The 42,033-nt window shown below is 48.9% G+C and carries 33 protein-coding genes (1 of these 33 cut by a window edge); 18 read left to right on the forward strand and 15 right to left on the reverse strand.

Features of this window, described 5'->3' with window-relative positions:
* Both ICL07_RS15170 and ICL07_RS15175 read right to left on the reverse strand, forming a co-directional pair.
* Nucleotides 1-37: the start of a phage holin family protein gene (locus ICL07_RS15170; protein WP_188088735.1), read on the reverse strand. 314 nt of this gene lie to the left of the window's left edge; the window shows 37 of its 351 coding nt (coding positions 1-37); its start codon is at nucleotides 35-37; the stop codon falls past the left edge of the window.
* Nucleotides 38-217: 180 nt separating this feature from the next.
* Nucleotides 218-1,147 carry a hydroxypyruvate isomerase family protein gene (locus tag ICL07_RS15175; protein ID WP_188088736.1) on the reverse strand — a complete coding sequence of 310 codons (930 nt, stop codon included), beginning with the start codon at nucleotides 1,145-1,147 and terminating at the stop codon, nucleotides 218-220.
* A 185-nt stretch (nucleotides 1,148-1,332) separates the two neighbouring features.
* Here ICL07_RS15175 and ICL07_RS15180 point away from each other — a divergent pair, with 185 nt between their 5' ends.
* The 3 genes from ICL07_RS15180 (at nucleotide 1,333) to ICL07_RS15190 (ending at nucleotide 5,044) form a co-directional block, all read left to right on the forward strand.
* A complete protein-coding gene (locus ICL07_RS15180; RefSeq protein ID WP_188088737.1) occupies nucleotides 1,333-2,298 on the forward strand; it encodes a formylglycine-generating enzyme family protein in 966 nt (321 codons plus the stop codon).
* Nucleotides 2,299-2,340: 42 nt separating this feature from the next.
* Nucleotides 2,341-3,675 (forward strand): Gfo/Idh/MocA family protein, encoded by a 1,335-nt coding sequence (locus ICL07_RS15185; RefSeq protein ID WP_188088738.1) that lies wholly within the window; start codon nucleotides 2,341-2,343, stop codon nucleotides 3,673-3,675.
* 79 nt (nucleotides 3,676-3,754) lie between these two features.
* The gene (locus tag ICL07_RS15190) at nucleotides 3,755-5,044 is read left to right on the forward strand and encodes a D-alanyl-D-alanine carboxypeptidase/D-alanyl-D-alanine-endopeptidase (RefSeq protein ID WP_188088739.1); all 1,290 of its coding nucleotides are present in this window, start codon (nucleotides 3,755-3,757) and stop codon (nucleotides 5,042-5,044) included.
* Here the strand turns inward: ICL07_RS15190 and ICL07_RS15195 are convergent.
* Both ICL07_RS15195 and ICL07_RS15200 read right to left on the reverse strand, forming a co-directional pair.
* The gene (locus ICL07_RS15195; RefSeq protein WP_188088740.1) at nucleotides 5,041-5,685 is read right to left on the reverse strand and encodes a hypothetical protein; all 645 of its coding nucleotides are present in this window, start codon (nucleotides 5,683-5,685) and stop codon (nucleotides 5,041-5,043) included. The genes ICL07_RS15190 and ICL07_RS15195 overlap by 4 nt on opposite strands.
* A gap of 106 nt (nucleotides 5,686-5,791) precedes the next feature.
* Nucleotides 5,792-7,561: a carboxypeptidase-like regulatory domain-containing protein gene (locus ICL07_RS15200; protein WP_188088741.1), complete on the reverse strand. Its 1,770-nt coding sequence runs from the start codon at nucleotides 7,559-7,561 to the stop codon at nucleotides 5,792-5,794.
* Nucleotides 7,562-7,877: 316 nt separating this feature from the next.
* Between ICL07_RS15200 and ICL07_RS15205 the strand changes: the two genes are divergently transcribed.
* Both ICL07_RS15205 and ICL07_RS15210 read left to right on the forward strand, forming a co-directional pair.
* Nucleotides 7,878-10,943 carry a SusC/RagA family TonB-linked outer membrane protein gene (locus ICL07_RS15205; RefSeq protein ID WP_188088742.1) on the forward strand — a complete coding sequence of 1,022 codons (3,066 nt, stop codon included), beginning with the start codon at nucleotides 7,878-7,880 and terminating at the stop codon, nucleotides 10,941-10,943.
* Between the two features lie 10 nt (nucleotides 10,944-10,953).
* A complete protein-coding gene (locus ICL07_RS15210) occupies nucleotides 10,954-12,702 on the forward strand; it encodes a RagB/SusD family nutrient uptake outer membrane protein (protein WP_188088743.1) in 1,749 nt (582 codons plus the stop codon).
* Between the two features lie 100 nt (nucleotides 12,703-12,802).
* Here ICL07_RS15210 and ICL07_RS15215 read toward each other — a convergent pair whose 3' ends face one another.
* The 3 genes from ICL07_RS15215 to ICL07_RS15225 all read right to left on the reverse strand — a co-directional run bounded on the left by ICL07_RS15215 (nucleotide 12,803) and on the right by ICL07_RS15225 (nucleotide 16,914).
* Entirely contained in the window at nucleotides 12,803-14,254 is a 1,452-nt protein-coding gene (locus ICL07_RS15215; protein WP_188088744.1) for a Gfo/Idh/MocA family protein, read from the reverse strand.
* A gap of 142 nt (nucleotides 14,255-14,396) precedes the next feature.
* Nucleotides 14,397-15,083, reverse strand: coding sequence for a gluconate 2-dehydrogenase subunit 3 family protein (locus ICL07_RS15220; protein WP_188088745.1), 687 nt, complete (start codon nucleotides 15,081-15,083; stop codon nucleotides 14,397-14,399).
* 91 nt (nucleotides 15,084-15,174) lie between these two features.
* Complete coding sequence (locus tag ICL07_RS15225; protein ID WP_188088746.1) at nucleotides 15,175-16,914, reverse strand: GMC family oxidoreductase; 1,740 nt, start codon at nucleotides 16,912-16,914, stop codon at nucleotides 15,175-15,177.
* Nucleotides 16,915-16,998: 84 nt separating this feature from the next.
* On the opposite strand from ICL07_RS15225, the gene ICL07_RS15230 reads away from it, so the two are divergent.
* The gene (locus ICL07_RS15230; RefSeq protein ID WP_188088747.1) at nucleotides 16,999-18,468 is read left to right on the forward strand and encodes a gluconokinase; all 1,470 of its coding nucleotides are present in this window, start codon (nucleotides 16,999-17,001) and stop codon (nucleotides 18,466-18,468) included.
* A 198-nt stretch (nucleotides 18,469-18,666) separates the two neighbouring features.
* Here the strand turns inward: ICL07_RS15230 and mutL are convergent, their stop codons facing one another.
* Nucleotides 18,667-20,574, reverse strand: coding sequence for a DNA mismatch repair endonuclease MutL (gene mutL / locus ICL07_RS15235; RefSeq protein WP_188088748.1), 1,908 nt, complete (start codon nucleotides 20,572-20,574; stop codon nucleotides 18,667-18,669).
* A gap of 321 nt (nucleotides 20,575-20,895) precedes the next feature.
* Between mutL and msrB the strand changes: the two genes are divergently transcribed.
* Together msrB and ICL07_RS15245 are read left to right on the forward strand one after the other, a co-directional pair.
* The gene (msrB, locus tag ICL07_RS15240; RefSeq protein WP_188088749.1) at nucleotides 20,896-21,381 is read left to right on the forward strand and encodes a peptide-methionine (R)-S-oxide reductase MsrB; all 486 of its coding nucleotides are present in this window, start codon (nucleotides 20,896-20,898) and stop codon (nucleotides 21,379-21,381) included.
* An 84-nt stretch (nucleotides 21,382-21,465) separates the two neighbouring features.
* On the forward strand, nucleotides 21,466-22,482 hold the full coding sequence (locus ICL07_RS15245; protein ID WP_188088750.1) for an SRPBCC family protein: 1,017 nt from the start codon (nucleotides 21,466-21,468) through the stop codon (nucleotides 22,480-22,482).
* A 51-nt stretch (nucleotides 22,483-22,533) separates the two neighbouring features.
* On the opposite strand, the gene ICL07_RS15250 is transcribed toward ICL07_RS15245, so the two are convergent.
* Nucleotides 22,534-22,812, reverse strand: a complete 279-nt coding sequence (locus tag ICL07_RS15250) for a YciI family protein (protein WP_188088751.1) — start codon at nucleotides 22,810-22,812, stop codon at nucleotides 22,534-22,536.
* A 228-nt stretch (nucleotides 22,813-23,040) separates the two neighbouring features.
* Between ICL07_RS15250 and ICL07_RS15255 the strand changes: the two genes are divergently transcribed.
* The 4 genes from ICL07_RS15255 to ICL07_RS15270 all read left to right on the forward strand — a co-directional run bounded on the left by ICL07_RS15255 (nucleotide 23,041) and on the right by ICL07_RS15270 (nucleotide 27,134).
* Nucleotides 23,041-24,834 (forward strand): DUF4836 family protein, encoded by a 1,794-nt coding sequence (locus tag ICL07_RS15255; RefSeq protein WP_188088752.1) that lies wholly within the window; start codon nucleotides 23,041-23,043, stop codon nucleotides 24,832-24,834.
* A gap of 108 nt (nucleotides 24,835-24,942) precedes the next feature.
* Nucleotides 24,943-25,593: an ATP-binding cassette domain-containing protein gene (locus tag ICL07_RS15260; RefSeq protein WP_188088753.1), complete on the forward strand. Its 651-nt coding sequence runs from the start codon at nucleotides 24,943-24,945 to the stop codon at nucleotides 25,591-25,593.
* 9 nt (nucleotides 25,594-25,602) lie between these two features.
* Nucleotides 25,603-26,799, forward strand: coding sequence for a type 2 periplasmic-binding domain-containing protein (locus ICL07_RS15265; protein WP_188088754.1), 1,197 nt, complete (start codon nucleotides 25,603-25,605; stop codon nucleotides 26,797-26,799).
* 11 nt (nucleotides 26,800-26,810) lie between these two features.
* A complete protein-coding gene (locus tag ICL07_RS15270) occupies nucleotides 26,811-27,134 on the forward strand; it encodes a Dabb family protein (protein WP_188088755.1) in 324 nt (107 codons plus the stop codon).
* On the opposite strand, the gene ICL07_RS15275 is transcribed toward ICL07_RS15270, so the two are convergent.
* Genes ICL07_RS15275 through ICL07_RS15285 form a run of 3 tightly spaced genes read right to left on the reverse strand, consistent with a single transcriptional unit; the run spans nucleotide 27,135 to nucleotide 32,059 of the window.
* Nucleotides 27,135-29,684 (reverse strand): DUF3857 domain-containing protein, encoded by a 2,550-nt coding sequence (locus ICL07_RS15275; RefSeq protein WP_188088756.1) that lies wholly within the window; start codon nucleotides 29,682-29,684, stop codon nucleotides 27,135-27,137.
* A 32-nt stretch (nucleotides 29,685-29,716) separates the two neighbouring features.
* On the reverse strand, nucleotides 29,717-30,811 hold the full coding sequence (locus tag ICL07_RS15280) for a DUF2891 domain-containing protein (protein ID WP_246485027.1): 1,095 nt from the start codon (nucleotides 30,809-30,811) through the stop codon (nucleotides 29,717-29,719).
* A gap of 12 nt (nucleotides 30,812-30,823) precedes the next feature.
* Nucleotides 30,824-32,059, reverse strand: coding sequence for an NAD(P)/FAD-dependent oxidoreductase (locus ICL07_RS15285; protein ID WP_188088757.1), 1,236 nt, complete (start codon nucleotides 32,057-32,059; stop codon nucleotides 30,824-30,826).
* Nucleotides 32,060-32,205: 146 nt separating this feature from the next.
* On the opposite strand from ICL07_RS15285, the gene ICL07_RS15290 reads away from it, so the two are divergent.
* The 4 genes from ICL07_RS15290 (at nucleotide 32,206) to ICL07_RS15305 (ending at nucleotide 35,147) form a co-directional block, all read left to right on the forward strand.
* Nucleotides 32,206-32,508 (forward strand): YbaB/EbfC family nucleoid-associated protein, encoded by a 303-nt coding sequence (locus ICL07_RS15290; protein ID WP_188088758.1) that lies wholly within the window; start codon nucleotides 32,206-32,208, stop codon nucleotides 32,506-32,508.
* A 261-nt stretch (nucleotides 32,509-32,769) separates the two neighbouring features.
* Nucleotides 32,770-34,011, forward strand: a complete 1,242-nt coding sequence (locus tag ICL07_RS15295) for a PepSY-associated TM helix domain-containing protein (protein ID WP_188088759.1) — start codon at nucleotides 32,770-32,772, stop codon at nucleotides 34,009-34,011.
* 238 nt (nucleotides 34,012-34,249) lie between these two features.
* Nucleotides 34,250-34,615: a DUF7674 family protein gene (locus ICL07_RS15300; RefSeq protein ID WP_188088760.1), complete on the forward strand. Its 366-nt coding sequence runs from the start codon at nucleotides 34,250-34,252 to the stop codon at nucleotides 34,613-34,615.
* The gene (locus ICL07_RS15305; protein ID WP_188088761.1) at nucleotides 34,602-35,147 is read left to right on the forward strand and encodes a GNAT family N-acetyltransferase; all 546 of its coding nucleotides are present in this window, start codon (nucleotides 34,602-34,604) and stop codon (nucleotides 35,145-35,147) included. The genes ICL07_RS15300 and ICL07_RS15305 overlap by 14 nt, the downstream gene beginning before the upstream one ends.
* 74 nt (nucleotides 35,148-35,221) lie before the next feature.
* Here the strand turns inward: ICL07_RS15305 and ICL07_RS15310 are convergent, their stop codons facing one another.
* The 3 genes from ICL07_RS15310 to ICL07_RS15320 form a co-directional block, all read right to left on the reverse strand.
* Complete coding sequence (locus tag ICL07_RS15310) at nucleotides 35,222-35,920, reverse strand: hypothetical protein (protein WP_188088762.1); 699 nt, start codon at nucleotides 35,918-35,920, stop codon at nucleotides 35,222-35,224.
* 58 nt (nucleotides 35,921-35,978) lie between these two features.
* The gene (gene obgE, locus ICL07_RS15315) at nucleotides 35,979-37,013 is read right to left on the reverse strand and encodes a GTPase ObgE (RefSeq protein WP_188088763.1); all 1,035 of its coding nucleotides are present in this window, start codon (nucleotides 37,011-37,013) and stop codon (nucleotides 35,979-35,981) included.
* Nucleotides 37,014-37,178: 165 nt separating this feature from the next.
* A complete protein-coding gene (locus ICL07_RS15320; protein ID WP_188088764.1) occupies nucleotides 37,179-37,766 on the reverse strand; it encodes an adenylate kinase in 588 nt (195 codons plus the stop codon).
* A gap of 280 nt (nucleotides 37,767-38,046) precedes the next feature.
* On the opposite strand from ICL07_RS15320, the gene ICL07_RS15325 reads away from it, so the two are divergent.
* Both ICL07_RS15325 and ICL07_RS15330 read left to right on the forward strand, forming a co-directional pair.
* Entirely contained in the window at nucleotides 38,047-41,028 is a 2,982-nt protein-coding gene (locus ICL07_RS15325; RefSeq protein WP_188088765.1) for a serine hydrolase domain-containing protein, read from the forward strand.
* A 284-nt stretch (nucleotides 41,029-41,312) separates the two neighbouring features.
* Nucleotides 41,313-42,033, forward strand: a 721-nt coding sequence (locus tag ICL07_RS15330) for a hypothetical protein (protein WP_281389554.1), incomplete at its 3' end; no start/stop codon positions are given.

Raw genomic sequence — 42,033 nt, forward strand, 5'->3', positions numbered from 1 at the left:
CCAGTGCACTGATTAATATACGAACCAGAAAACCCATAAGATCGTGTTTAGTGTCTTTCAATATAACGAAAAAAATGAGATCAGCGTATAAGAATCTATCCCGGTTATCATAACATTATCTCATAAAAAACCCTGTCAGCCAGCGGCTGACAGGGCATCGCACTAATTTCTTTTAACAATCCTGCAATTCAATCTTCGCTCATCAGCGAAATCAGCATTAATCCTGTAAATCACAGTTCCGGTAGGCTTTTATCAACCCGGCTTCGCTTTCTTTCCCCTGACCGGTGGTACCATGTTCCATACCCAGCACGCCTTTATATCCTTTTTTATTCAGGTGGGCGAAAATGTTTTTGTAGTTGATTTCACCGCTGCCGGGTTCTCTTCGGCCAGGGTTATCACCGATCTGGATATACGCAATTTCATCCCAGCATAAATCGATGGTAGGAATGAGGTTACCGGTATTGCGTTGCATATGATAGATATCGTAGAGAATTTTGCAGGCAGGGCTTTTCACTGCTTTGCAAATCTCATAGGATTGTTCGGCTGTGCGAAGGAAGAGATCCGGCGTGTCGCTCAGTGGTTCGAGTACCATGACAAGATTGTGTGGCTCAAAAACCGCAGCGCCTAAACGAAGTGCTTCGATCACGTTGGCGGTTTGAATACCGATAGGCAGATTGCGGTCAAAAAAGCCAGGGACAACGGTTGCCCACTTGGCATTACAGCGTTTGGCAACGTCTACGCTGTCTTTACAGGTCTTCACAAAAGCATCGGTAAATTCCTGTTTACCGGTAGTCAGTGAAGTTTTCCAGTTGTTGCCGGTGTCTACTACAAACACACCCATGGTCATGCCCAGTTTAGCGAGCAGGTTACCAATCTTTTCCTGTTCAGCAACAGGGCGGTGCATCATGCCATTATCTTCAATGGCCCGGAAACCCTGGTCATACATGTACTTGATCTGATCGAGGAAATCATTACCAGCACTGAGTTTGAACTGCCCGTCATGTGGGGCGAAATTCATTTTAAAGGGTTTTTCCTTAGCAGCAGCCGGACTGCCGGTTGCAGCCTGGCTTTTGTTGGCGATGCCGCCCAGAGCGAGCGCGGAAATTCCGGCTAATGTACCTTGTTGCAGGAATTTTCTTCTTTCCATAACGTTGGTTAATTTTAAAATGACAGAGAAAAGGACATTTGCTAAATTTAATGGCTTTTATAAGGAAATGCTAATATTCTTAAAAAAATTTCAAATCATTCAAGTATTTCCCACTCGTAAAAAAAATATTGCATTCCATTTTGTAATTTTTTAAATTACACCCACTGTTTTTTTAAATCGTTTGGATGACTAGATATTATGTGACCTTTCTGCTGGGCGGGTTGCTCGGCCAAGGCATGGCTACACAGGCGCAACAGGCCTTTACCACGTATGAACAACAAATTCCCGGAACGACCGTCAGTTTTAAAATGGTGCCTATCAAAGGCGGCACTTTCACGCTAGGAAGCCCGGACAATGAAAAAGGAAGAAACAAAGATGAAGGACCGGCCAAAAAAGTGACTTTGGGCGACTTCTGGATGGGCGCTACAGAAGTGACTTTCGACGAATACGATGTGTATGCAGATGCAGAAAAAGATAAAACACCGATTCCCGATGGGATGACGCGGCCCAGTCCGCCTTATATTGACCTCACGCTGGGCATGGGTAAAGGTGGTGGTTATCCGGCCAATAGTATGAGCCAGTATGGCGCATTGATGTATTGCAAATGGCTGTATGCCAAAACCGGCGTCTTTTACCGGCTGCCTACTGCAGCAGAATGGGAATACGCCTGCCGTGCCGGATCTGCAACCGCTTATCCGTATGGAACAGATGAATCTCAGCTGAAAAAATACGCCTGGTATAAAGATAACAGTGAAGATAAATATCATAAAGTAGCCCAGCTGCAACCTAACGCCTGGGGATTATATGATATGCTGGGTAATGTGGCCGAATGGACATTAGACCAGTACGAGGAAAATGGCGTTGCCACTGTGGCCGCCACAGATCCCTGGACAGCGCCTACGGCTAAAATGCCGCGTGTGATCAAAGGAGGTAACTATAAGGATGCGGCTCCGGCTTTGCGCAGTGCTGCCCGCCTGAAATCCGACCCGATATGGAACCGCAGGGACCCACAGATTCCCAAAAGCTCCTGGTGGAATGCGGATGCACCCTTTATCGGTTTCCGTATCGTAAGACCAGCCAAACAACCGACACCGGAAGAAGCACAGAAATTTTTTGAAGACGTAATCGATAAATACAAAGGTTCCCGCTAAGCAGCATCATCTAAAAAAATCAATAAATCACAACGCAATTTTATGGAAAGCGAACAACAAAAATTCCACGGTCAGGGTCGTCGCGATTTCGTTAAGCAAACATCGATGCTTGCGGGCGGATTGCTGGCGATGCCTATCTTATCCAAAGCCAATTATTTCTCCGGTTCTTCTGATGTCATCAAAATTGCGCTGATCGGTTGCGGCGGTCGTGGTACCGGCGCTGCTACACAGGCACTGAGCACAAAAGAGAACGTTCAACTGGTGGCGATGGCCGACGCCTTCCCTGACAGGCTGAATGACAGCTATAACAATATCAAGGAAGCATTAGGCGATAAAGCCAGCCGCGTAAACGTGCCGGAAAAAAATAAATTCACCGGTTTCGATGCCTATAAACAGGCGATCGCACTGGCAGATGTGGTAATCCTCACCACCCCTCCGGGTTTCCGTCCTATCCACTTTGAAGAAGCCGTTAAACAAGGCAAACACATCTTCATGGAAAAACCGGTAGCGACTGATCCTGCCGGTATTAAAAGAGTACTGGACGCTGCTGAAATAGCCAAGTCCAAAAAACTGAACGTAGTAGTAGGCCTGCAACGCCGTTACCAGAACTCCTACCGCGAGCTCTACAAACGCGTGCAGGATGGTATGATCGGCGATATCCTCTCCATGCAGGTATGGTGGAACCAGGGTGCGCTGTGGGTAAAACCACGTAAACCGGAATACACCGAAATGGAATACCAGATGCGTAACTGGTATTATTTCAACTGGCTCTGTGGTGATCATATCGTAGAACAACATATCCACAACATTGATGTGGGCAACTGGTTTAAAAATGCTACACCGGTTACCGCTGGTGGTATGGGGGGCCGTGCGGTACGCACCGGCAAAGAATACGGTGAAATATTCGACCACCACTTTGTGGAATACCGCTATGCTGATGGCGTAGTGATGAATAGCCAGTGTCGTCACTGGAAAGACGCTCCCAGCAAGGTAGATGAAGAAATCGTAGGTACTAAGGGCCGCATCTATTGCGATAAAGCACAGATTGTGGACCATAAAGGAAAAGTGCTGTATCAGTTTGATAAGAGCAAGGAAAATAACCCTTACCAAACCGAACACGATGAGCTGTTTGCAGCTATCGCCAAAGGACAATACAAATTTGCGGATGCACAACGTGGTGCAGAAGCCACGCTTTCTGCTATCATCGGTCGTTTGGCGACTTACTCGGGTCAGATCATCGATTGGAAAACAGCGCTCAATTCCGGTCTGAACCTGCAGCCGCAAAAGTATGCTTTCGATGCGCCGCCGCCGGTGGTACCAGATGCTTCCGGTAACTACGCGTATGCGAAACCAGGTATTACCAAATATTTCTCCTGATATTTTTTTCTGCACACGAATCAGAAACAATGGGAAGATGCTGACAACATCTTCCCATTTTTAGTTATAACTTACTGTTATGAGATTGATACTTCTGCTTTCCGCCATCGGCTTGTCTTTACAGGTGTCTGCCCAAACGGCCGCCATCAGTAAATGGGCGGGCCATTCGCTGTTGCACCAGAAGCCGCTGGAACAAGCCCACGTGGGAATATCCATTTACGAGCCAGCCACCAAAAAATACTGGTACCAATACCAGGATGATAAATTTTTCACGCCTGCTTCCAATACCAAAATATTTGCCCTGTATGCAGGCCTGAAGCTGCTGGGCGATTCCCTGCCGGCTGCGCGGTATTATGAAAACGATACGGCCGTTTTTGTAAAAGGTATGGCTGATCCTTCTTTCCTGCACCCGGACTATACCTTTCAACCGTTGTTGCAGTTGTTGCAGCAAACCACTAAAGAGATATACCTCGTGCCGGCAGTGAACCTTAACAAACGTTACGGTCCGGGATGGTCCTGGGCTGATTATGCCGATGACTACCAGCCGGAACTGACCGAGTGGCCGATGTATGGGAACGTAGTCCGCATTTATCATCATGGCGATACCAGTAAGATGGTGCCTGCGCTTTATGACCTGGAAGTCGCGGAAGACCGTACCATCGGCAGTACCAGCACTGACCGCGATGAGCGGAACAATCTTTTTTTCCTGAAGTATAACCCTGCCTACAAAGAAATTTCTTCCACAGAAGTACCTTTTATCACAGGTGCTGAACAGCAGCTCCGCGAGCGGCTGCAGGACACGTTACACAAACGTATAGGCGTTTCTGTTACACCACAACCGGCATCGTTCCGGTTATTAAAAAGTATTCCGGCTGATTCGTTGTTTACACCGATGATGCACCGGAGTGATAACTTTTTTGCAGAACAAACGCTGATGATGGCATCGGCCAGTCTCTGGGATACCATCAGTTCCCAAAAGATGATTACCTGGCTGCTGGACGGTGATTTGAAGGACTTGCCGCATCCGCCGCAATGGGTCGATGGTTCCGGGCTTTCCCGTTATAACCTGATTACACCGCGCGATTTTGTCAGTATCCTGGATAAGATGTATCAGCAATATCCGCAACAAAGATTATGGGATATTCTTCCTACCGGTGGGAAAGGTACGCTGCGCAATTATTACCAGCAGCAGTTTGTACACGCTAAAACCGGTACGTTGAACGGGGTAGTGGCGCTGAGCGGGTACCTGGTGACCAAAAAGAACAAAACGCTGATATTCAGTGTACTGGTAAATAACCATCAGGATACGGCCACGAATGTACGAAGGGCAGTAGAGCGGTTGTTAACGATGATCTGGAAAGAGTATTAGGGTTTGAGCATATAAGACACCAGTTTGATGGTATCGTCTGCCTGGTCTGCTTCGATAAGGCCTATTCCTTTAGCATAGTAGCTGGTGGAGATAGTACCGATCGGCACCGGGTTATCAAGTACGATAGCGGAGGCATCCAGCTTTACGGCAATCACATCCAGGTAATCTTTGCCGTTAACGGTTTTGGTAATACTTTTTTGGGTGATGGTATGTTGCAGCACTGCTTTGGTAGTAAGCGTGCCGTTGCTGACAGTAACGGTATCTGACCAGGAACCGCCCTGCGGCACGTTTTCCCTGAGATAAGTCAGCTGCAGGCTGTCTGCCTTATATCCCTGGAAAGTAAGGATACTGGCTATTTGTGTGTAGTTGCCATCTTTACAGTTGGAGCAGAAGAAAACGCTGTCATCTTTCACTATTTTGTAGGTACTGCCGTTGATCGTAGTGTCGCCTGAAACGGTGAGGGTATACGCGATGGTGTCCCGGGTGAGATTAACATCAATATAGGAAAAAGAAGAACCGGTAGTATAGGGAGCATAATCGCAGGTGGGGAATCCTGTTCCATCATGGCTCATTTCTTTACTACAGGCCATCAGCAATGCGCAGCCTGCCAGAAACAAAAAAAATGCGTGGAGGTGCTTCATAAACAATAGATCTGGTTACTACATAACGTTCAGTACTATGAATTTATGCAAAAAGGCCGATAGTTTTTCAGACTATCGGCCTTTTTACATGCATCATAAATTTATGTTATTCTATTCTTACTTTAAATGAGCCACTGATAGGAACCGTAGTGCCGTTCTGGCTTTTTTGAACGTTGCCGGAGAAAGTAGCATCGAGATACTCGCCTGCCACGCCTGTATGAGTGATGGTAACGCTTACAGCTTGTCCGGAGTAGTAGGCTCCGTTCATGCTAACGGAGATGTAGTTTGTGGTGGTTCCTACTTTTATATCCGAAAGTCGCATCGTGATCTGGTTGCCCTGACCGGATTTTGGTGTGGCATAGATGGTATAGGATACGTAGTTGCTGGTATCCGAACGATGGCTGATGAACTGAATGGAATCCGCAGGGGAAGTAAAGCTGCTGGTTTGGCCTTCCAGCAAAAAGGAGACGGTGCTGGCCTGTATCACATCACATGCCTGAAGATCGCGGGTGTAGGTGCCCGGCGCCAGTTGATAAGTGACAGTAGACATCTTATTGGCAGTCTCATCTACCGGGTTCAGGGTAACCGTTGCTGTACCGGTGGCACAACGAAGCACGGAGGAGGAATAGGCACCGTTTTGAATAGGTGCTTTATAGGTGATGCCATCCACCTGAACGTTTACCAATCCTTTCGTAACAGCAGCGCCGTCGCAGGTGGTTACCGTACCGCTGATGGCTATTCTTGCCTGTGGATCAATGGTGACATTAAACACGCCGGCATTGGCATCTGTAGTCCAGGGGCCGGCTTTTCGGGAGAACATGATTTTCCCGCATTTATCTTTAATGGAGATAGTTACCTGCTCGTTTGCGGGAACCATGCCACGTACTTCACCATTAGCATCGGTATAGCCGTAGGATTCACTACCATTACTCCGGGTCATCTGTATGATGGTATTGGGTAGCGGATTGCCCTGGTCGTCCTTGAAAGTAGCATTTAAATTAACGATAGGAAACTGCGCATCACAATTCCAGAAGGAGAAGTGTTTCACGGTACCTACATAGCTGTCGCCCATTTTTTCGGCGCTGCCTTCCTGTCTCCACAGGCCGGTGCTTTCTTCAAAGTGCCATAAGGGAATAACGGCCGGTGCTGTTTTTCGGAGCGTTGCCGGGATCTCCATCCGGAAGGTAACACTGTTACGGCCATCGAGGTGCAGTTTCTCTCCGTTTTCGGCCTGCAGTTCCAGGGCCATCATACCGAAGGACTGTAAGCCTACCAGTTCATTTTTATCGTTCACTGCCCGGAGGTCGCCAGGCATAATATCGGCGAAATCATTTCTTTCCGGGTTGATGAAAGCATAGGTCAGCGTTGCTTTGCCTTTATAGGGCTGATTGGAGGCATCCAATACCTGGTTGGGGACAAAGATGAACTGTGCGTTGGGGCCTGCTACCATACCGCCTGTGGCGGCATCGAAGGTACCGGCTACTGTTTTAGGCAGCAGTTGAATTTGAACAAACTGCTCCTTGCCTGCGCCGGTAACCTGGAAAGTACGGATACCATTAAAGTAGCCGGGCTTCTGTACTGTAACCACGGCGGCGGCTTCAGTAATATTAAGTGTTGTAAAACGGAAGACGCCATATTCGTCAGTGATCGTGTTTTGATCTCCGCATAACACCCGGGCTCCTGCCAGGGGATTATTTTTTTCGTCTGTAATGCGCCCTTGTACGCCTGCCTGCACCTTTTTATCGGAGATAGGGGGCTTTCCGTTGGTGGTGGGTGTGGTGGTTTCAGGTTGGGTGTCTGCTGTTACCATTCGTTTGTCGCAGGCTGTGAGCAACAGTATACAGCAGGTTAGTAGCCAGAGTATATTTCGTGTCATAGGGGATAATTAATTCACCTGAATAGAGGTCAGATTTTATAAATGCAAAGATACTCGCTTTAGAGCTCGCTGTTTTAAAAAAAAATGTTTAAACCACCCTTATTTTTAGAAAATTATCAAGATATTTCTGAATATCTTACCTGGTGTATTGAATACCCTTATTATAAAATCTAAGTCTTGTTGTCACTATCTAAATCTTGTTATTAAAATACGTTATTGAAAAACACTAAGTCGTCACCATCTAAATCTTTTTATTGAAATAAACGATTGAAAAACACTAAAACGTAGCATTTTTTATCACCCAAAAATCTCATTTATGAATCCACGTTATGCGAAGGCAATGCTATTGCTATGCCTTTCTGCCCCTTCCTCCGGGCTGTTCGCTGCGAGGGCACTCGCTCCTGCGGTATGGCAGCAGACTAATCCAACGGTAGAAGGTAAAGTAAAAGACATCAATGGAAATCCCCTGCCCGGGGTGACGGTACTGCTGAAAGATAGTCAGCGGGGCGCTGTTACAGATGTCAAAGGAAGTTTCACACTCAAAGACGTTAAAAAAGATGCTGTACTCGTTTTCCAGTTTGTAGGATATGATCCACAGGAAGTAAAAGTGGAAGGCCGTACATCCGTTAACGTAGTACTGAAAGAAAACCAGAAAACACTGGATGAATACGTGGTGGTGGGATATGGTACCCAGAAAAAAGTGACCAAAACCGGCGCTGTGGCCACTGTAAAAGGTGCGGAGATACAGCAATCCCCTAATGTCAACATCTCCAACTCACTGGTAGGACGTATTCCGGGTATTATTGCGGTGAATAACAGCGGTGAGCCGGGGAATGACAACTCCCGCATTTATATCCGGGGCCGTAGCACGCTCGGCGTGAGTACCCCTTTATATGTGATTGACGGTATTCCCCGTGAAGGCTTTGCCAGGCTGGCTCCCGGCGATATCGAAAGCGTATCTGTATTGAAAGATGCGGCGGCAGCGATCTACGGTTCCCGTGCGGCCAACGGTGTTATCCTCGTTACTACCAAACGTGGTAAAATCGGGAAGCCCACTGTCAATTACGGCTTCAACCAATCATTTGTTTCGCCTACCCGTTTGCCTAAGATGGCCGATGCGCCTACCTATGCTAAACTGGTGAATGAAATCCTCCAGTATGGCGGCGATAAGCCCCGTTTTACGGACGATCAGATTAAAAAATTCGGCGATGGCTCCGATCCCTGGCTGTATCCTAATACTAACTGGTACGACGCTACGATTAAAAACACCTCGCTGCAAAACAGACACGACCTGTCCCTTAGCGGTGGCTCCGAGAAAATGACCTACTATGTGTCGCTCGGAAGCCTTTTCCAGGATGGTATTTATAAATCCAGCGCTACCTATTACAAACAACAGAATATCCGGGCCAACCTGGACGCTAACGTGAACGAATATGTGCACCTGCGTTTTGACCTGGCAGGCAGACTGGAAAACAGACACTACCCGCCCCGTTCCGCCGGCTCCATTTTCCGCTCCCTGATGCGCGGCAGACCTACGGAAAACGCTATATGGCCCAACGGTCTCCCCGGTCCGGACATCGAATACGGCGATAACCCGGTGGTAACCAGCACGGACGCGATCGGCTACACGAGCGATAAAAACTATGTCGTGAATGGTACCCTCGGCGCCACTGTCAACATCCCCTGGGTACAAGGTTTGTCTGTCGATGGAAATTTCGCCTATGACCAAAACTTCGCCTTCCTGAAAACATGGGTAAAACCCTGGACACTTTATACGCTCGACCCTAACAGCCCGGACCATAAGCTGAACCCGGCTTCCAGAGGTGTGAGCGCACCAGAAATGAATGAGAGCTTCAATAGTAACCGATTGACCACGGTGAACGTGAAACTGAACTACGTACGCTCCTTCGGTAAACACAACCTGAGTACTTTCGTGGCTTTTGAACAGGCAACTTTCGATGGTGATACCATGTTGGCTAATCGCCGGTATTTTATCAGCGATAAACTGGATGAACTGTCCGCAGGAGGCGACAAGGAAAAAAGCAATGGCGGCAGCGGTTTCTCCTTTGCCCGCCGCAACTATTTCGGTCGTGTTTCCTATAATTACAAGGAAACCTATCTGTTCGACTTCAACGCCCGATATGATGGAACACAGAACTTCCCGCGCAACAGCCGCTTCGGTTTTTTTCCCGGAGCATCAGTGGGTTGGGTAATGTCTAATGAAGGTTTCTGGAAACAGGGAGTCCGCGCTATCGATTATTTCAAAATCCGTGCATCCTGGGGCCAGATGGGGAACGATCAAATTCCGTCTTTCCAGTACCTGAGCACCTATGGTTTCAGCAGTGGCGGCGTGATGTTTGGTGACGATCTGAACAAAGGCATCTATCAATTGCGCTCTCCCAACGAAGCCATTACATGGGAAATGGCCAATAATTACGACATAGGTATCGAGGCTTCCCTGCTGGGAGAAAAGTTGTCTTTGGAAGCAGACTATTTCTATACCCGCCGCGCCAACATCCTCGTCAGCCGCAGTCTGTCCATGCCCGGTTATACCGGTATGACCCTGCCCCAGGAAAATATCGGTAAAGTAGAAAACAAGGGATTTGAAGTAGTGGTAAAACACAAAAATGATATCAACAAATTTCATTACGAAGTAGTCGGTACCGTTACACACGCCCAAAACAAAATCCTGTTCTGGGATGAAGTGCCGAACGTTCCGGAATGGCAGAAATCAACCGGTAAAATGATTGATGCGCCCTTGTATTACAAGGCAATTGGTATCTACAAAACACAGGAGGAAGTAGATAAATCCGCACATATCAGCGGCGCCCGGGCGGGAGATGTCATCTTCGCGGATATGAACGGCGATGGCATTATTGATGACCTGGACCGCATCCGCGTAAACCGTACAGAAAATCCTACCTGGATATTCGGTCTTACCCTGAGCGCTAAGTACAAAAACTTCGATTTCACCATGTTGTGGCAGGGTGCCAGCGGCGCCAGCCAGTATCTGCACACAGAGTCCGGTCTTATCGGCAACTTCCCGGAAGCCTACATCAAAGACCGCTGGACAGTAGACAACGTTAACGCTTCCTGGCCAAGGGTAAATGACCGTGACCGCGAATATTGGGTAAGCCGTCAGAATACTTTCTGGTTCTGGAAGACGGACTATGCCCGTCTTAAAACAGTAGAACTCGGTTACACCATCCCCGGTTCAGCTATCAGAAGCATCGGCCTGCAGAAACTGCGTGTATACGTGAGCGGTCAGAACCTGGTGACCATAGACAATGTAAAAATATTTGATCCTGAAGCACCAATGGGTAGCGGGCAGTTTTATCCGCAGACGAAGATTTACAATGTGGGATTAAATGTCACTTTCTAAACAACGAGCCATGAGAAAACTAAACATCATACAATATCTGGCAGCGGCTGTCCTGGTGTTTGCTGCTACCGCGTGTAAGAAGGACTTTCTGGAAAAGAAGCCCCTGACAGAATATCTGGAGTCAGAAGTATGGCAGGACAAGGGCCTGGTACAGGCTTTTGTAAACGATCTGTATGTGCAGATGCGCTCCGGTTACGGAGAAGTAATGCTAGCCTCTATGACAGACGAAAGCCGGTTCATTCATGATTATAACACTTCCCGGGTAGTACAGGGCAATGTGTCTCCGGATGATATCGGTGCACTGAATGATTTCAGCCGCTGGGATGGTCATTACAAGGAGATCCGCAATTGTAATATGTTCTTCGAGAAAATTGATCAGGTACCCATGGATGATGCCTTGCGCAACAGGATGAAGGGTGAAGTACATTTCATGCGGGCCTGGTACTATCACATGCTGGTGAAATATTATGGTGGCGTACCGCTGATTACCAAAACCTTCAATATAAAGGGAGATGAACAAGCGATCCTCAATGTGAAACGTGATACCTACGAAGCCTGTGTGAAATTTATCACTGACGAGTGCGACAGTGCCGCTAAGCTGCTGCCAGTAATAAATGAAGACCCGGCAAACAAAAACAGGGTCACCAAAGGAGGCGCCCTGGCACTGAAATCCAGAATATTACTGTATGCTGCCAGCGATTACTTCAATATCAACGTAAAAAGCGCGTTGATGGGGTATACCACCGGCAACCAGACAGACCGCTTGCGGGCAGCCAAAAATGCGGCCAAAGCAGTGATGGATATGGGCATTTATGAACTGTATCAACCTTCAGATTCTGCGGCAGACAACTATAGCCGCGTTTTCCTGGACAAGGACCATAAGGAGTTGATTTTCGTAAAACAATACGACAAGGCTTTATTGGGCACTTCCCATGATTTGTATAACGGGCCGAATGGTTATCACAATTGGGGAGGTAATGTGCCACTGGAAAACTTCGTTACCGGTTACCAGATGAAAGATGGTACTGCCTTCTCCTGGACGAATACTGCGCAGGCGGCTGCACCTTATGTGGGCCGCGATCCGAGGTTCTATGCTACTATTCTGTATGATGGCGCCAAATGGAAACCCCGTCCTAAAGATGGGGCGGAAGTAGATCCTATTGGGGTGATACAAACCGGCAAATATGAACCTAAAAATGGGGGCAAAGACAGTGTTTGGGGATTGGATACCCGTAACAGTACGATCGAAAACTGGAATGGTACCTTCTCCGGTTATTACCTGCGTAAATTCATGGATAAAAACCTGGATGCACAATTCTTCCGTGGTAGCCAGAACTGGATATTCTTCCGTTATGCGGAAATATTGCTGAACTATGCAGAAGCCAGCATCTGGTTAGGAGAAGAGGCCGATGCCCTGCCGATACTTAACAAAGTACGTACCCGCGCCGGCATGCCGGCTACCAGTGCTACCGGCGATGCGCTCAAGGCGGTGCTGAAATATGAAAGAAGGTATGAACTGGCTTTTGAAGAACATCGTTTCTTCGATGCCCGCCGCTGGGTAGTGGATGCGATGACCTATTTTAACGGCAGCGCGCAGGGTATCGAGGTGCTGGGCTCACAAATCGCCAACCATCCGTTTATATACCGGCCGGTGGATATACAGTCCCGTACTTTCAAGGTGAAGGATTACCTGGTACCTATTCCTGCTGCAGAAATCAGGAAAAATGGTAACCTGGAACAACAGGTGCCGTATAAGTAATTTAGTTATTTTGATATTTAGTCATTAAAAAAAGCAGCGAAGATCAATAGTCTTCGCTGCTTTTTTAATATCAAAATTGTAAAATAACCAAATGTCAAAACTAAACGCCGAGTGACCAGCCGTCACGATAGGTGCGTTTCACAAATTGGTTGGCTTCGTCGAAGTTGGTAATCTTCATGTTGGCGCCATCCCAGAGCAGTTTGATGTAGCGGCCGGGATAGTCGTAGCCTTTACCGGATGCTTTTGGCTTGCGGATGTCGAAACTACGGATAGCCAGGTTAGCCATCAGAATGGTTTCGGTCAATGGTCCGGCAATATCGAACGGAGAGCTGATTGTTTTGTTCAGCTTGCTGTCGTAACCAGCAATAGCGGCGTTTACCCATTGTACGTAGTGTCCTTCCGGTACACGGGCAATGGTTTGCGGCACTTTTACTTTTTCCATGCGGGAAGTGGGCAGGAGTTTAGGGTCCTTGCCATAAGTACCGCACATCATTTTACCTTTAGTACCGATGAAGATGGCGCCGTTGCCACCATCACCCATTACTTCGTTGGGGCCCAGTTCTTCCGGACGTTCCGGTTGAATACCGCCGTCCATCCAGTGCAGGGTTACTTCCTTGCCGTTTTTGCCGGGGAATTTCATGATCACATGGGAAGAAGGAGGACAGCTTTCGGGGAAGTAGCCACGGGTGAATTCACCTACGTACACGCTGCCTACGCTACATTCTACGGAAGTAGGGTAGCCCAGACCAAGCACACGGAAAGGCGGTTCAATAATATGACAGCCCATATCGCCGATAGCGCCGGTGCCGTAATCCCACCAGCCGCGCCAGTTGAAAGGTACGAGGTTGTCTACATAATCTTTTTTAGGCGCAGTACCCAGCCACAGGTCCCAGTTCAGTTCTTTGGGAACTTCTGTTTTACCGGTAGGCCAGGGAATACCCTGTGGCCATACAGGACGGTCTGTCCAGCAGTATACCGTATGTACATCACCGATAATGCCGGCATTATACCATTCCATCAGCTGACGTACACCGTCACCGGAAGCGCCCTGGTTCCCCATCTGGCTAACCACCTTGTGTCTTTTGGCGCCCTGGGTGAGCATACGCGCTTCATAGATATCGTGTGTCAGCGGTTTCTGCACATATACGTGTTTGTTCAGCTGCATAGCGCCCATAGCGGCTACTGCGTGCTGGTGGTCCGGAGTGGACACAGAAACAGCGTCGAAATTTTTATGCTCTTTTTCAAACATCTCCCGGAAGTCGGTATAAAACTTGGCTTTCGGGAATCGTTTAACGGCATCGGCTGCACGACGGGTGTCTACGTCGCAAAGGAAAGCAATATCGGCGGGGCCTTCTGCAAATCCGGTAAGATCGCTGAACCCTTTACCGCCAACACCAACACCTGCTACGCGCAGACGGTCGCTTGGCGCTGTATAACCTCTACCCAATACATGACGTGGAACGATCATGAACCCTGCCGCGGCGAGTGCGCCGTTTCTCAGGAATGATCTGCGGGATACCTGGTTGTCCCCGCTCTTTTTTTCTGGAACCATGAGTGATATTCGTTTTTAGGTACTTATTAAATCGCTGATAATGATGAACCGCGGATTGTTAAGGCGAAGATAAAAGCCTAATCCTGTTTTTCTATGTCCGTTTATCAATTGACGCTCCGGATCCATCATTTATAACGTTTATTTAATCCCAGGTCATGATCTTACCTCTGTCTTCAATTTTGAGGCAGGTGGCCAGGGTTTTTTCGTCGTACGCATAACCATATTGTTTCAATACATCTGCCGGTACGCCATCCCACTCATTAGGCGTATTACCTACGTAACCCAGGTCCTTGATACCAATTTTGCTGGTGAAGAAACCAGTGGCGGTCAGGTTACGCATGCGGTTGAAGAAGGCTACACCCTGACTGTTTTCCGGCGCCGCCTTTTCAGGATAAGCGATCAGATCAACAATGGCAATACGTTGCTCCGGTGTACACTCCGCAAAGGATTTGTTGTAGCGTTTGGCACATTGTACGTCCAGCCAGCGCAGGCCGCCACGCATGGGCAACTTGTGCTCAGGAATATCTTTTACGATGAACTCAATGAACTCCGGCACTTTCGCATCGGAAGCGCTGCCGGAATGTTCATCGGCCGGAATAATGATGTCAGCCAGAATAGTGATGGTTTTCATTTCTTCCGGTGTGAAGAACTTTTCTTCCATCAGGCCTTTATCGCGCAGGGCTTCGTCCGGCGTACGACCGTAGCCGGCTGCATTACCTGCCTTTTTCTCTCCGTCAGTCTTTTTGTCTTCACAACCAGTGGCGGCGATGATAGTGCCTACAGATAAAGTTCCCAGCGCAAGGGCTTTAAGGGATTCTCTTCTATCCATTTTTTATTTTTTTATTTTTTCATTTGGTTATTCCTCCGGTTCATTCTTCGCTTCGATCATTCAATAACCAAATAACTAAATGTCAAAATGATTAAATGTTTTGTTTCTTCAGCTGATCTACGATATAGTCAGAAGCGCGCCATGCAAGGGCCAGAATGGTCCAGGTCGGATTTTTATCTGCCTGCGATACAAATGCGCCGCCATCTACCACGAACAGGTTTTTTACTTCGTGTGCCTGGTTGAACTTATTCAGTACGGAAGTAGCAGGGTTATCACCCATGCGCGTGGTGCCCACTTCGTGGATAATACGGCCAGGGTTTTCCAGGCCATATTTGGTGTCTTCTCCGGGTTTGGTGCCGGAAGCAACGCCACCCAGCTCATGGATCAGCTGTTCAAACGTATCCTGCATGTGTTTGGCCTGTTTCACTTCATGATCGCTCCAGGTGTAGTGGAAACGTAGTACGGGAATACCCCATTTGTCCACCACGTTAGGATCTATTTCGCAGTAGTTATCTTCCCGTGCAATACATTCACCTCTGCCGGCAAAGCCGATATGTGCGCCGAAGTAACGGCGGTAGTCGTCTTTCAGGGAAGCGCCGTAACCGCCGGCTGCTTTGGGTTTGCCGTCACGGCCGGGATATTTGCCATTCATTTTTTCCATACCGAAACCGTAGCCGTAGGAAGGCATATGCATGCCGCCGCCCATTTCAATATGGTAACCGCGGGCGAAATCCAGTTTTTTATTGTCACCCCACCACGGAATGTACAGGTGCATGCCGCCTACGCCGTCTTCGTTATAACGTTTGCGGTCCATCAGGGCGGGAATAAAGCCACTGCGGGATGCGCCGGTAGAGTCGTGGAGGTATTTGCCTACTACGCCGCTGGAGTTGGCCAGGCCGTTCGGATGTTTGGCGGATTTGGAATTGAGCAGTAACCGGGCTGATTCGCAGGCGCTGGCTGCCAGTACTACCACACGGGCGTTGACAGAATATTCCTGCATGTCTGCCTTGTCGATATAGGCTACACCGGTAGCTTTGCCGCTGTCGTCGGTGAGCACTTCCCGTACCATGGCGTTGGTGTAGAGGTCTACGTGACCACTTTTCATAGCGGGTTTCACCAGTACGGAAGAAGACGAGAAATCGCCATATACCGTACAGCCGCGGCTACACTGGCTGCAATAGAAACAGGGGCTGCGGTCTTTGTTGACCGAGCGGGTCAGAATAGACAAACGGGCGGGGATAACGGGCAAGCCCATTTTTTCTCCGGCACGTTTCACCATCAGCTCGTGCATCCTGGGTTTGGGAGGAGGGAGGAAGAAGCCATCGGGTTCGTTGGGCAGGTTCTCTTTGGAACCGAATACGCCAATCAATTTATCTACCTTGTCGTAATAAGGGGCTACGTCCTGGTAGCTGATAGGCCAGTCGTCACCGAGGCCATCATAAGTTTTATGTTTGAAATCGCGTTCGCCAAAACGGAGGGAAATACGGCCCCAGTGGTTGGTACGTCCTCCCAGCATGCGGGAGCGGAACCAGTCAAATTCAGTTCCGTTTTTTCTCGTATATGGTTCGCCGTCGATCTCCCATCCGCCATAGGCGGCGTCGAAGTCACCGAAAGGGCGGGTAGTGCTGGCGCCTCTTCTGGGAGATTCGTAGGGCCATTTCAGTTGAGTCGCCTGCTCCGGGTCTGCCGGATCGTATTTGGGCCCCGCTTCCAGGAGCGCTACTTTGAGACCGGCTTCCGACAATATTTTGGCTGTCATACCGCCACCGGCGCCTGAGCCAACAATACAAACATCATAAAGCTTAGCCTGTTTTTTAATTTCAAAAGCCATTTGCGTGGAAATTTTTTAGACTTTATTTAAAGAACACCGGTTTTAAATCTATAAATTAAATGTGTAAAAAGCACGGTTTTTTTTATGAGTGAACAGTCTCCTTACATCATCGGCGTAGATATTGGTACCAGTAGTGCTAAAACGATTGGGCTTGGGCTTCAAAATGAGGAGGTAATAGGGGTGTTTCAACAGGCTTATACCACCCATTACCCACAGCCGGGATATGCTGAGCAAGATCCGCTGCTGTTGCTGGATGCGGTCAAAAAAGGTATCCGGGAAGTGGCGGCGGCGGCAGGATACCCGCCGGCAGCCATCTCGTTTAGCAGCGCCATGCACAGTATCATGGCCATTGACAGCGAAGGGAACGCACTTACGCCGCTGTTGCTCTGGGCCGATAACCGCAGCGAACCGCAGGCCCTTGCGCTGCGGGATACCGAAGCGGGGAAACGGTTGTACCGTCAAACGGGTACGCCTGTACATGCCATGTCGCCCCTGTGTAAACTGCGCTGGATACGGGAAGAGCAACCGGCGCTTTTTGCCCGTGCGGCTATCTTCCCGGGTATGAAGGAGTATATCATATATCATTTTTTTGGGAGATATATAAGCGACCACTCGATAGCTTCTGCCACGGGATTGTTTGATATTGCTGCGCTGCAGTGGCATCCCGAAGCGCTGGAATATGCCGGTATTACCGCTGCGCAGCTACCGGAACCGGTACCGGTTACCTGCCGGCTGCCGGAATTACTCCCCGCCGTAGCGGCGGAACTGGGTATTCCGGCTGCTACACCTTTTATCATCGGGGGAAGTGATGGCTGCCTGGCCCAGCTGGGGAGTCATGCGCTGGATGCAGGACACGCCACGATCACCATCGGCACCAGCGGGGCGGTAAGGATGGCCGGCTCCAGGCCGGAGACAGACGCCTATGGCCGCCTGTTTACCTACCTGCTCACAGACGAGGTGTATATCACCGGAGGGGCTACCAACAATGGCGGCACCCTGTTGCCCTGGCTGGTGCGCGATTTCCTGCGGATGCCACTAACGGCCTTGCAGCCGCTGGTGGAGGAAGCGCTGCAAACAGATACCGGCCGGTTGTTATGCCTGCCATACCTGCTGGGAGAACGGGCGCCTATCTGGAACAGCCATGCCACAGCTGCTTTTGTTGGCATACAGCCGGTGCATACCGCGGCGCATTTTATGCGGGCTATGCTGGAAGGGATTTGTTTTACGCTGCTAAGCATTCGCCGGGCGCTGTCGGAAACAACGGGTCCGGTGCGGCGTATATCTGTCAGCGGTGGCTTTACGGCCACTCCCGGCTGGATACAGCTACTGGCCGATATCTTCGGGGAAGAGATGATATTGAACCAGCAGAATGATGCTTCTGCATTGGGGGCTATTATGCTGGCAGCCAATGTGTTAGGGCTGCCCGTAGGGAACGGGCAAAAGCCGGTTACGACGGTTTTTTATCCTGATAAAGGAAAATATGCGCACTATCAGCAGCAATATAATCGTTACCTGCGGCTGTATGATGCGCTGAAGACGGTGGGGGAGCAATAAAAGCGCCATGGTCGCCTATTAAAGAATGCGATAGTGACCACGGCGAGGAGAGGGAAGACCGTTTCTTGTACCCAGAGCTCCTGGTTTTTATGGGATTGGCCACCCGCCTGTCACGCGGCGGAAGCGTAAGCCCTTATTTCAAAAACAAAAAAGGGCCGACCGCTACGGTCAGCCCAGGTATTTTCATTGAAAATTATCTTAGTTACCTCTTTCAAACATCCGGGCAAGGTCGGTGAGTTTAAAGGAGATGAAGGTGAACTTCCCGCTGGGCGCTACATTCGGCATGCTGCAGGCGAAGAGTTCATCGATCATGTTCTGCATTTCGCGGGCAGACAGGATTTTGCCGGCCGGAATGGCGTTATTGCGGGCCATGGAGCGTACCAGCTGTTCGCGGCGGTTGATTTTCAGCTCACTGAAGTTTTTGAATTGTTCAAGGAGGCCTTCTATCGTAGCCTGATCGTTGCCGGACTGCATATCGGCCGGGGTACCCCTTACCACGAAGGTGTGGTTCCCGAAAGGTTCCAGTTCGTAGCCCAGTGCCTGGAGTTCAGGCAGCATTTCGGTTACCAGTACTGCATCAGCCGGAGGTAGCTGCAGTGTTTGGGGGAAGAGGCTTTGCTGGGTGGCCATCGGGGTTTCCTCGAGGGCGCGCTGGTAGCGTTCAAACAGGATACGTTCGTGGGCAGCCTGCTGGTCTATCAGAATAAAACCGGATTTGATCTGTGACAGGATAAACTGCTGGTGTACCTGTACCGGCACTTTTTGGTCGGTAGCGGTATCCTGCCAGCGTTCGTCGATGACGGAAGCCGTAGCGTGTGGCTGGCTTTCGTAAGTCACCGCCGGACGGGTTTCAGCCGCTGGCTCCACGGTATAGGAGCTGATGGTGTACCCGTCGGCTTCGGGTGTGTTTTGGCTGCTTTCATACAGGTCTTTCCAGTGTTTCAGATTGCTGCTGCTGCTGCTTTTGTCAATCATATGAGCCTGGTTGGCCTGTGTAAACGATTTATAGAGGGGGGAATGGGTGTATTCCTCCTGTTGTTGTGCAGTGAAGGGTTTGCTGACAGCGTCCAGGGCCTGAATGTTCGGGTCCAGGTCAAAGTCGAGCGTTGCGGTGACGTTAAACTGTGCCAGTGCATGTTTCACGGTGGCCTGTACGAAGGCGTACATTACTTTCTCGTCATCGAACTTGATTTCCTGTTTGGTAGGATGTACGTTGATGTCCACATGTTCCGGGTTGACATCGATAAACAGGACGTACAGCGGGTAGCTGTCGGCCGGAATGATGTCTGCAAAAGCGTTCATGACGGCATGGTGCAGGTAAGGGCTTTTGATAAACCGGTTGTTGACAAAGAAGAACTGGTCGCCTCTGGTTTTTTTAGCTGTTTCCGGTTTACCGACGAAGCCATATACGTTCATATAGTCGGTACTTTCCTTCACATTTACCAGGCGGGCATTATAATGTTGCCCCAGAATGGCGATGATCCGCTGTTTCAGGGAGCCTTTATCGAGGTGAAAAAGTTGCTGATTATTGCTGGTGAGCGAAAACTGCAGTTGGGGGTAGGCCATGGCCACCCTAATGAATTCGTCTACGATGTGCCGCATTTCGGCCGCGTTGCTTTTCAGGAAGTTACGGCGGGCGGGCACATTGAAGAACAGGTTTTTCATGGCGATGCTGGTACCTTCAGCGGTCTGGCAGGGTTCCTGCTTTTTCACCAGGCTGTTGTCTATTTCAACATAGGTACCGGCTTCGGCGCCTTTTTTCCGGGTTTTGAGTTCTACCTGGGCAACGGCGGCAATAGAAGCCAGCGCTTCCCCTCTGAAACCCATGGTCCGGATCTGGAAGAGGTCTTCTATGGATTGTATCTTGGAGGTGGCATGGCGTTCAAAACACATACGGGCATCTGCTTCGCTCATACCGCCACCGTTATCGATTACCTGCACCAATTCCTTGCCTGCGTCTTTTATGATCAGCTGAATCTCGGTCGCACCTGCGTCCACTGCATTTTCCAGTAATTCTTTTACCGCTGATGCCGGTCTTTGTATCACTTCGCCTGCAGCTATCTGGTTCGCTATATTGTCTGGTAATAAATTGATGATGTCCGCCACTTAACTAGCCTTTTGGCGTAAAGTTAATAATTTATACGCAGTTGCTCGCGGGTGATTATCAGACTGTTTGAAACATTTAAGCACAGGATTTGTTAAATACCCGGCTGATTTGCAGGAAATAACAATCCATCAAGCCACTTCATACGTAATTTATTAAGAGAAAAAATATTCATCAGGCCAACAGAGAAAATACAATGATAGTGTTAATGACACGTTAACGGAACAAAACGCTATACTTGAACCTGCAGAATCTGATAATTTTGAGCATCTTATATTAGTCACCAACTGAAGACGATCGCTAAAGGCGAAAAAAAGAATTCAATGGAAGAAGGAAAAAAGAAGGGAGACGTTTACTCCCATTCGGATACAAGTAAGGTTAACCTGCCGGACGACGAATGGAAAAAGATCTTACCACCGGAAGTGTATAACATTGCCCGGGAAAAAGGAACAGAGTGGGCATTTACCGGAAAGTACTGGAACAGTAAAGAGAAAGGAACCTACTACTGTGCAGCCTGCGGCCAACCGCTTTTTGTATCCGATGCCAAATTTGAGAGTAGCTGTGGCTGGCCCAGTTTTTTTGAGCCGGTATCCAAATCCAGCGTCATCTATGCTCCCGACAACAGCCATGGCATGCACCGTACAGAAGTACTTTGCGGCCGTTGCAAATCACACCTGGGACATGTTTTTGATGATGGACCGCCGCCTACAGGCCTGCGCTACTGTATCAACTCCGTGATCCTCGATTTTGAACAGGCCACGGAAGTCGACAAGCAATTTTCAACAAAAGAAGAAAAGGAAAAAGAGTAACCCAACCCGTTGATCAATGCCAACGCTCTGGCGGATGCACAGTAAAAAAATCCGTATTTTTATTGTAATCAATTCCCCGGAGTTATGAAAGTCTTAAAAGCACTTGCCTGGATAGTTGCGATTCTCTTGCTTGTACTGATTATACTCATTTTTGCTGCCCCTACCCAAATACACGTGGAACGCTCGGTGGAAATTAATGCACCGGCATCTATCGTATGGAATAATATTGTCCGGTTCGAAAAGTTCAACCAGTGGAATACCTGGAAGCTGATGGACTCCACAGCCGAATATACCATCACCGGGGATGACGGCACCGTAGGCGCCATCGACGCCTGGAAAGGCAAAAAAATCGGGGAAGGCAAACTACAACACCTCTCCCTGGACCCTTACAAGTACATCCAACAGAAACTAACCTTTATTACGCCCTTCCACTCCGAGTCTGACGTTTTTTTCCAGCTCTCTGAAGCTGCGGGTAAAACCAAAGTGATATGGGGTTTTAATGCCCACTACGACCGCCCGCAGAACGTGATGGCCCTTTTTATGAAAGGCGCCCTGGAAGATGATTTCGCCAAAGGCCTCAGTAACCTGAAAAGCATGGCGGAAGCAGATAAGAACGGACCAGGTACCCCCAACGGCATCAATGTGATGGTCCGGGAAATGGATTACCCCGCTACCACCTATGCGGCCGTACGTAAAACAGTCCCTTTTAAAGAGATCACCCGGTATTACCAGGGTAACCTGGAACGGGTGTACAAAGCGGCTACGACGGCTAAGCTACAGCCAGGCGTGCCCTGCGGGCTGTTTTATACCTGGGATGAAAAAAAACGGGTGACTGATATGGCAGCGGCCATACCGGTACCGGAAGGCAGTACCCTGGGACCGGGTTTCGAAATAATTAAACTCCCGGCCGCCAAAGCAGCTTATGTGGATTATTACGGTCCCTACGATAAAATCGCCAATGCACACGTAGCCATCCAGCAGTTTATTGAAAAAAAGGGTAAAAAGGTCATCCCGCCAACCATGGAGATGTATGTGACAGATCCGGGCAAAGAGAAGGATAGTAGCAAATGGCTGACGAAAGTCATTTACTTTATGCAGTGATAATCAGCACTAACGGAAAGAGATAAACGGAAAGCCGGCAAAAAAAGAAGACTATCGGGAAGCTGTAGCTGCGTAGGTGGTTGGCTCAAATTCAATGATCTCGTACATGGCCAGCTGGTGCCTTTCCAGCGGGTCTTCGCTCATGATTTGCTCCACTTCCTTACGGCTCGACGCCTGACACAGGATCAATGAGCCGGATTTGGGCTTCCGCCTGCCAGACAGGATAAACTTGCCGTTGTCATAGTATTTTTGCAGGAACGCTGTATGCGCTTCCATAAAGTGCTCTACCGCCGCTACCGGACGGATGTATTGCAGGAGAATCAGGTACATAACGGTTTTTCGATGGTTTTAATTGTTAGTTTCATAGTAAAGCAACAAAGGTATTAACTATATTGATCCCAAAATATTGTATGTGGCATAGTACTCCCCTAAAAATAGGGACATATAAGCTACAAAAATATGCGTACTTTCGCACCACCGAAATACCACGATTGTGGGAATGTGCCGAAAAATGGTCGGTATCCCTACCATAGTCAATTATTAATTTTTATATCTTTTATGAAAAGAACAATTTCCAAAGTTTTGTTAACCGCTGTTACTGCAGCGGTAGTCCTGTCGGCCTGCTCCAAGGTTCCGGAAGTGAGTAAACACATCCCTAAATCAGCCGGTGTTGTGTTAGACCTGAATGCCAAAGAAATTACCCAGAAGCTGGCCACCAATGGGCTCACCATGGATAAGCTCTTCTCCGCTGTGCAGACCAAAGATTCCAGTGAAATGATGAAATCCTGGAAAGATGCCCAGAATGCAGGCATCGACCTGAAAGGCCATTTCTTCGTGTCTTTCGTTTCTGACAGCTCTTCCTACGTTACAGCAACCGCTTCCCTGACAGACGCGGATAAGTTTGAAGCGTTCCTGAAGAAAAATGAGAAAAACTTCACCCTGAAATCCGGATCAGACTTCAAATACATCCTGGAAGGGGAAAGCAAAGGCATCGTGGCCTGGAACAAATCCACCGTGATTTTTGTATCCGACTTCGATCCTAACAACCTCAGAAACGGCGGATTCCCCTCTTCCAACAGCACCGAAGCTTACCCGGAAGAACAGGTAGATTCGGCCGCTACTGCGGTTGATTCTGCTGTGGCTACACCGGTGGCCCTGGTGACTGCCGACGAAGAAGCCGCTACCCAGCACATGGTAAGGACGGTAGACCGCCTTTTCCACCTGAAAAAAGACGAAACAGCGGGCTCCCTGGAACCATTTGCCAAAATGCTGAAAGAAAATGCTGACGTCAGCATCTTCGTAAACCCCAATGCACTTTATGGCAGCAGCATGTTTGCTATGGTGCCGGCCAACTTCAAAAAACTGATGGAAGGTACCTACTATACCGCCACATCCAACTTCGAAAAAGGCAGGATCGTTGCTAACGGTACTTATTACATGGGTAAGGAAATTGCCCGCATCTATAATAAATACGGTAAAAAGGAAATCGACCTGGATATGCTGAAGAAGTACCCTTCCCAGAATGTTACCGGTTTCATTTCCTACGCTTTCGACTTCCACATGGTGGGTGAAATCGTTAAATCTACCGGTATGGACGGCGTTGTAAACATGTTCCTGGCTAAATCCGGCCTGTCTATGGACGACGTGCTGAACGCCTTTGAAGGTCAGTTCACCTACGTAGCCTCCGATCTGGCTATCCAGAAAAAAGAATCCAAATACTTCCCCGGCGAATTCTCTGAAGAGCCTACTGCTAAATGGATCTTTAACATGAAAGTGGGCAACAAGGAAGCATTCAATAAAGTGATGACTTCCCCTATGATGAAAGAAATGTTCACCAAAGAAGGCGATCGCTACGTATATGCTAACCCCGCGATGGCGGCGGCTGGCATGCCTGCTGTTTCCATCACGGAAAAATTCATCACGGTAGGTTCCGACAGCACCCTGCTGCAGGACTACCTGGCCGGTAAAGGCAGCATCAAACTGCCGGAAGGCATCGAAAGCAAAGTGAAAGGCAGCATGATGGGCGGCTATATCGACATGGAAAAAGCTCTGGGCGTTATTCCGGAAGATAAAATGAACAGCGAGGAAGAAAAAGGGATCCTGGCAAAACTGAAAAACCTGATGAAAGACGCTACCATGGTAACCAAAAATTCCAGTGGTGACGTTTCCCAGTCTGAAATTATCCTCAACTTCAAAAACAAGGATGAAAACAGCCTGGTACAGCTGATCAACTTCGGTAAAGATGCTGCTCAGGCAATGGAAGCTAAAAAAGCCAGAGAAAAAAGCATGGAAGACAGCCTGTTCTCTTCTTCGGTAGACTCAGCGGCAGTGCCTGCTACGTCAGCACACTAATACCGACGTTATTACTTTCAAATCATAAAAAGGCCGGAGCAGACTACCTGCTCCGGCCTTTTTTTATGGCTTTTCATTTATCTTGGGAACGGTTAATCAGCTCGGCATATGCAAATTCAGATACAACACCTGATGCCAATACCCCTGAAGGATAAGCTGTTACAGCGTACTTCCGGTATCTGGAACCAGGATGTAACCTTCAGCCCCGGCAGCTTTGTTAAAATAAAAGCCCCCTCCGGTACGGGGAAAACAACCCTGGTACACTACCTCTATCATATCCGGTACGACTATACGGGTACGGTACTGGTGGATAACCGGCCGTGGCCTGCTTATAACAAAAACGAACTGGCCACCATGCGGCAACAACACATCAGCGTGATCTTCCAGGACCTGCGGTTGTTTGAACAACTCACTGCAGCGGAAAATATCCATCTCAAAAGGGTGATGCTGCCCAACCCCCATTGCAGCGAAGACAAAATACAGGATATGGCCGCCCGCCTCAATGTAACCCATGTGCTGCAGCAAAGCAGCAAAACATTGTCCTACGGCGAACGCCAGCGCATCGCCATCATCCGGGCACTGTCGCAGCCTTTTCAATGGCTGCTGATGGATGAGCCTTTCAGCCACCTGGATGAGGAAAACACCCGCCGCGCCGCAGCCCTTATCGCTGAAGAATGCAAAGCCCGCAACGCCGGGTTTATTTTAACTGACCTGGATAATGACCAGCATTTTTCCTATGATGTTCATTACCAGCTTTAATGTTTTTCCATGCGTCCCTTTTTTGAACTGCTTAAAAAAATCATTCATACCGGTATCGGCAGAAGCCGCTTCCTGATGGCGTCTGTCGGCCTTGGTATCGCTATGCTGCTGATACTGGTGGCTATACAGGTACATTCCAACTTTAACCAGCTGCTGTACAGCACCAAAAACCAAAATGAAACGGCCGATTTCCTGGTGATCAATAAAAAAATCACCAACGCCATGATGGGGCAAAATGACAAAAGCGCCTTTTCGCAAGCTGAAATTGACCATATTAAAGCCCAGCCGTTCGTACAGGCATTCGGGTTAATTACTTCCAGCCGCTTCCGGGTGGTGGTGCAGGCTCCCGGCGATCTGCACTTTGCCACGGATATGTTCTTTGAATCGGTGCCCGATGGCTTCCTCGATGTAAAAGGGGAGGACTGGAAATGGACTAACGGCGAACGGATTATCCCCATCATTCTGCCGAGCGACTTCCTCAACCTGTATAACTTCGGCTTCTCCCTCAGCCAGGGCTTGCCGCAGATTTCACAGGAAACGGTCAAAGCGTTACCACTCCAGGTGGTCATCTCCGGTAATACCGGTTCAGAACAATTTATTGGACGTGTGGCCGGCTTCTCCGACAGGATATCTTCCTTCCTGGTACCCGCTTCCTTTATGAACTGGGCCAATGAAAAATACGGTACCACCCGGGAGGCGCCTACTTCCAGGGTGATCATCAAAACACCGGACCCGTCCAATCCTACACTGGTGAAATTCCTGGACGATAACGGCTATACGACCAACCAGGACAAACTGAAGTTCAGTAAAACACGCCTGATTGTACAAACGATCGTATCGGTGATTGGCTTCTTCGGCCTGATTCTGCTGTTTTTTGCCATGCTGGTGTTCAGTATGTTTATCCAGCTGATCATCGCATCCTGCAAAAAGGAAATACAATTACTGGTGATGCTGGGAACAGCGCCCGGTCAACTGAAACGTTACCTCTTAAAACAATTTGTGCCGCTATACATTATTATTGGGGTGGTGTGTTTGTTGTTGCTGACAGCATTGCAGTGCGGGACAGCCGCCATACTGGCCAAACATGATATGGCAGTGAGCCCCTGGCCCGGCGCCGGCGTATTCGCGGGTACGGTGCTGGTACTCGGACTGGTTTACCTGGTCAATTTGTTGACCGTTAATCGTTATGTGAATAAAGAATCCTAAAACTCATTCATATGAAAGCATTGGAGAAAAAGTTGGTGCATGTGGTCAACTTCACCCTGAAACCAGGGCTGTCGGCGGAAGACAGAAAACGCTTCGAAGCAGGTGTCAGCAGTTTGCATACCATTGATGAGATCTCCATTTTTAATGTGGGAACACCGGTGCCTGCAGGAGGTGATCCTAATGTGGTCCGCAATTATGATTACTGCCTGCTATGCATTTTTACAGATATGGAAGCACACGACCGCTACCAGGTACACCCGGTGCATCTCAACTTTATTGAGCAATGCAAGCAGTACTGGGAGAAAGTAGTGGCGTTTGACTCCGAAACTATCTGATCAATCCTCCAGCCGTGCCGGATGCGGCATAATAAAGGTGGCTTTGGCACGGGGGGAAGTGAGCAGATAAGGTACCCAAAGGGCCATCCGTAATAATGGCCATAAGATGGAATTGGGCGTCCACACACCTCCCTGCGTGCTGTCCCCGAAATAATAACTGTTGATGCGGTTAAAGAAAAACAGGTACAGCGTGGTGATAAAGTAATAGGTAGCCAGTGCAAAAGGAAAAGTATCCCTCCTGTTAAAGAACAGTACGGCCAATAGTACCGAATAACACAGCATAAACACCCGGATGATCACTTCTCCGATCAGGAAAAGCTGCACCAGCGAGATATTCCCCATGTCTTTACGGGCCGATATCGTAGCCCATGTCTCATAATTAAAAACTTCCGCTTTACATAACACGATCAATTCAAACATTGGCGAAAATACCAGGCCGATAGCCAGCAGCGATAGCCAGCCTCCGATAGGCAACGGTTCCAGCGGATACCGTACCGGCAATACAGAGTGCTGGTAATACTGTTTTGCCAGGTAGGCAAATACGGCCGCGGAGCAGATCGCCAGCACAACGGCCAGCCAGTTGCGATTACCCGGCTGACTAACCGGTTGCACAAACGCAGGCCGCAGATACAGGTCGAGCGAGGTGGTTTTCTGTATTTCCCTGATCTCCCGGGCATACTGCGGCATAAAGGCCACGGGTACATGATCCTGGAAAGTTTTCAGTGTATAGGCCAGTACAATCTGTTTACCGCTGCGGGTAGCGGTGAAGTCAAATTGGTAGTAGTCATTTTTGATATGCAGCGGCGTTTGTTCCAGTGACCATTCTATGGGCGTGTTCACCATAATCTGGTAATCCAGATCATAAGGGTATTTGATGGCCAGGGGTGTTTTGCGGTTCCCGTCCGTAACGTAGGGCAGTATATCTGATGGAGATTGTGCGATCACGGAAAAGAGGAGTTTGTTGGTAGCGCTGTCTTTTTTCCAGAGATGACGGATCACATAACTTTCCTGGACACGCAGCACGTTGCTGTCGGGGTTATCGCGTACCGCCATTGAGTCTTTCAGGGTCATATCACCATAAAACTTACGATAGAAGGCGAGGAAGGTGGCTTCTTTGTCTTGAAGGCTGGCAGCCGCCAGGGCGGCCCTTTGTTCATCCGCATCTTCCCGGTACCAGGCCGTGCTGGCGCGGAGCGCTCCATCCTGTCCTTCTTCCGCAGGCAGGGTGAGGGTTTCCCGGATGGCTATATGTCCGCTGTTGATTTTATGAATGGGCGTGAGCCGGGTGGTGGTATCGGTGATCACCAGGGCCAGCTGATAGTCTGGTTCGCAGAAGCTGGCCAGTGAGCCGCGTTGGTAAGACAGGGTGGCATCCAGCCAGTAGGTTTTACCCCGTAGTATAGCATAAACGATCGCATGATTAAAAGCAGTGGGAGATGGTAGCCGTTGTGCTACGCGGCCTTTCAGCTCCGTATTTACGTAAGCCATATGGGCGCTGATACCGTTGGCATTGAGCAGGGTACACAACAGCAATGATTTATCCTTACAATCGCCGAAACGTTGTGCCAGTACCCTGTCGGGCGTATTGGGCCGGTGTGAGTATTCTCCCATTTCGATGCCCATATAGCGGATATCGTCCTGTACAAAACGGAGCGCGGCTTGCAGATAGGCTTCGGGATTGTTGCCGGCCTGTTGTTTCAGGGCGGCTATTTTGTTTTGTACCGCAGGACCTGGCGCTGCAGTGGTGTTGATGTGTTGCGCCCACCGGGCAATTTCCTGCCAGTTGTTGTATTCGCTGACCTGCAGCCGGGTAAAGGGATTGTACCAGGAGGGCAGGTTGCTGATATTATCGTTTTCCTGTAGGCGGATCGTGTTCCATTCATACACGGTAAACCCGTTCCAGTTGCGCTGTTGGGGCAGGGCAGCATCATTGAAGGGTTTGAAATGCAGTTGTCTTTCCGGGCGGGCAATGATGTTGCGGTAATAGTTCACCACGGGTTCCGTAGCCACCTGGTAATATTGTTCATCTACTTTCTGATCGAAGATGGGGTTGCTGCCGGTAAGGGAATAACTGTATTCTATCTGATCGCCTTTGCGTACATCTTCCAGGATCAGGTAGGCAGTGTAGGTGCCGCTGTATATAAAGCGGGAGAGTTCTTCTTCCTGTTGCAGCACCTTAAAAGCGGCGCCTGGCAGGCGGTTGATTTCCTGGCCGTCGCGTTTAACGACCAGCCGGTGAAAAGTTAGTTTTTCGTATTGAGGATCATAGTCTACCGATATTTCAGACCCGTTTTGGATACCGGCTTCAGAAATGATCTGCCGGATATAATGATGGTAATCACTTTTTAGTTCTGCGTGGTATTGCGTTTCGGCCAGCAGCAGGTAGAAGCCGTCGCTGATATGTTTGGCATTAGGTTTTTGTTGAAGGTTGGGGTGGCAGGGTACCAGCCAGGAAGGAGTGGGGCTGGTGCCGGGCTTTTTCTGGGCCTGTGTTACTGCCGGCAGAACAGCCAGCAGTAACAGCAGTATCTTTTTCAAGGTAAGGGTCATAACAGGGGTTTTGAATGTTCACTGCGGCAGTATCATTGCTGTTCTGCTGTCAGCAGGTATACAGCGAAGGATGCCAGCCAGTGTTCACCGGCATAGTCCCCGCTGGCGATCTGCGGGAAAGATGTCAGCAGGTGTTTGTTGGCCAGGGCCTGGATGGCCTGCTGGTTTTTTCCGCCGTGACGTGCAATGGCTTCCAGGCACCAGGTACGGCTGAGATTCAGGCCGTCGAGGTGTACCAGTTTGCCATCGGTACGGTCTTTCACCTGTCCGGGTTGCAGAATGGTGATCGGATTCTGGAACAGGCCGGGCAGGAAAGCGTATAGCCATGTCCGGTATTCCTTCTCCGGCATGATACGGCGCATGAGGTCTGCTTCTTCGAGGCTGGGAGAGAGGAAGTCATATCCGCCGGGTTCCCAGGCTACCGGTGCATTTTTATCATTCGCATAAAAGCGCATGGCAGCATCATGGATGGCTGTTTGCAGGGCTTTGTCGCCGGTGGTTTGGGCGTAGTCCCAGGCGAGGCACAGGCCGAAAGCCAGGTTGGTATGTTCACCTACGCGGATAGGATACATCAGTTTCCCCAGAAAATCCACATAGGCGGTGGCGAAGTGGCTGGCCAGTGGTTGTACGTTCCGGCTCAGTTCTTTGCCCAGCGGGTCGTTCCAGGTGAGGAGTTCGCGCTGCAATTGCAACAGCCAGCTCCAGCCATAGATACGTTCAAAGCTTTTGTTTTCCTTGCCTTTGAACAGCTGGAGTTCTATTTGGATATTTTGGGCCGTGAGGTGCTGCGCCAGCCTGGTACGGATTTCTGCGGCTCTTTCCATGTTGGGGAACATTTTCAGCAGGCGTACCAGCATCCAATGGCCATGCACGCTGCTATGCCAGTCGAAGCAGCCATAGAAGGCAGGGTGGTAGCTGGATGGTGTGCCCAGCAGGGAGCTATCCGGAAATACCACGCCGGTTTTATAGGGAAAGGGCAGATCCAGGCATTTCAGCGGCAGTGCCGCCAGCTGGTTGGCCGTTTGCACGGTCATCTTCGGCAGTTGTGCTGATGTCATGGTGTTTTGTTGAGCGTTAGCGGTGGCCGTAAAAAAGGCAAACAGGGCCATCAGGGAAAAGTACCTCAAGGATTTATCAGATTATCGGTTAAATAATAGCTTCACATAAAAGAGGGGATTGCCCAGTTTTTTACGCAGGTCTACCTCGTGGAACATGCAGGACATCAGGTCTTTCAGCTGTTTGTTGCGTGAGCCCATCTTCATGAGCATATTAAACAACCAGGGGTATTTGATCAGTTTCTGCAGTTTGGTGCTCACTTCCAGTTCCGGGCCGAGAATGCGGTAAAGGTCGGTGTCGTAGGAGTCAAGGAAGCTGTCGGAGTAGTCGTTGGCTTCGATGGCTGCCACGGCGCGTTTGGCGGCTATCTGGCCGGAGTACAGGGCGTTGCCGATGCCTTCGCCGGTGAAAGGATCGATGAGGTAGCCGGCATCGCCGATCAGCATGTAACGGTCACCATGCAGTTTACGTTTTTTACTGCCCAGGGGAAGGCCGTACCCATCGATGGAACCCACGAGGGAAGCGTCTTTAAAACGTTCCTTCATGCCCGGATCTGCCGCGATGGTATCGAGCATTAGTTTTTTAAGGTTTACTTTTTTATTGCGGGCGTTGTTGCTGAGCATACCCACGCCTACGTTGGCTTCGCCATTAGGGAGCGGGAATATCCAGAGGTATCCCGGCAGCATGTTTTTCAGGAAGTGCAGTTCAATAAATGCATCGGGATGCATGTTATTGATGCCTTTGTAGTAGGCCCGTATGCCGGCTACATAATGCTCCGGTTCCATTTTAATACCGGCCACGTCTTTGGTAAATGACGAGTGAGCGCCATTAGCCACCAGCAATAGATCGGTCTTTACCCGGAAAGTACCTTCCTTGTTGGAAAGGTAATAACCATCTGCCTTCAGTTCATATTGGTCGATACTAACGCCTTCGAACAAACGAATTTGCGGGCAACGTTTCATTTCTTCTACCAGGAAGTTGTCGAAATCGATGCGTTTGCAGACAAACCCGCGGGGATCGCTTTTATCGTTCTGGTAATCCTGTTTATAGGGAATATCCATGCCGATACGGTTAGGGGCCACAAAGGTGACGCCCCAGCTGTCCAGTTTAAAGACTGCCTGTTGCAGGCGTTTGCCCATGTCTTTGTCTATTCTTTCCAGGATTGTCAATACTTTTCCGCTTAGTCCATCACCGCAGACTTTATCCCTCGGAAAAACAGCTTTGTCCACCACGATACATTCAACACCCAGTTTCGCCAGTTGAAGCGCTGCACAAGCCCCGCCGGGGCCAGCGCCAATAATACAAACTTTAGTTTCCATTGTTTTTTTGCTGATAACGATTACCTGATGGGAAGATACACAATTGTTGGCTGCTGATAGTCGTATATTTAAAATATTGAATATTAAAACGATGTGGCCGGGCTCTGGTAAAAACTTATCTTTACGGCCCTAAAAAATACACGTATATGTTTGGTGATTTATTCGGTAAGCTGACGCAGATCCAACAGAAAATGAAGGAAGGGAAAGAGCGTCTGGCAAAAGTTACATTGGAAGGTGAAGCCGGTGATGGTGCCATAAAAGTAGCGGTGGACGGCAACCGTCAGGTAAAAAGTATTGAAATCGCGGAGCGCCTGCTGGCGCCTGAGCATAAAGAGGAGCTGGAAGACCTGCTGCTGACTGCGCTGAACCGCGCGCTGAAAGATGCAGAAAACTCCTGGGAAGCGGAGATGAAGAGCGCTGCCGGCGGTATGCTGGGCGGTTTGCTGTAGTCTCGCAAAGCCCGCAAAGACTTTTGTATTGAAATTAAGAACGCAAAGGAGCGACGATTATGTTTTGTTAGGTGTTGTTTAAAAATAACTTATATATATCACTAAACAAAATGCAATCTTCGCTCCTTTGCGTTCTTATTAACAAAAGACAGGCCTTATAAAAACTTTGCGTGAAATTTCCGCATCGCGTAAATCTTTTTCCCTTTTCGCTATTACCTTCCGCGCCCCAAATCGTTCTTTTGCGGTTGGATCACATCTGATATGAAAGTTTTTTTTCGCCGTATTCACTTATATCTGGGGCTGGCGGCAGGCCTGGTTATCACCATCAGTTGTCTGACCGGTGCCTTGCTGGTATTTGAAAAGGAGCTGACGGAAGCGTTTAATCATAGCCGTTATTACGTAAAGCCTGAAAAGGAGCGGTTATCGCTGGACCAGATCGCAGAGATGGTAAAACAGCAGGTGCCAGGTGCGGGTGTGGCCCGTATACAGGTATATGCAGATCCATCCCGTTCCCTCGCTGTATCCCTGGACGAGGGTAAAAAAGGCGGCGACAACAACAAAGCGGAAGGGAAAAAAGAGGCAGCCGGGAAAGACGCCAAAGCAATGGTGGGAAAAGAGGGCAAGCCCGGTGGTAAAGAGCCTAAAAAAGGAAAAGGCCGTACCGCTTTTGTAAACCCCTACACCGGCAAGGTGATAGAATTGTACAGTTATCAACAAACCTTCTACTACAGGATATTCTCCCTGCATCGCTGGCTGCTGGCTGGCGATACTGGTAAAATGATCACCGGTATCAGTACGCTGATATTCCTGTTTATTCTCATCACCGGTATCATATTATGGTGGCCTAAAACCCGTAAGATCCTGCAACAGCGCCTCAAGGTAAAATGGGATGGCGGCTGGAAGCGGCTTAACCACGATATGCACGTAGTGCTGGGTTTTTACGTCAGCATCTTCCTGTTTGTATCAGTGTTTACCGGCCTCACCTGGTCATTCGAATGGTTTAATAAAGGTCTATATACTGTACTGGGCACTTCTCCCAAAGGGCTGGAAGCGCCCGCATCTGTGGCACCTGCGGAAGCAACAGCAGGCGTATCCTATGAAGCCGCCCTTGCACAGGTAAAACAACAGGTACCGGACGCACAGTATTATGCTGTGGCTATACCGAAAGATAAGGCGGCTGCTATACAGGTAACCCTGTTACCTGCCGGCGCACTGCATGAAGGCGCTACCAGCAGTTACTACCTGGACCGGTTCAATGGCCATGTATTACAATCACAAACATTCAGCGAAAGAAACCTCGGTCAGAAAGTACGCGGGCTGATCAAGCCACTGCATACCGGTGCCGTTTTCGGCTTACCGTCAAAAATCTTTGCGTTGTTGCTGGCGTTGCTGGGGGCCACTTTCCCTACTACCGGCACTATCCTGTGGATTAACAGGACAATGAAGAAAAAGAAAGCCGGTAAAAACAAGCAACGTATGGCGATGCCGGTAGCCGCCGCATAACGGTTTCGGAAACGTCATTAAATAATGTGCCCAGGGCTTTGCCCTGGGTTTTTTTATGCAGATGCCTGCCAGCCCGTTCTTACATTTTTGGAAAGACACCATGCAGAAACGGAAGACTTACCCTTGCCGGCACTTCCATCGTAATTGTTAAAACCCCTTCTCCCTGCTGCATTTTAACGTTTTAATGCGCTTTATGGAACAACGTTTGGCATTGGCTATATAGTAACAACGATCAGCCATGATAAATCAATACGAAGTGCCGGCTTATATAGAAGATCATATACCGGCACTTAAAAAGGCCCTGCATCAGTTTCCGGCTATATTTCACATATATGACACCGTAGGGTGTTTTAGTGAATATACCGACCGGCAGTTGCGGGAACAGAATTTTGTGGTAGCCGGCAAATGCCTTCAGCTTGCCGGAAGGTTATACGAACGGGGAAATGCAGTAGTGAAAGGCGCTATCACCCGGGTTTTTGTGCCGGCACTCAGTAAAGTGCCACTGGGAGATGCAACCAACCGGATCAGGATTTATGGTCTGATACCGGATGCGATTTATGGTCTTTATATACAGGAACAACTCATTTACAATGGAAACAGATGAGGAAATAATTGTCAGGGTAGCTACACCGGAAGACATCGATTTTGCGCTGCCCATCGTGGACGAAATGGAATCGTCCGCCAGAGCCAGGGGAACCGGCATTGCCAAACGGAATCCGTTGGATATCAAGAAAAAGATCCTGCAGGGAAATGCGATCATCGCCTTTACCAAAAGTGGCTACTGGGCAGGCTTCTCTTATATACAATCCTGGGAAAACGACCGGTTTGTATCCAACAGCGGTCTCATTGTGGCCCCGGCATTCAGACGACTGAATGTAGCGTCGGCCATTAAACAAAAGATATTCGAGTTAAGCCGTAGCCGATATCCATCTGCAAAAATTTTCAGTATCACTACTGGTTTAGCAGTGATGAAATTAAACAGCCGGCTGGGATTTGAGCCGGTGACCTATTCAGAAATTCCTACAGACCCTCATTTCTGGGAAGGGTGTAAGAGCTGCATTAACTATCCTATTCTGGCCGGACATCATTTTGCGAATTGCCTGTGCACCGCGATGTTGTTCAGTCCCCAGAATTGAAAACCCCTATTCTGTTAAGTACAGCCGATTGATATGAGCCGGTGATGCTTCTGCATCGCCGGTTCCTTTTTGTATTACAGCGCCACCTGGATAACGAGTAATTTATTGATTTTGGTAGGAGAGTTACGCAGGGTGCCGTTAAATTTCAGGTAGTAGGTACTGATCACGGCTTCCGGCAATTTTTCCAGTTGCGCTACCTGGTTATAAAGATCCTGCCCGTAGTGCTTTTTTACATGTTGCTGCAGGTTTTCGAGGGTCGCATCTTCGGGATGTTGATTGATTTGACTACTGGTATATTTCCGGCAGATAAAGAAGTTGCTTGCTTCAGGGTGAAGTTGTTCCCAGTTGCTTCGGTAGTGTTTCCACTGACGCAGTATTTGCCGGCCTATGCGGATACTGGTTTCAAAGCGTTGCCATACTTTTATTTTCTCTGCCTCGCCGGTGGTAATGGCGAGCATCTGGCCTTCTATAGACCGTTTAGGGGCCAGGGAGAAATAGAGCGTATCCGGATGCCGTTCAAAGTCGTTGTGCTGTTGATCTTCTGAAATCCAGTCCAATGAAAAGTAACAATCACCGAAACGCACATAGGTAGTACTGTCACGGCTCACTACTGATACTTCATTGGACGCGACTTTCTCAGCTGATGGCGCGGGAAACGCTACCAGCTGCATGGTATCAATACGTACTTGTTTTTCCCTGGTAGGTGTTGTTGATCGTTGGCAGGCCGTCATCAACAGGGATGCCGGCAGTACTAGCTTTAACAGTGTTTTCATAGTAAGCGGGATCGTGTAACGAACATTGGCGTTATTACATGTTCCCGGGTCCTGTCAGTTATTCGGCACTAACGGTGTCGGCTGTAGTTATCTGATTGTCTTTATCTGTCAGGGCTTGCCACAAGATGTCTTTCAGCTCAGTAAGTCCCTGTTGGGTGACAGAGGAGATAAATACATGTGGCACATCTTTAGGCAATTCTGCGGAGATGGCGGCTTTAAGTTCGTCATCGAGCATATCGCTTTTGCTGATGGCCAGCAGAAACTGTTTATCCAGGAGCTCGGGATTATACTGTTCCAGTTCATTGACAAGCACGTCAAACTCTTTACGGTGATCGGCGCTGTCAGCAGGAATCAGGAATAATAATACGGCGTTTCTTTCAATGTGTCGTAAAAATCGGTGGCCCAAACCTTTTCCTTCATGGGCGCCTTCGATGATACCTGGTAAGTCCGCGATACAGAAGGATTTATTGTCGCGGTATTCCACCATACCCAGTTGAGGGGTGAGGGTGGTAAAGGCATAATCCGCCACTTTGGGTTTGGCGGCGGTGATGGTAGACAGCAGGGTGGATTTGCCTGCGTTAGGGAAACCTACCAGTCCCACATCGGCCAGTACTTTCAGCTCTACCACTTTCCAGCCTTCCTGGCCGGGCATACCGGGTTGGGCGTATTCCGGTGTTTGGTTGGTGGCTGATTTAAAGTAGGCATTACCGCGGCCGCCCTGGCCGCCGGGAATCCAGATAATTTCCTGGCCATCGTGGAGGATTTCAGCTTCCACACGGCCTGTTTCTTCGTCTTTCGCAGTGGTACCCAACGGTACTTCAATGATAATATCCTTTCCGAAGCGGCCGGTACAGTTGTCGCCGCTGCCGTTTTCCCCATCTTCAGCCAGTAGGTTTTTATGCCAGCGCAGATGCAGCAGGGTCCATAACTGAGCGTTCCCTCTTAGGATCACGTGTCCGCCACGGCCACCGTCACCACCGTCCGGGCCGGCCATCGCATTGAACTTGGTACGCATAAAATGCATACTGCCTGCGCCGCCTTTACCGGACTTACAAAATACACGGATATAATCTACGAAGTTCGCTTTTTCCACTGATCGATATTTTAGACAAAAATGGCTGTTGCCGGAAAATTAAAACGCAAAGATCGTTAAGTTTGAGCAATTTGGTACACTTCCCGTACCCTAAGCTCTTAACTTACAATCTTTGCGTTCCTATAATAAGTTGACGAATGTCTTTCTAATGGCAGGAAGAGTCGGTTATACCTTTTCGGCTACCAGCTCATTCAGCTCTTTGCAGAGCAGGTCAAATACTTCTGCTTCGGTGCCGTCTCCCTTTATTTTCTTGAATTTGCCGAACTTCGCGTAGTGGTCTGCTACCGGTGCTGTTTTACTATGATACTCCACAATACGGGCTTTCACCACTTCTTCTGAAGCATCATCGGTGCGACCGGAATCTTTACCCCGGTTCAGCAGGCGTTTAATCAATTGATCTTCCGGTACTTCCAGCGATAATACTACGGAAATAGCCGTCTTTTTCAATGCCAATAATTTATCCAGTGCTTCCGCCTGGGCAGTAGTACGGGGAAAACCGTCGAAAATGAAACCGCGGGCATCCGGATTGGCATCCAGCATAGTGCTGATCATCCCAATCACCACTTCATCCGGTACCAGCAAACCCTGGTCTATGAACTTGGTGGCTTCCAGTCCCAAAGGTGTTTTATTGGCTCTCTCTGAACGCAGCAAATCGCCGGTTGACAGATGAACAAGCCCGTACTTATCTAGTATCTTAGCACTTTGTGTACCCTTACCGCTACCGGGAGGGCCAAATAAAATGAGATTGACCATGTTTTATTAAAATCTACTTTACTCGCAAGGATGCAAATATAACAAACAATTGAATGTATTGGTAATTAAAATTGCGATTGATTAAATAATATAAAAGATTTCGACAAAATAGTAAAGATATTTTAATATTTGCAGCGGAACTCTAAAATATCTTCAATAGAATATTCTAATTTAACGAATTTCTGGCGATTTGACAAAAACATATACCGTTTTTTAATAATTATTTGATAGTCAGGGCCTGATCATTAAAATCTTGCCTGATTATTTGTAAGTTTATGACATGAGGAAACAATTACTGGTTGCAGGACTAACAGGCTTGCTGATGACTGGGAGCGCTATACCTATGCCCCCCGGCACTATGAACAAAAAGAAGAGTAAAAAGGTCAATACCACCACCAGTCAGCCACAAGATAAGGCGACGCAGTGGGTAGACAGCGTATTTCAATCACTTACACCGGAGGAGCGTATCGCGCAACTGATCGTGATCAGGGCGCATTCCAACTTCGGACAGGACCATATTAATGCAGTAGCCAAAGATATCCGCGACAATAAAGTCGGCGGCCTGATTTTTTTCCAGGGAGGCCCCCTACGGGAAGCTAACCTGACCAACTATTACCAATCCATTTCCAAAGTACCGCTGCTCATATCGGTAGATGGCGAATGGGGACTAGGCATGCGCCTGGACAGTGTTACCTCGCTGCCCCGCAACATGATGATCGGCGCCACCCGCGATACGGCACTGGCATACGAAGCAGGCCGCGTGATGGGAGAACAATGTAAACGTATTGGTATTCATCTGGACTTCGCCCCGGACATGGATATTAATAATAACCCGAACAACCCGGTCATCAATGACCGCTCCTTCGGAGAAAACAAATTCCAGGTGGCCAGCCTCGGCGTAGCGGCCATCAAAGGCATGCAATCCACCGGTGTAATGGCCTGTGCCAAACACTTCCCTGGTCATGGTGATACGAATGTGGATTCCCACTTCGACCTGCCCTCTATTAACAAAAGCCGGGCTGCCCTCGACTCCCTCGAACTATATCCGTTCCGGGAAGCCATAGCAGCAGGCGTAGGCTCTGTTATGGTAGGGCATCTCTTTATCCCCGCCATCGATAATAAACCTAATACACCTACTTCCATCTCCTATAAAGCCGTTACCAAACTGCTGAAAAATGAGCTGGGATACAAAGGCCTGATAGTAACCGATGCCCTGGAAATGAAAGGCATCGCTAAATTCTACTCCAAGGGACAGGAATCCTTACAGTCCCTGTTGGCCGGCAACGACCTGATGATCCTGCCTTCTACAGCTTCCGGCAGCGTGTCTGCTATCATGAAAGCCATTAAAAAAGGACAGATCAGTCAACAGGAAGTAGATGCCCGCGTGAAAAAAGTGCTGCATGCCAAATACGACCTCGGTCTCTGGAAACCACAGCAGATCGATCTCAACAACCTCACCAACGATCTGAATGCGGCTACCGATACGCTGACCCGCCGTATCGCGGAAAAGGCACTGACGCTTGTTAGAAACGATAAGAACCTGATTCCTTTTTCTCCGGCTATGAGTCAGCAGAAACTGGCGGTGATTGCTGTAGGCGCCGATGGCAGTAACGCATTCCTCGATGCGGTAAAAGCCTATAAACCAGGTACAGACGCGTTTATCTTTACCTCCCGTCAAACCGTGCAACAGATTGCTCCTATCGTATCCCGTATCCAGCGCGATTATAAAGCGGTTATCATCAGCGTGCATAACTTCAGCCGCCGCCCGGCCAATAACTTCGGCCTCACGCTGGCAGAACGCCTGATCGTAAAACAGCTGCAATCGGAAATGCCTTCCGCTACCGTGGTGTTTGGCAATCCGTACGCCATCCAACACTGGTGCGATGCTCCCGCGATCGTAGCTGCCTACGAAGATGACAGCATCACCCAGAAAGTAGCGGCAGACCTGCTGTTCGGCAAACTGGGACCTAAAGGTAAACTGCCCGTAACGGTATGTCCTGATCTTCCGGAAGGTACCGGTCTCACTTACGAAGTGAACCAATATACTTCCCTGCCCACGGCCGCCCCTGCGGAAGTAGGAATGAATGAAGCCCGCCTCGCAGGCATCGACGCTCTCGCTAATGATATGATTGCCCGTGGCGCCGCTCCCGGCTGCGAAGTGCTGGCGATGAAAGACGGTAAAATAGTATACAACCGCACCTTCGGCCATTACGAATACAACAACCAGGAACCGGTTGCTCCCGGCTCTATCTTCGACCTGGCCTCTGTTACCAAAGTGTGTGCTACCACCATCTCCATCATGCGCCTGCATGATGAAGGCAAAGTGAGCCTCGATGGAACGCTGGGGGAGTATCTGCCCTGGGTACAGGGCACTGATAAAGCAGGACTGAAAATACGGGACATACTGCTGCATCAGGCCGGACTGGTTGCGTTTATCCCTTTCTACAAAGAAACCTTATATCCTGATGGCCGGCCGGACACTGTGTTGTACCATACCACGCCGGATGAACTGCATTCGGTGCAGGTAGCGGAAAATATGTATATGGATAACCGTTATATAGATACCATCTGGAAAAAAATACTCGATAGTAAGGTAAACCCTCATCAGGGTTACGTATACAGCGACCTCGATTTTTTATTCCTCGGAAAAGTAATAGAACAGGTTACCGGTAAAAGAGAAGACCAGTACGTATGGGAAACATTTTATAAACCGCTGGGATTAGCCACCACCGGCTATCTGCCAAGGGAGCGGTTTCCGTTGTCCAGGATTGTGCCAACAGAACGGGAGACTTTTTTCCGGATGCAGTTGTTACGTGGTTTTGTGCATGATCCCGGAGCTGCGATGCTGGGCGGCGTTGCCGGTCATGCTGGCCTGTACTCCAACGCACATGATCTTGGCGTGCTGATGCAGATGTTGCTCAACAATGGTTCCTTTGAAGGCGTACAATATATTAAGCCGGAAACTGTGCGACTGTTTACTGCTTACAACAGCAGCATCAGTCGTCGCGGACTGGGTTTCGATAAACCTGAAAAAGATAATAATACCCGTCGGGAAGCCTATCCTTCTAAACTCACTTCCGGCGCTACTTTTGGTCATACCGGTTTTACCGGCACCTGCGTATGGGCAGATCCCAACAGCAAAATGGTGTTCATCTTCCTCAGTAACAGGGTGTATCCGAATGGCGGTTCCAATGGGAAGTTGTCGGCGTTGAATACAAGAGGGAAAATGATGGATGTGGTGTACGAAGCGATGAAGCCGTAAAGGATGTGTAAATAATTTATTGGTGCGCCTGTTGTGGAAACAACAGGCGTATTTGTTTTATAGATAAGAGGAAAGAATAGTGAAGATGAGTACTCTTTCAGAATTTTTTCATTAGGGAATAATTTGTATATTTATTTTATACTGTAGCTGCTCGAAATGTTATGTTATCCCGTTCCTATGCAGTGATATCCTTCCATTTTGATCATGTGGTACGTTAATTTTTCTCTGACCCAAAGGTTAAGAGAGTAATCAATTTTGTCATCTATTTACCCTTTTTGCTTGTGATGAAATACCTAGCCTTATTTGCCGGTTTGTTGGCTTGTTGTACCTATGTTGAAGCCCAAAATCCAACAGAAACACCCAACACTTTCGTTTCGCTGAAGAATTTTATGCCTCCCTCTCCGGAGCCTGCGGCGCTGGGTAGATATGGAGAGATTCCCGTGGGACTGTCCAGCGGGGTGCCTGAAATATCCATTCCGCTCTACGAAATAAAATCGAGAAAGTTGTCTTTGCCCGTTTCCCTTTCCTATCATGCTTCTGGTATTAAAGTAGAGGACCTCGCCAGTACGGCCGGTTTAGGATGGGTATTAAACGCCGGAGGGATGATTTCCCGAACTGTTATCGGAAAGGCCGATGAGAACTATGGCTTGCTGACGATGGATGGCTACAAAAACAGGGAAGAGGTTGAAAAGCCGTTTAATGCAAACGACTTCCATTACCTTAATAATTTGGCTGAAGGTGCCTGGGATACCAGATCGGATGCATATAGCTTCAATTTCCCCGGAGGGTCGGGCAGTTTTTTCTACGATGTAGATAAAACAATACATCATACTGCGCAGGATAAGCAATATAAGATATCCAGAACTCCCGCCAATACATTTGAAATTATAGACGACAAGGGCAATCAATATCTTTTTCAGGACACAGAGCGCACTTCCGGTCCTAATTCGATAGATATAACCTGCTGGTGGTTAAGTAAAATTATATCAGCAGATAAAACGGATA

The organism is Chitinophaga qingshengii (assembly GCF_014529935.1).
In the GTDB taxonomy this organism is placed as follows: Bacteria; Bacteroidota; Bacteroidia; order Chitinophagales; family Chitinophagaceae; genus Chitinophaga; species Chitinophaga qingshengii.

Excerpts from the sequence above, each read along its gene's own strand:
- ICL07_RS15175 (WP_188088736.1), bottom strand. The coding sequence starts at position 1,147 with ATGGAAAGAAGAAAATTCCTGCAACAAGGTACATTAGCCGGAATTTCC.
- ICL07_RS15180 (WP_188088737.1), top strand. The coding sequence starts at position 1,333 with ATGACTAGATATTATGTGACCTTTCTGCTGGGCGGGTTGCTCGGCCAA.
- ICL07_RS15185 (WP_188088738.1), top strand. The coding sequence starts at position 2,341 with ATGGAAAGCGAACAACAAAAATTCCACGGTCAGGGTCGTCGCGATTTC.
- ICL07_RS15190 (WP_188088739.1), top strand. The coding sequence starts at position 3,755 with ATGAGATTGATACTTCTGCTTTCCGCCATCGGCTTGTCTTTACAGGTG.
- ICL07_RS15195 (WP_188088740.1), bottom strand. The coding sequence starts at position 5,685 with ATGAAGCACCTCCACGCATTTTTTTTGTTTCTGGCAGGCTGCGCATTG.
- ICL07_RS15200 (WP_188088741.1), bottom strand. The coding sequence starts at position 7,561 with ATGACACGAAATATACTCTGGCTACTAACCTGCTGTATACTGTTGCTC.
- ICL07_RS15205 (WP_188088742.1), top strand. The coding sequence starts at position 7,878 with ATGAATCCACGTTATGCGAAGGCAATGCTATTGCTATGCCTTTCTGCC.
- ICL07_RS15210 (WP_188088743.1), top strand. The coding sequence starts at position 10,954 with ATGAGAAAACTAAACATCATACAATATCTGGCAGCGGCTGTCCTGGTG.
- ICL07_RS15215 (WP_188088744.1), bottom strand. The coding sequence starts at position 14,254 with ATGGTTCCAGAAAAAAAGAGCGGGGACAACCAGGTATCCCGCAGATCA.
- ICL07_RS15220 (WP_188088745.1), bottom strand. The coding sequence starts at position 15,083 with ATGGATAGAAGAGAATCCCTTAAAGCCCTTGCGCTGGGAACTTTATCT.
- ICL07_RS15225 (WP_188088746.1), bottom strand. The coding sequence starts at position 16,914 with ATGGCTTTTGAAATTAAAAAACAGGCTAAGCTTTATGATGTTTGTATT.
- ICL07_RS15230 (WP_188088747.1), top strand. The coding sequence starts at position 16,999 with ATGAGTGAACAGTCTCCTTACATCATCGGCGTAGATATTGGTACCAGT.
- msrB (WP_188088749.1), top strand. The coding sequence starts at position 20,896 with ATGGAAGAAGGAAAAAAGAAGGGAGACGTTTACTCCCATTCGGATACA.
- ICL07_RS15245 (WP_188088750.1), top strand. The coding sequence starts at position 21,466 with ATGAAAGTCTTAAAAGCACTTGCCTGGATAGTTGCGATTCTCTTGCTT.
- ICL07_RS15250 (WP_188088751.1), bottom strand. The coding sequence starts at position 22,812 with ATGTACCTGATTCTCCTGCAATACATCCGTCCGGTAGCGGCGGTAGAG.
- ICL07_RS15255 (WP_188088752.1), top strand. The coding sequence starts at position 23,041 with ATGAAAAGAACAATTTCCAAAGTTTTGTTAACCGCTGTTACTGCAGCG.
- ICL07_RS15260 (WP_188088753.1), top strand. The coding sequence starts at position 24,943 with ATGCAAATTCAGATACAACACCTGATGCCAATACCCCTGAAGGATAAG.
- ICL07_RS15265 (WP_188088754.1), top strand. The coding sequence starts at position 25,603 with ATGCGTCCCTTTTTTGAACTGCTTAAAAAAATCATTCATACCGGTATC.
- ICL07_RS15270 (WP_188088755.1), top strand. The coding sequence starts at position 26,811 with ATGAAAGCATTGGAGAAAAAGTTGGTGCATGTGGTCAACTTCACCCTG.
- ICL07_RS15275 (WP_188088756.1), bottom strand. The coding sequence starts at position 29,684 with ATGACCCTTACCTTGAAAAAGATACTGCTGTTACTGCTGGCTGTTCTG.
- ICL07_RS15285 (WP_188088757.1), bottom strand. The coding sequence starts at position 32,059 with ATGGAAACTAAAGTTTGTATTATTGGCGCTGGCCCCGGCGGGGCTTGT.
- ICL07_RS15290 (WP_188088758.1), top strand. The coding sequence starts at position 32,206 with ATGTTTGGTGATTTATTCGGTAAGCTGACGCAGATCCAACAGAAAATG.
- ICL07_RS15295 (WP_188088759.1), top strand. The coding sequence starts at position 32,770 with ATGAAAGTTTTTTTTCGCCGTATTCACTTATATCTGGGGCTGGCGGCA.
- ICL07_RS15300 (WP_188088760.1), top strand. The coding sequence starts at position 34,250 with ATGATAAATCAATACGAAGTGCCGGCTTATATAGAAGATCATATACCG.
- ICL07_RS15305 (WP_188088761.1), top strand. The coding sequence starts at position 34,602 with ATGGAAACAGATGAGGAAATAATTGTCAGGGTAGCTACACCGGAAGAC.
- ICL07_RS15310 (WP_188088762.1), bottom strand. The coding sequence starts at position 35,920 with ATGAAAACACTGTTAAAGCTAGTACTGCCGGCATCCCTGTTGATGACG.
- ICL07_RS15320 (WP_188088764.1), bottom strand. The coding sequence starts at position 37,766 with ATGGTCAATCTCATTTTATTTGGCCCTCCCGGTAGCGGTAAGGGTACA.
- ICL07_RS15325 (WP_188088765.1), top strand. The coding sequence starts at position 38,047 with ATGAGGAAACAATTACTGGTTGCAGGACTAACAGGCTTGCTGATGACT.